Annotated in this window: 45 protein-coding genes; 23 read left to right on the top strand and 22 right to left on the bottom strand. The window is 59.9% G+C overall.

The annotated features are described in order from the left end of the window. Positions 1-755 (top strand): exodeoxyribonuclease III (locus ACXRVY_RS02100; protein ID WP_458236989.1); only part of this gene is annotated, 755 nt, incomplete at its 5' end. 106 nt (positions 756-861) lie between these two features. On the opposite strand, the gene gltS is transcribed toward ACXRVY_RS02100, so the two are convergent. The 3 genes from gltS to rph form a co-directional block, all read right to left on the bottom strand. Continuing rightward, positions 862-2,067: a sodium/glutamate symporter gene (gene gltS, locus ACXRVY_RS02105; protein ID WP_458236990.1), complete on the bottom strand. Its 1,206-nt coding sequence runs from the start codon at positions 2,065-2,067 to the stop codon at positions 862-864. Positions 2,068-2,450: 383 nt separating this feature from the next. Continuing rightward, entirely contained in the window at positions 2,451-2,819 is a 369-nt protein-coding gene (locus ACXRVY_RS02110; RefSeq protein ID WP_007996522.1) for a DUF4870 domain-containing protein, read from the bottom strand. A 28-nt stretch (positions 2,820-2,847) separates the two neighbouring features. Further along, a complete protein-coding gene (rph, locus tag ACXRVY_RS02115) occupies positions 2,848-3,570 on the bottom strand; it encodes a ribonuclease PH (RefSeq protein WP_223460458.1) in 723 nt (240 codons plus the stop codon). A gap of 268 nt (positions 3,571-3,838) precedes the next feature. Here rph and ACXRVY_RS02120 point away from each other — a divergent pair, with 268 nt between their 5' ends. The 6 genes from ACXRVY_RS02120 to ACXRVY_RS02145 all read left to right on the top strand — a co-directional run bounded on the left by ACXRVY_RS02120 (position 3,839) and on the right by ACXRVY_RS02145 (position 9,145). Beyond that, positions 3,839-4,702 carry a YicC/YloC family endoribonuclease gene (locus tag ACXRVY_RS02120; protein ID WP_115948392.1) on the top strand — a complete coding sequence of 288 codons (864 nt, stop codon included), beginning with the start codon at positions 3,839-3,841 and terminating at the stop codon, positions 4,700-4,702. A gap of 12 nt (positions 4,703-4,714) precedes the next feature. After that, a complete protein-coding gene (gene gmk / locus ACXRVY_RS02125) occupies positions 4,715-5,335 on the top strand; it encodes a guanylate kinase (RefSeq protein WP_223460460.1) in 621 nt (206 codons plus the stop codon). Positions 5,336-5,501: 166 nt separating this feature from the next. Further along, positions 5,502-5,765 carry a DNA-directed RNA polymerase subunit omega gene (gene rpoZ / locus ACXRVY_RS02130; protein ID WP_007921129.1) on the top strand — a complete coding sequence of 88 codons (264 nt, stop codon included), beginning with the start codon at positions 5,502-5,504 and terminating at the stop codon, positions 5,763-5,765. Positions 5,766-5,822: 57 nt separating this feature from the next. Continuing rightward, entirely contained in the window at positions 5,823-7,928 is a 2,106-nt protein-coding gene (gene spoT / locus ACXRVY_RS02135; RefSeq protein WP_223460463.1) for a bifunctional GTP diphosphokinase/guanosine-3',5'-bis pyrophosphate 3'-pyrophosphohydrolase, read from the top strand. A gap of 28 nt (positions 7,929-7,956) precedes the next feature. Beyond that, positions 7,957-8,337, top strand: coding sequence for a RidA family protein (locus tag ACXRVY_RS02140; RefSeq protein WP_003229509.1), 381 nt, complete (start codon positions 7,957-7,959; stop codon positions 8,335-8,337). A 67-nt stretch (positions 8,338-8,404) separates the two neighbouring features. Beyond that, positions 8,405-9,145, top strand: a complete 741-nt coding sequence (locus tag ACXRVY_RS02145; protein WP_458236991.1) for a hypothetical protein — start codon at positions 8,405-8,407, stop codon at positions 9,143-9,145. A 139-nt stretch (positions 9,146-9,284) separates the two neighbouring features. On the opposite strand, the gene ACXRVY_RS02150 is transcribed toward ACXRVY_RS02145, so the two are convergent. Then, positions 9,285-10,142 carry an SDR family oxidoreductase gene (locus tag ACXRVY_RS02150; RefSeq protein ID WP_223460467.1) on the bottom strand — a complete coding sequence of 286 codons (858 nt, stop codon included), beginning with the start codon at positions 10,140-10,142 and terminating at the stop codon, positions 9,285-9,287. A 188-nt stretch (positions 10,143-10,330) separates the two neighbouring features. Here ACXRVY_RS02150 and exbB point away from each other — a divergent pair, with 188 nt between their 5' ends. From exbB to ACXRVY_RS02180, 6 genes are all read left to right on the top strand, one after another. Continuing rightward, complete coding sequence (exbB, locus tag ACXRVY_RS02155; RefSeq protein WP_223460469.1) at positions 10,331-11,275, top strand: tonB-system energizer ExbB; 945 nt, start codon at positions 10,331-10,333, stop codon at positions 11,273-11,275. Positions 11,276-11,281: 6 nt separating this feature from the next. Beyond that, the gene (gene exbD, locus ACXRVY_RS02160; protein WP_108217242.1) at positions 11,282-11,710 is read left to right on the top strand and encodes a TonB system transport protein ExbD; all 429 of its coding nucleotides are present in this window, start codon (positions 11,282-11,284) and stop codon (positions 11,708-11,710) included. Beyond that, positions 11,707-12,456, top strand: coding sequence for an energy transducer TonB family protein (locus ACXRVY_RS02165; RefSeq protein ID WP_015097375.1), 750 nt, complete (start codon positions 11,707-11,709; stop codon positions 12,454-12,456). The genes exbD and ACXRVY_RS02165 overlap by 4 nt, the downstream gene beginning before the upstream one ends. A 286-nt stretch (positions 12,457-12,742) precedes the next feature. Continuing rightward, a complete protein-coding gene (locus tag ACXRVY_RS02170) occupies positions 12,743-13,672 on the top strand; it encodes a hydrogen peroxide-inducible genes activator (protein ID WP_008000272.1) in 930 nt (309 codons plus the stop codon). 9 nt (positions 13,673-13,681) lie between these two features. After that, positions 13,682-15,757: an ATP-dependent DNA helicase RecG gene (gene recG / locus ACXRVY_RS02175; RefSeq protein ID WP_223460471.1), complete on the top strand. Its 2,076-nt coding sequence runs from the start codon at positions 13,682-13,684 to the stop codon at positions 15,755-15,757. A 78-nt stretch (positions 15,758-15,835) separates the two neighbouring features. Continuing rightward, entirely contained in the window at positions 15,836-17,236 is a 1,401-nt protein-coding gene (locus tag ACXRVY_RS02180; protein ID WP_223460474.1) for an aminoacyl-tRNA deacylase and HDOD domain-containing protein, read from the top strand. 97 nt (positions 17,237-17,333) lie between these two features. Here the strand turns inward: ACXRVY_RS02180 and ACXRVY_RS02185 are convergent, their stop codons facing one another. Further along, positions 17,334-17,717: a helicase gene (locus tag ACXRVY_RS02185; protein ID WP_223460476.1), complete on the bottom strand. Its 384-nt coding sequence runs from the start codon at positions 17,715-17,717 to the stop codon at positions 17,334-17,336. Between the two features lie 388 nt (positions 17,718-18,105). Here ACXRVY_RS02185 and ACXRVY_RS02190 point away from each other — a divergent pair, with 388 nt between their 5' ends. After that, positions 18,106-18,456 (top strand): DUF6124 family protein, encoded by a 351-nt coding sequence (locus ACXRVY_RS02190; protein WP_223460478.1) that lies wholly within the window; start codon positions 18,106-18,108, stop codon positions 18,454-18,456. Positions 18,457-18,589: 133 nt separating this feature from the next. On the opposite strand, the gene ACXRVY_RS02195 is transcribed toward ACXRVY_RS02190, so the two are convergent. The 3 genes from ACXRVY_RS02195 to ACXRVY_RS02205 form a co-directional block, all read right to left on the bottom strand. After that, the gene (locus ACXRVY_RS02195; protein ID WP_223460480.1) at positions 18,590-18,865 is read right to left on the bottom strand and encodes an HU family DNA-binding protein; all 276 of its coding nucleotides are present in this window, start codon (positions 18,863-18,865) and stop codon (positions 18,590-18,592) included. Positions 18,866-19,059: 194 nt separating this feature from the next. Then, positions 19,060-20,208: an NAD(P)/FAD-dependent oxidoreductase gene (locus tag ACXRVY_RS02200; protein WP_223460483.1), complete on the bottom strand. Its 1,149-nt coding sequence runs from the start codon at positions 20,206-20,208 to the stop codon at positions 19,060-19,062. Between the two features lie 18 nt (positions 20,209-20,226). Then, positions 20,227-20,397, bottom strand: coding sequence for a rubredoxin (locus ACXRVY_RS02205; protein WP_007995385.1), 171 nt, complete (start codon positions 20,395-20,397; stop codon positions 20,227-20,229). Between the two features lie 200 nt (positions 20,398-20,597). Between ACXRVY_RS02205 and ACXRVY_RS02210 the strand changes: the two genes are divergently transcribed. Continuing rightward, positions 20,598-21,161, top strand: coding sequence for a chorismate--pyruvate lyase family protein (locus ACXRVY_RS02210; protein ID WP_223460485.1), 564 nt, complete (start codon positions 20,598-20,600; stop codon positions 21,159-21,161). After that, on the top strand, positions 21,161-22,051 hold the full coding sequence (gene ubiA / locus ACXRVY_RS02215) for a 4-hydroxybenzoate octaprenyltransferase (protein ID WP_458236992.1): 891 nt from the start codon (positions 21,161-21,163) through the stop codon (positions 22,049-22,051). The genes ACXRVY_RS02210 and ubiA overlap by 1 nt, the downstream gene beginning before the upstream one ends. A 78-nt stretch (positions 22,052-22,129) precedes the next feature. Here the strand turns inward: ubiA and ACXRVY_RS02220 are convergent, their stop codons facing one another. Beyond that, a complete protein-coding gene (locus ACXRVY_RS02220) occupies positions 22,130-22,513 on the bottom strand; it encodes a COG4315 family predicted lipoprotein (protein ID WP_223460489.1) in 384 nt (127 codons plus the stop codon). Positions 22,514-22,666: 153 nt separating this feature from the next. Between ACXRVY_RS02220 and phoB the strand changes: the two genes are divergently transcribed. The 3 genes from phoB to ACXRVY_RS02235 all read left to right on the top strand — a co-directional run bounded on the left by phoB (position 22,667) and on the right by ACXRVY_RS02235 (position 26,183). Next, complete coding sequence (phoB, locus tag ACXRVY_RS02225; protein ID WP_003229608.1) at positions 22,667-23,356, top strand: phosphate regulon transcriptional regulator PhoB; 690 nt, start codon at positions 22,667-22,669, stop codon at positions 23,354-23,356. Positions 23,357-23,431: 75 nt separating this feature from the next. Next, entirely contained in the window at positions 23,432-24,718 is a 1,287-nt protein-coding gene (gene phoR / locus ACXRVY_RS02230) for a phosphate regulon sensor histidine kinase PhoR (RefSeq protein WP_256357357.1), read from the top strand. Between the two features lie 124 nt (positions 24,719-24,842). Then, positions 24,843-26,183, top strand: coding sequence for a hemolysin family protein (locus ACXRVY_RS02235; protein ID WP_218431557.1), 1,341 nt, complete (start codon positions 24,843-24,845; stop codon positions 26,181-26,183). 46 nt (positions 26,184-26,229) lie between these two features. On the opposite strand, the gene ACXRVY_RS02240 is transcribed toward ACXRVY_RS02235, so the two are convergent. The 8 genes from ACXRVY_RS02240 to ACXRVY_RS02275 form a co-directional block, all read right to left on the bottom strand. After that, positions 26,230-27,126: a peptidoglycan DD-metalloendopeptidase family protein gene (locus tag ACXRVY_RS02240; protein WP_223460490.1), complete on the bottom strand. Its 897-nt coding sequence runs from the start codon at positions 27,124-27,126 to the stop codon at positions 26,230-26,232. Between the two features lie 206 nt (positions 27,127-27,332). Beyond that, entirely contained in the window at positions 27,333-28,241 is a 909-nt protein-coding gene (locus ACXRVY_RS02245) for a response regulator (protein ID WP_223460492.1), read from the bottom strand. A 167-nt stretch (positions 28,242-28,408) separates the two neighbouring features. Then, on the bottom strand, positions 28,409-29,170 hold the full coding sequence (phoU, locus tag ACXRVY_RS02250) for a phosphate signaling complex protein PhoU (protein WP_007992846.1): 762 nt from the start codon (positions 29,168-29,170) through the stop codon (positions 28,409-28,411). A gap of 111 nt (positions 29,171-29,281) precedes the next feature. After that, on the bottom strand, positions 29,282-30,115 hold the full coding sequence (pstB, locus tag ACXRVY_RS02255) for a phosphate ABC transporter ATP-binding protein PstB (protein WP_007995399.1): 834 nt from the start codon (positions 30,113-30,115) through the stop codon (positions 29,282-29,284). Positions 30,116-30,299: 184 nt separating this feature from the next. Then, the gene (pstA, locus tag ACXRVY_RS02260) at positions 30,300-31,970 is read right to left on the bottom strand and encodes a phosphate ABC transporter permease PstA (protein WP_223460495.1); all 1,671 of its coding nucleotides are present in this window, start codon (positions 31,968-31,970) and stop codon (positions 30,300-30,302) included. A 15-nt stretch (positions 31,971-31,985) separates the two neighbouring features. Then, the gene (locus ACXRVY_RS02265) at positions 31,986-34,019 is read right to left on the bottom strand and encodes an ABC transporter permease subunit (RefSeq protein WP_457265682.1); all 2,034 of its coding nucleotides are present in this window, start codon (positions 34,017-34,019) and stop codon (positions 31,986-31,988) included. Positions 34,020-34,431: 412 nt separating this feature from the next. Beyond that, the gene (locus tag ACXRVY_RS02270; protein WP_007992839.1) at positions 34,432-35,433 is read right to left on the bottom strand and encodes a phosphate ABC transporter substrate-binding protein PstS; all 1,002 of its coding nucleotides are present in this window, start codon (positions 35,431-35,433) and stop codon (positions 34,432-34,434) included. A 168-nt stretch (positions 35,434-35,601) separates the two neighbouring features. Further along, complete coding sequence (locus ACXRVY_RS02275; RefSeq protein WP_457265672.1) at positions 35,602-36,900, bottom strand: MFS transporter; 1,299 nt, start codon at positions 36,898-36,900, stop codon at positions 35,602-35,604. Between the two features lie 364 nt (positions 36,901-37,264). On the opposite strand from ACXRVY_RS02275, the gene ACXRVY_RS02280 reads away from it, so the two are divergent. Together ACXRVY_RS02280 and ACXRVY_RS02285 are read left to right on the top strand one after the other, a co-directional pair. Beyond that, positions 37,265-37,669, top strand: a complete 405-nt coding sequence (locus ACXRVY_RS02280; protein WP_007942704.1) for an acyl-CoA thioesterase — start codon at positions 37,265-37,267, stop codon at positions 37,667-37,669. Between the two features lie 69 nt (positions 37,670-37,738). Next, positions 37,739-38,638: a D-hexose-6-phosphate mutarotase gene (locus tag ACXRVY_RS02285; protein ID WP_457265673.1), complete on the top strand. Its 900-nt coding sequence runs from the start codon at positions 37,739-37,741 to the stop codon at positions 38,636-38,638. 138 nt (positions 38,639-38,776) lie between these two features. Here ACXRVY_RS02285 and ACXRVY_RS02290 read toward each other — a convergent pair whose 3' ends face one another. From ACXRVY_RS02290 to purE, 4 genes are all read right to left on the bottom strand, one after another. Continuing rightward, positions 38,777-39,313 carry a DUF3299 domain-containing protein gene (locus ACXRVY_RS02290; protein ID WP_223460501.1) on the bottom strand — a complete coding sequence of 179 codons (537 nt, stop codon included), beginning with the start codon at positions 39,311-39,313 and terminating at the stop codon, positions 38,777-38,779. 87 nt (positions 39,314-39,400) lie between these two features. Further along, positions 39,401-39,646 carry a GlsB/YeaQ/YmgE family stress response membrane protein gene (locus tag ACXRVY_RS02295; protein WP_008018299.1) on the bottom strand — a complete coding sequence of 82 codons (246 nt, stop codon included), beginning with the start codon at positions 39,644-39,646 and terminating at the stop codon, positions 39,401-39,403. Positions 39,647-39,913: 267 nt separating this feature from the next. Beyond that, a complete protein-coding gene (locus ACXRVY_RS02300) occupies positions 39,914-40,996 on the bottom strand; it encodes a 5-(carboxyamino)imidazole ribonucleotide synthase (protein WP_223460503.1) in 1,083 nt (360 codons plus the stop codon). Positions 40,997-41,007: 11 nt separating this feature from the next. Next, positions 41,008-41,499, bottom strand: a complete 492-nt coding sequence (purE, locus tag ACXRVY_RS02305; protein WP_046038893.1) for a 5-(carboxyamino)imidazole ribonucleotide mutase — start codon at positions 41,497-41,499, stop codon at positions 41,008-41,010. 385 nt (positions 41,500-41,884) lie between these two features. Here purE and ACXRVY_RS02310 point away from each other — a divergent pair, with 385 nt between their 5' ends. Then, positions 41,885-42,475, top strand: a complete 591-nt coding sequence (locus tag ACXRVY_RS02310) for a reprolysin-like metallopeptidase (RefSeq protein ID WP_223460505.1) — start codon at positions 41,885-41,887, stop codon at positions 42,473-42,475. Positions 42,476-42,511: 36 nt separating this feature from the next. On the opposite strand, the gene ACXRVY_RS02315 is transcribed toward ACXRVY_RS02310, so the two are convergent. Beyond that, a complete protein-coding gene (locus tag ACXRVY_RS02315) occupies positions 42,512-43,423 on the bottom strand; it encodes a LysR substrate-binding domain-containing protein (RefSeq protein WP_223460507.1) in 912 nt (303 codons plus the stop codon). Between the two features lie 180 nt (positions 43,424-43,603). Here ACXRVY_RS02315 and ACXRVY_RS02320 point away from each other — a divergent pair, with 180 nt between their 5' ends. Continuing rightward, complete coding sequence (locus ACXRVY_RS02320; protein ID WP_223460509.1) at positions 43,604-45,028, top strand: aspartate ammonia-lyase; 1,425 nt, start codon at positions 43,604-43,606, stop codon at positions 45,026-45,028. Positions 45,029-45,178 lie beyond the last annotated feature (150 nt).

Below are 45,178 nucleotides of genomic sequence, written 5' to 3' on the forward strand. Positions count from 1 at the left end.
ATGGTATTCAGGCTGCAGTCGAGCGTGGTTTGCTCAGTTGGCTGCAAGCACAGAATGCCGACGTCATCTGCCTGCAGGACACCCGTGCCTCCGCCTTTGAACTGGATGACCCAGCCTTCCAACTGGATGGCTACTTCCTTTATGCCTGCGATGCCGAAGTCCCCGCCCAAGGCGGCGTGGCTTTGTATTCGSGGTTGCAACCGAAGGCTGTCATCAGCGGTCTCGGTTTCGAGACGGCCGACCGCTACGGGCGCTACCTGCAAGCCGATTTCGACAAGGTCAGCATCGCGACCTTGCTGCTCCCTTCGGGGCAGAACGGCGATGAAGACTTGAATCAGAAGTTCAAGCTAATGGACGACTTCGCCCGTTATCTGGATAAACAGCGGCGCAAACGTCGCGAGTACATTTACTGTGGCTCGCTGTATGTGGCGCAACAGAAGCTGGATATCAAGAACTGGCGCGACAGCCAGCAATCTCCGGGCTTCCTGGCACCTGAACGTGCCTGGATGGACGAGATTGTCGGCAACATGGGTTATGTCGATGCCCTGCGTGAAGTCAGCCGTGAAGGCGACCAGTACAGCTGGTGGCCAGACAACGAACAGGCGGAGATGCTTAACCTCGGTTGGCGCTTCGACTATCAACTGCTGACCCCAGGCCTGCGCCGCTTCGTGCGTAGCGCACGCTTGCCACGCCAGCCGCGGTTCTCGCAACACGCACCGCTGATCGTGGACTACGACTGGACGCTGACGATCTAAGTGATTTTTCACTGAGCAGTCTGATAGACAGTCGAAAAAATGCCCGTATCGYRAGATACGGGCATTTTTTATGYGCTCTATCCAGGGGCTCCCAGCGACCTGAACTTCAAGCCGCGGCGATAAACGGCAGTGCAAGGTACAACTTGATCACGATCGCATTAATGATGTCGATGAAGAAAGCACCCACCATTGGCACCACCAGGAAGGCTATCTGCGAAGGTCCGTAGCGCTGTGTCACCGCTTGCATGTTAGCGATGGCTGTTGGCGTGGCACCCAGTCCAAAACCGCAGTGCCCTGACGCCAGTACAGCCGCATCGTAGTTACTGCCCATCATCCTGAACGTCACAAAAATCGCGAACAGTGCCATGACCAGCGTTTGTGCAGCCAGGATGATGAAGATCGGCAAAGCCAGTGCAGCCAGATCCCACAGCTTGAGCGACATCAGAGCGATCGCCAGAAACAGCGACAAGCTGACGTTCCCCAGCACTGAGACTTCACGCTCAAACACCTGATACACGCCAAGCGCCGAAAGCCCGTTTCGTAAAACCACGCCCACGAACAACACGCAAACGAATGTCGGCAACTCAAATGCGGTTCCTTGAAGCCACCCATTCAGGAGTGAGCCCGTCAGCAGGCTGACCGCGATCAGAGCCAGTGTCTCGACAAGTGAAAATGACGTGATCGAGCGCTCTTTGTTCGGCTGCTCAAAACCCTTGGGCAACCGTGGCTTTTCCTGCTCGAGGCCGGGTGTCTGGACACGGCTGATGAGCAGGCGGGCAACCGGCCCACCAATCAAACCGCCCAGCACCAGGCCAAACGTCGCAGAGGCCATGGCCAGTTCAGAGGCAGACGCCAGACCGAACTTCTCGCTGAACGTCGCCCCCCACGCAGCACCTGTACCGTGGCCGCCTGCCAAGGTAATCGAACCCGTCAGCAAGCCCATCAAGGGATCGAGCCCCAACGCCGTTGCGAGTCCGATGCCCATCGCATTCTGGATCACCAGAAGTCCGACAACCGCCAGCAGAAAGATCCCCACGAYGCGCCCGCCCTTCTTCAGGCTGGCGAAGTCTGYACTCAAGCCGATGGTGGCAAAAAACGCCAACATCAAGGGAGTTTGCAGCGAGGTATCAAATCGGATTTCAAAATCGAGGGTTCTCAAAGCCAGAAGGCCCAAAGCAACCACCAGGCCGCCTGCTACAGGCTCCGGGATATTATAAATACGTAAAAAGCCAATACGTGAGACAAGAGCGCGCCCCAGCAAAAGTACTAAAGAGGCGGCAACAAGTGTTCCATAAAAATCGAGCTGAAGCATTTGGGATATTCTTGCCGTAACATTCAGGGGCGAACTTTTTACCTGGGCACGCCTCTTGAACAGGTTGATCCATCTCAACACTGACTAGTATTGGATTCAGAGGCCGTCAATGGTCCGAATATATCGAAATATTTCATTATAAATATTACTTGCGGCAACTTTATCAATCGCCAAGCCTCATTGCCAAGCATACAAGCTGCACTGAGCTTTGCAGTTTGTGACTAAACGTGTAAGAAGTTTTATTTGCACGAATGAACTTCGCTTGAACAGCGAGCGACCAAGTACGCAACATTAGAGATTAATCTGATTGCAAAAATACAAATGCCCCAACATGTCGGGGCATTTGTATTGAACTGCGCTTAAAACAGCATCAGCGTCCTGGCTTACTTGATCAACCGCCAGGTGAACGGATACCGATAAGGCTGCCCTTCATTGGCCTTCACCCCGGCGATGATCGTCAGCACCAGCGCACCGATGGCGATCAGGCCAAACAGGAAGAACCCGATAATCACCACCATCAGCAAGAAGCAAATGGCCGAGGCAATGGCGACGGAGATCTGAAAGTTCAGCGCTTCCTTGCCCTGAGCATCGATGAACGGGTCCATCTCGCGCTTCATCTGCCAGAGAATCAGCGGGCCGATGATCGTGCCAAACGGAATCCAGATCCCCAGCAAGGCGGACAAGTGGCAAAACATGGCCCACTGACGCACCTCTTGGCTCGGCGTGGGCAGTGGCAGTTGCTCATCACTCATGGCGTCCTCCTTGCCTGGAGCAGTCCGGTCAGTCGGCCAATGCGGCCTTTTGCAGTTCGAAGATCTCGTTCATGCCTTTCTTCGCCAGCTCGAGCATGGCGTTCAACTCTTCAGGCTGGAACGGCGCGCCTTCGGCAGTGCCCTGGACTTCGATGAAACCACCAGCGCTGGTCATCACCACGTTCAGGTCCGTCTCGGCGGCCGAGTCTTCCAGGTAGTCGAGGTCAAGCACCGGCTCACCCTTGTACATGCCCACGGAGACAGCAGCGATCATCTGTTTGACCGGGTCACCACCCTTCAGGCCGCCACGCTTCTTGATGACTTTCAAGGCATCGATCAGCGCAACCATGGCACCGGTAATCGAAGCCGTGCGGGTACCGCCATCGGCCTGGATCACATCGCAGTCGACGTACAGGGTGACGTCGCCCAGCTTGGACATGTCCAGCGCAGCGCGCAGGGAGCGACCGATCAGACGCTGGATTTCCAGGGTGCGACCACCTTGCTTGCCACGGCTGGCTTCACGCTGGTTACGCTCGCCGGTAGCACGCGGCAGCATGCCGTACTCGGCAGTCAACCAACCCTGGCCCTGGCCTTTCAGGAAACGCGGTACGCCCGGCTCAACGCTGACGGTGCAGATGACCTTGGTATCACCGAACTCGACCAGCACAGAACCCTCGGCGTGTTTGGTGTAGTTGCGGGTGATGCGGATCGAGCGGAGCTGATCGGCAGCGCGACCACTTGGACGTATCATAGGGAGTACCTGTACTGGGGACGGAAAACTGCGGAGCATTATAGAGCCGCCGGCCGCCACTGGGCACGTCTAAAAAATTCCGCCGACGACCGAGGGCTCTGCACCGCACGTCGGCGAAGGCCTGCCGCTCTTTGTCACACCGTGTGTTTGGGCGCATCCGCGCCACTGCGCTACAATCCTGCGCCTTTGCCGTCAGTCGGCTTTAATTCATTGATATCGGATTCCCGGAACCTCGGTTCGGTGCCGATCTGCATTGCGAGGTACCGCCATGGTGCACAGCATGACCGCCTTCGCCCGCGTCGAAAACGCCGGCGTCCAGGGCACCCTGAGCTGGGAGCTGCGGTCGGTCAACAGCCGCTACCTGGAACCCCACCTGCGCCTGCCGGAGTCCTTTCGCGACCTCGAGGGCGCTGTTCGTGAAGCCCTGCGCCAGGGTATATCGCGGGGCAAGCTCGAATGCACCCTGCGCTTCACCGAAGAAAACACCGGCAAGGCGCTGCAAATTGATCAGGAACGTGCCGCGCAACTGGTCGCCGCCGCCGAGACCATCGCCAGCCTGATCAAGAACCCGGCTGCGCTGAACCCGCTGGAAGTCCTGGCCTGGCCCGGCGTACTGGTAGGCGACGCCATCGATCCGCAAGCCTTGAACGCCGAAGCGCTGGCTCTGTTCAATCAGGGCCTCAAGGAACTCAAGGCCGGCCGCGAGCGCGAAGGCGCGGAGTTGGCGCGGCTGATCAACGAGCGTCTGACCTCCATCGAAGACGACGTGGTGACTTTGCGCGAACTGGTCCCGCAAATGCTCGCCACCCAGCGCCAGAAAGTCCTCGACCGCTTCGCCGACATGAAGGCCGAGATGGACCCGCAGCGCCTGGAACAGGAAATGGTCATGCTCGCGCAAAAAAGCGACGTCGCCGAAGAACTGGATCGCCTGAGCACCCACATCATCGAAGTTCGCCGGGTGCTCAAATCCGGCGGCGCTGCCGGTCGGCGCCTGGACTTCCTGATGCAGGAACTCAATCGCGAAGCCAACACACTGGGCTCCAAAGCCTTCGACCCGCGCAGCACCCAGGCTGCGGTCAACCTCAAGGTGTTGATCGAGCAGATGCGCGAACAAGTGCAGAATATTGAGTAAGGCTACCCCGACATGACACACAGCACTGGCACCCTGTACATCATTTCCGCCCCTTCTGGCGCGGGCAAGAGCAGTCTGGTCAAGGCCCTGACCGACGCCGATCCGGAGATCCGCGTCTCGGTCTCCCACACCACCCGCGCCATGCGCCCCGGTGAAGTGAATGGCGTGAACTATCACTTCGTCGACCGTAGCGAGTTCGTGAAAATGATCGAGCACGGAGATTTCCTCGAGCGCGCCGAAGTGTTCGGCAATCTCTACGGAACTTCGCAAAGCCACCTGCAGCAGACCCTGGACGAAGGCCACGACCTGATTCTGGAAATCGACTGGCAAGGTGCCGAGCAAGTGCGCAAGCTGATGCCTCAGGCCCGCTCGATCTTCATTTTGCCGCCGTCATTACAGGCCCTGCACCAGCGCCTGACCAATCGCGGCCAGGACAGTGACGAGATCATTGACGGCCGGATGCGCGAAGCCGTCAGCGAAATGAGCCACTATGTCGACTACGACTACTTGATCATCAACGACGATTTCGCCCACGCACTGCACGATCTGAAGGCGATTTTCCGCGCCAATCAGCTGATTCAGAAACGCCAGCAGCAGCGCCACGGCAAATTACTTGCTGAATTGCTTGCCTGACAGCTCTTCCCAAAACAGCTGCAAGGGCTTTACATTGGTACTTGCAGCGCGTTGAAGGGCTTGGTCAAAAAATCAGCGCTTCCCTAATCGCTGGTGATTTTTTAAACTGTTGAGTCCGCTCGCCCATCCGGGCAGCGCGCATATTGCATTTGCTACGAGGAAGACCATGGCCCGCGTAACCGTTGAAGACTGCCTAGAACACGTGGATAACCGCTTTGAGCTGGTCATGCTCTCTACCAAGCGTGCCCGTCAACTGGCCACCGGCGGCAAAGAGCCGAAAGTAGCATGGGAAAACGACAAGCCTACCGTCGTCGCCCTGCGCGAAATCGCTGAAGGCCTGATCGACTACGCAGCTATCGCCGAAGCCGAAATCGTTGAAGATGAACCGCTTTTTGCTGCATTCGAGGACGAGTCCAACGAGGCCGTCTAAGCCTATGCCTGGTCGACGTAGCACGGCGCGGGATAAAAGCTTACGGCAGGAGATATCATGCCGAGCATAGACGCCCTCGCCGATCGCTTATCGACCTACCTCGGCAAGGACCAGGTAAACCTGGTCCGCCGAGCGTATTTCTACGCCGAACAAGCCCACGACGGCCAACGCCGCCGTAGCGGCGAGGCGTACGTCACGCACCCACTCGCGGTTGCGAATATTCTTGCCGACATGCACATGGACCATCAGAGCCTGATGGCTGCAATGCTGCATGACGTGATCGAAGACACCGGCATTGCCAAGGAAGCGCTGCAAGCGCAGTTCGGCGAAACCGTGGCCGAACTGGTCGACGGGGTCAGCAAACTGACCCAGATGAATTTCGAGACCAAGGCGGAAGCCCAGGCTGAAAACTTCCAGAAAATGGCCATGGCCATGGCCCGCGACATTCGCGTGATCCTGGTCAAGCTAGCCGACCGTCTGCACAACATGCGCACCCTGGAAGTGTTGTCCGGCGAAAAACGCCGACGCATCGCCAAGGAAACCCTGGAAATTTATGCGCCCATCGCCAACCGGCTGGGCATGCACGCCATCCGCATAGAATTCGAAGACCTCGGTTTCAAGGCCATGCACCCGATGCGTTCCGCGCGGATCTACCAGGCGGTCAAACGCGCCCGGGGCAACCGCAAGGAAATCGTCAACAAGATCGAAGAGTCCTTGAGCCACTGCCTGGCTATCGATGGCATCCAGGGCGAGGTCAGCGGCCGGCAGAAACACCTCTACGGCATCTACAAGAAAATGCGCGGCAAGCGTCGGGCCTTCAACGAGATCATGGACGTCTACGCGTTCCGGATCATCGTCGACAAGGTCGATACCTGCTACCGCGTGCTGGGCGCTGTACATAATTTGTACAAGCCACTGCCGGGACGCTTCAAGGATTACATCGCGATCCCCAAGGCCAACGGCTATCAGTCGCTGCACACCACGCTGTTCGGCATGCACGGCGTACCGATCGAGATCCAGATCCGCACCCGCGAAATGGAAGAGATGGCCAACAACGGCATCGCCGCCCATTGGCTGTACAAATCCAGTGGCGACGAGCAGCCCAAAGGCACCCATGCCCGCGCCCGCCAGTGGGTCAAAGGCGTGCTGGAAATGCAGCAACGCGCCGGCAACTCGCTGGAGTTCATCGAAAGCGTGAAGATCGACCTGTTCCCGGACGAGGTCTACGTGTTCACCCCCAAAGGCCGGATCATGGAGCTGCCCAAGGGCTCCACCGCGGTCGACTTCGCTTACGCAGTGCACACCGACGTGGGCAACAGCTGTATTGCCTGCCGAATCAATCGTCGTCTCGCGCCGCTGTCCGAACCGCTGCAAAGCGGCTCCACGGTCGAGATTGTCAGCGCCCCCGGCGCCCGCCCGAACCCGGCCTGGCTTAACTTCGTGGTCACCGGCAAGGCGCGCACGCACATCCGCCACGCACTGAAACTGCAACGCCGCTCCGAATCCATCAGCCTCGGCGAACGCCTGCTGAACAAGGTCCTCAACGGTTTCGACAGCGCGCTGGAGAAAATCCCGGCTGAACGCGTCAAGGCCATGCTTACCGAGTACCGTCTCGAACTGATCGAAGATTTGCTCGAAGACATCGGTCTGGGCAATCGCATGGCCTATGTGGTGGCCCGCCGACTGCTGGGCGAAGGCGAACATTTGCCAAGTCCGGAAGGCCCGCTGGCGATTCGCGGCACCGAAGGCCTGGTGCTCAGCTACGCCAAGTGCTGCACGCCGATCCCGGGCGACCCGATTGTCGGCCACCTGTCCGCCGGCAAAGGCATGGTCGTGCACCTGGATAATTGCCGCAACATCAGCGAAATCCGCCACAACCCGGAAAAATGCATCCAGCTCTCGTGGGCCAAGGATGTCACCGGCGAATTCAACGTCGAGCTGCGCGTCGAGCTGGAGCACCAGCGCGGCCTGATCGCCCTGCTGGCCAGCAGCGTCAACGCGGCCGACGGCAATATCGAGAAAATCAGCATGGACGAACGCGATGGTCGCATCAGCGTGGTCCAGTTGGTGGTCAGCGTGCACGACCGCGTGCACCTGGCCCGCGTGATCAAGAAACTGCGCGCCTTGTCCGGGGTGATTCGCATCACCCGCATGCGTGCATAGCTCGCCAACACATTACAAGGAGTCATACATGACCAAGACTGTTATCACCAGCGACAAGGCCCCGGCCGCCATCGGTACTTACTCCCAGGCGATCAAGGCTGGCAACACCGTTTACATGTCGGGTCAGATTCCCCTGGACCCAAAAACCATGGAACTGGTTGAAGGCTTCGAAGCCCAGACCGTCCAGGTGTTCGAGAACCTCAAGGCCGTGGCTGAAGCCGCTGGCGGTTCGTTCAAGGACATCGTCAAGCTGAACATCTTCCTCACCGACCTGAGCCACTTCGCCAAGGTCAACGAGATCATGGGCAAGTACTTCGACCAGCCTTACCCTGCCCGCGCCGCCATCGGTGTAGCAGCCCTGCCAAAGGGTTCGCAGGTTGAAATGGATGCCATCCTGGTCATCGAGTAATGCGAGCGGCGCAGCCCCAATCTGCGCCGACTGCTCTGCTGTAAAGAAAGCTTGAAAGGATTCCACCATGCGCAACGCGCTCGCTCTCTCGCTGCTCGCCCTGTTCCTGGGCGGATGTGCCAGCAACCCTGCCGATCGTGATGTCAGCGGCACCTGGATCAACCAGGTGGCGATCGATGCTGCAGCCAAAGGTGTCCCCCTGCGTGAAGCGCTCCAGGCCTATGGCCCGAATCTGGAATGGGACATCAACACCAAGGCCAGTCAGGCCCGCTACACCAACGGCTTTGAAAACGTCGAAGGCAAACTGCTGGGTGAAGAGTCCGGTGCCTGGAAAGTCGACTTTTATGGCAGTTCGGCCAGCGAGCTGAAGCGTGACGGCAAGCAACTGAGCCAGTCCGCCAGCGACAACGAGCCCGAAYAGGTCTTCGACCGCGCCCAGATCCCGGTGCCGGAGGGCGCTCCGATCGGCGCCAGCTTCGAGCGTGCACTGTATTCAGCCTACATGGGCGGCGGCTGGACAATCGTCAGCGGTCCCGGCGAAGGCAGCAACGTGCAATTCCAGGCCGATGGCCAGGTGACCGGCCTGCCAGGCAGCGACCGCTATGCGTTGTGCCTGGCCGGCGATTGCGCATCCATGAGCGGCGGCAACGACAATATGTGGCTGCAACAAAATGGCCAGGGCAACGCCTGGATCTTTGCGCGCAAGGGCAAGGAACTGGAGATTTTCCAGACCGTGAACACCGCGCAGGCGGACGAGATGCCCTCGTTCACCCCGGGTGAGCGCAAGTGGTTGCTCGAAAAGCAGTAAGCGTCCGTTGAGAAAACCACAAAACACTGTGGGAGCGAGCTCGCTCGCGATGGCGGCATAACAGTCAACGATGATGTTGGATGTTATGGCCTCATCGCGAGCAAGCTCGCTCCCACAGTTGTTTCAGAGTGCCTGAAAGTCAGCAGCGCCCCTCAAGAATCGCCGCATACCCCTCGCGAAAACTCGGGTACTTCGGCTTCCAGCCCAAGGCCTTCGCCCGCGAATTGCTGCAGCGCTTACTGCCAGTGCGACGCACGCTGTCGTCATCGGCCCATTCGGTCACACCCAGATACTCACGCAACCAGCCCACCACATCCGCCAGCGCGGCCGGTGCGTCATCGACGCCGATGTAGACATCATCCAGCGCCACGCCACGCCGATCCGCCTCAAGCAGGCACGCCATCAACCCAGCGGCATCGTCGGCATGAATCCGATTGGCATACAACGGCGGATCGGTTACCACGCGATACCCCCGACGAACCTGAGTCAGCAGCCACTCACGGCCCGGACCATAAATGCCGGTCAGGCGCACGATACTCGCCGGAATTCCGCTTTTGAGGGCAAGCTGCTCGGCTTCGAGCATCACACGCCCGGAATAGCCCGCCGCCACGGTCGGTGAAGTCTCGTCGATCCATTCGCCATTCTGCTGACCGTAAACACTGCTGCTGGAAACGAACAACAGGCGATTGGGCATCTGCCCGTAGTCGTTCAGCCACTCCAGCACATGCTCCAGACCCTGGATATACGCAGCGCGGTAGCCGGCTTCGTCGTGATCGGTGGCCGCCGCGCAATACACCAGATAATCCACCGCGCCGATTGGCCAGGTAGCCGGGCAGTCTTTGTCGAACAGGTCACCGGCAACACCGATGACGCCCTTGGGCAGACGTGAAACGTCGCGTCGCAGGCCATGGACCTCCCACCCCGCCGCCAGCAATTGTGTGGCCAGGCGGCTGCCGACGTCACCGCAGCCGGCGATCAAAACAGTAGGCGCAGACATCAGAAAACTCCCATCGGAAAGCCACAGACTAGCGCCGGCAATAGACARGCGGCTAGCAATGCAGGAAAAAAAGAGACGCTATTACTTTTGTTAACAAGAATTAATTGCAATAATGCCTCCCCACTTTTGTTCTCGGCCTTCGAGGCCTGGAAGAACATCACCCGTTTTTTCTCTCAGGTCCGGCCAGCATGACACGCAATCAATTCTCCGCTTCGCCAACCAATCGACCTCGCGCCTGGAGCGCGGTGGCCGCCCTGCTCCTCAGCCTGATGCTCGCACCAGTCGCCGCTTTCGCCGATGCCCAGGTACCCGCTACTCCGGCCGCCGCTACAGCACCTGCACCGGCCGCGACCGATCCTGCCCAGGCAGCACCGGCAGAAACCTTGGGTGAAGACGTTCCTGAAGTCCTCGAAGCCGACAACACCCTGGGCATGGCCCATGACCTGTCGCCGTGGGGCATGTACAAGAATGCCGACATCATCGTGAAAATCGTGATGATCGGCCTGGCCATCGCCTCGATCATCACCTGGACCATCTGGATCGCCAAGGGTCTTGAGCTGATGGGCGCCAAGCGTCGACTGCGTGGTGAAATCGCCCAACTGAAAAAATCTGCCTCCCTCAAGGAAGCCAGCGTCACTGCGGCGAAGGAAGGCACCCTGGCCAACCTGTTGGTACATGACGCCCTCGAAGAGATGCGCCTGTCGGTCAACAGCCGTGAGAAAGAAGGCATCAAGGAACGCGTCAGCTTCCGTCTTGAGCGCCTGGTCGCGGCCTGCGGTCGCAACATGAGCACCGGTACCGGCGTACTGGCGACCATCGGCTCGACTGCGCCGTTCGTCGGTCTGTTCGGCACCGTGTGGGGCATCATGAACAGCTTCATCGGCATTGCCAAAACCCAGACCACCAACCTCGCCGTCGTCGCTCCAGGCATCGCCGAAGCCCTGCTGGCTACCGCGCTGGGCCTGGTTGCAGCGATCCCGGCAGTCGTGATCTACAACGTCTTCGCCCGCTCCATTGCCGGCTACAAGGCCCAGGTGTCCGACGCTTCGGCACAGGTCCTGCTGCTGGTCAGCCGCGACCTCGACCACCAGCCTGAGCGCAGCTCGCAACCGCACATGGTGAAAGTGGGGTAATCGGCCATGGGCCTGCATTTGAAAGAAGGGGCAGACGACGATCTGTCCGAAAACCACGAAATCAACGTCACGCCGTTCATCGACGTGATGCTGGTGCTGTTGATCATCTTCATGGTGGCGGCCCCTCTGGCCACCGTGGACATCAAGGTCGACCTGCCCGCCTCGACCGCCAAACCGGCGCCGCGGCCAGAGAAACCGGTGTTCCTCAGCGTCAAGGCTGACCAGCGCCTGTTCCTCGGCGAAGACGAAGTGAAGGCCGAAGCACTCGGCGCCACGCTCGATGCCAAAACCCAGGGCAAGAAAGACACGACAATCTTCTTCCAGGCCGACAAAGGCGTGGATTACGGCGACCTGATGAGCGTGATGGACAACCTGCGCTCTGCCGGTTACCTGAAGGTGGGTCTGGTCGGTCTCGAGTCGGCAGCCAAAAAATGATCACGACGCGCCATAAGCTGACGCGTTACAGCGGTAGCCTGGCCGTGGTGCTGGGTGTTCACGCGCTGGCCATCGCGCTGGCGCTGAACTGGTCCGCCCGTCCGCCCATCGAATTGCCCCCTCAGGCAATGATGGTCGAGTTGGCACCGGTTCCTGCCCCGCCACCGCCTGCTCCGCCGAAGGTAGTCACCCCGCCGCAGCCACCGGCTCCGGTTGAAGAACTGCCGATACCCAAGCTCGCCGAAGCGCCGAAAGCTGAAATTGCCGTGCCCAAGCCGGTCAAACCCAAGCCGAAGCCGCAGCCGCCCAAGCCGGTAGAGAAGAAACCCGAACCGCCGAAGGAAAAGCCGGCCGAAGAGAAACCGGCCGAAACGCAACAGACTCAGGCGCCAACGGAGAAATCCGCGCAACCTGCGCCCGGCCCTTCGCCGGCTCAACTGGCGGCCAAGGCCAGTTGGCAAGGCACGCTGCTGGCGCACCTGCAGAAGTACAAAAAGTACCCTGCGAGCGCACAGGCGCGGGGCAAGGAAGGCATGAACCGCTTGCGTTTCGTTGTGGATGCCGAAGGCAATGTACTGTCATTTGAGCTGGTAGGCGCCTCGGGCACTGCCGATCTGGACCGGGCCACCCTGGAAATGATCCGCCGCGCCCAACCGCTGCCCAAGCCACCGGCCGACATGCTGACCAATGGCTCCATCGAAATTGTTGCACCCTTTGTTTACTCGCTGGAAAAACGCCGGCGCTAAAAAACACCGCCAGCCCATGTGGGAGCGAGCTTGCTCGCGATGAGGGCATAACATTCGACATCTACGTTGAATGTTAAACCGTCATCGCGAGCAAGCTCGCTCCCACAGAGGTTTCTGCCAGCAGGAAGGTCGCGTTCCAAGCCCAAAAGGCACCGAAAGGTGCCTTTCGCTTATCTGCCAGCGGCAATCCGGCATTGTCCGGTGTCACTCGACACACTCAGTCTGATAACGTGCGTCTATCGATTGCAGCCGGTATGCTTGGCCCGCAACTTCATGGACGCTTGCTATGACTCTTACAGAATTACGCTACATCGTTACCCTCGCCCAAGAGCAGCACTTCGGCCACGCGGCCGAGCGTTGCCACGTCAGCCAGCCGACCCTTTCGGTGGGCGTGAAAAAGCTTGAAGACGAACTCGGTGTGCTGATTTTCGAGCGCAGCAAAAGCGCCGTGCGCCTGACCCCAGTCGGCGAAGGCATCGTTGCCCAGGCGCAAAAAGTGCTGGAACAAGCCCAGGGCATCCGCGAACTGGCCCAAGCCGGCAAGAATCAACTGACCGCCCCGCTCAAAGTCGGCGCGATCTACACCGTCGGGCCTTACCTGTTTCCGCACCTGATTCCACAACTGCACCGGGTCGCCCCGCAGATGCCGTTGTACATCGAGGAAAATTTCACCCACGTGCTGCGCGACAAACTGCGCAACGGCGAACTCGACGCGATCATCATCGCCCTGCCGTTCAATGAAGCCGACGTGCTGACCCTGCAACTCTACGACGAGCCGTTCTACGTGCTCATGCCAGCGCAGCACCCGTGGACGCAAAAAGAATCCATCGACGCCAGCCTGCTCAACGACAAGAGCCTGCTGCTGCTCGGCGAAGGCCACTGCTTCCGCGATCAGGTACTGGAAGCCTGCCCGACCCTGACCAAAGGCAACGACGGCGCCAAGCACACCACGGTGGAATCCAGCTCCCTGGAAACCATTCGCCACATGGTCGCGTCCGGCCTGGGTATTTCGATCCTGCCGTTATCGGCAGTCGACAGCCATCACTACGCCCCCGGCGTGATCGAAGTGCGCCCGCTCTCGGCACCCGTACCGTTCCGCACCGTGGCCATTGCCTGGCGCGCCAGCTTCCCGCGTCCGAAGGCGATTGAAATCCTCGCCGACTCCATTCGCCTGTGCTCGGTGGCCAAGCCAGCGACGCAAGTCGCTGCGGGCTAAGCAACGGTCATGAGCGAGTTGTCGCAAGTGTCGGTGACGGCACTCAAGGGTGTCGGTGAAGCCATGGCCGAGAAACTGGCCAAAGTCGGCCTGGAAAACCTCCAGGACGTGCTGTTTCACCTGCCGCTGCGCTATCAGGACCGCACCCGCGTGGTTCCGATTGGCGCTTTGCGACCCGGACAGGACGCGGTCATCGAAGGTACCGTCAGCGGCGCCGACGTGGTCATGGGCCGTCGGCGCAGCCTGGTGGTTCGACTACAGGACGGCACCGGTGGCTTAAGCCTGCGTTTCTACCATTTCAGCAACGCGCAGAAAGAAGGCCTCAAACGCGGCACGCGGATTCGCTGCTACGGCGAGGCGCGGCCCGGTGCTTCGGGGCTGGAGATCTACCACCCGGAATACCGCGCCATCACCGGCGACGAACCACCTCCGGTGGATGAAACCCTGACCCCGGTTTACCCGCTCACCGAAGGCCTGACCCAACAGCGCTTGCGCCAGTTGTGCATGCAGACCCTCACCCTGCTCGGCCCCAGCAGCCTGCCCGACTGGCTGCCGAACGAACTGGCCCGCGACTACCAGTTAGCGCCGCTGGCCGATGCGATCCGCTACCTGCACAACCCGCCCGCCGATGCCGACGTCGATGAACTGGCCCTCGGTCACCACTGGGCACAGCACCGCCTGGCCTTCGAAGAACTGCTGACCCATCAATTGTCACAACAGCGTCTGCGCGAAAGCATGCGCTCCCTGCGTGCGCCCGCGATGCCCAAAGCCACGCAACTGCCGGCCAAATACCTGGCCAACCTCGGCTTCAACCCGACCGGTGCCCAGCAACGGGTCGGCAACGAAATCGCTTACGACCTCAGCCAGCACGAGCCGATGCTACGGCTGATCCAGGGCGACGTTGGCGCCGGTAAAACCGTGGTAGCCGCCCTTGCAGCGCTGCAAGCATTGGAGGCCGGCTATCAGGTCGCGCTGATGGCGCCCACCGAGATTCTCGCCGAGCAGCACTTCATCACCTTCAAGCGCTGGCTCGAACCGCTGGGCATCGAAGTCGCGTGGCTCGCCGGTAAGCTCAAGGGCAAGAACCGCGTAGCCGCGCTGGAGCAAATCGCCAGCGGCACACCGATGGTGGTTGGCACCCACGCGCTGTTCCAGGACGAAGTGCAATTCAAGAACCTGGCGCTGGTGATCATCGACGAACAACATCGTTTCGGCGTGCAGCAGCGTCTGGCCTTGCGGCAGAAGGGCGTCGGCGGGCGCATGTGCCCGCACCAGTTGATCATGACCGCCACGCCGATTCCGCGCACGCTGGCCATGAGCGCCTACGCCGACCTCGACACCTCGATCCTCGACGAACTGCCCCCCGGCCGAACCCCGGTCAACACCGTGCTGATCACCGACACCCGGCGGGTCGAAGTCATCGAGAGGGTGCGTAGCGCCTGCGCCGAAGGGCGTCAGGCCTATTGGGTTTGCACACTGATCGAAGAGTCGGAAGAGTTGACCTGCCAGGCCGCCGAAACCACCTATGAGGACCTCACCGCCGCCCTCGGCGAGTTGAAGGTCGGGCTGATCCACGGCCGCATGAAGCCTGCAGAAAAAGCCGCGGTGATGGCCGAGTTCAAGGCCGGCAACCTGCAACTGCTGGTCGCGACCACGGTGATCGAAGTGGGCGTGGACGTACCCAACGCCAGCCTGATGATCATCGAGAACCCCGAACGCCTGGGCCTGGCGCAACTGCACCAGTTGCGTGGCCGCGTCGGCCGGGGCAGTGCCGTCAGCCATTGCGTGCTGCTCTACCATCCGCCGCTGTCGCAGATCGGCCGCCAGCGCCTGGGTATCATGCGCGAAACCAACGATGGTTTCGTCATCGCCGAAAAGGATCTGGAACTGCGCGGCCCCGGCGAAATGCTCGGCACCCGGCAAACCGGCCTGCTCCAATTCAAGGTCGCAGACCTGATGCGCGATGCCGATTTGTTGCCCGCCGTACGGGATGCAGCCCAGGCATTGCTCGAACGCTGGCCGACCCACGTCAGCCCGCTACTCGACCGCTGGCTGCGTCACGGGCAGCAATACGGCCAAGTGTAAGCACCGTCGCAGTTTCCGGGCCATGGGTTTGAGCAAGCTGGTTATACTCCTGCAATTGTTTTGAAACGGATACAGTCCATGACCGAAGTTGCCCTCGCACCCGCCACCCCGCACGCTCCGTCGGTTATTCGGCTGATGCTGGGCAAGTTGGCCATTGCCTACGAAGAAGTGCTGGACCATCACGGCCTCAATGCCGCGCGCAAAGTGCAGGCCGTTCTGCTGGATGACAGCGTCGGTGCGTTGATGGTGTTGTTCCCGCAGAGCCAGTTGCTCGACCTCAATCGCCTGACCGAACTCACCGGTCGCCGCCTCACTGCCGTACCCGTCGAACGCCTGGAAAAAATGCTCGGCAAACACAACCTGAGCCTGTTGCCTGGCCTGCCGGCGCTCACCAGTTCTCCGTGCCTGTACGAAGAAAGCCTGCTGCGCGAACCAAAGCTGCTGGTCAATTCCGGTGAGCCGGGCGTGCTGCTGGAAATCTCCAGCGAAGACTTCAAGACCATGCTGACCAAGGCCAGCGCCGCCAACTTCGGCGAAAACCTGTCCAGCATTCGTCCCAACCTCGACCGCCCCGATGACGACCGCGAGGAAATCACCCAGGCCGTCCAGGCGTTCACCGCGCGGCGCATCCAGCAGCGTCTGGAAGCGACCATCGAAATTCCGCCACTGGCCGAAACCGCGCAAAAAATCATCAAGCTGCGCGTCGACCCCAATGCCACCATCGACGACATCACCGGCGTGGTCGAAACCGACCCGGCGCTGGCTGCACAAGTCGTGAGCTGGGCGGCATCGCCGTATTACGCCTCGCCGGGCAAGATCCGCTCGGTGGAAGATGCCATCGTGCGCGTGTTGGGCTTCGACCTGGTGATCAACCTGGCATTGGGCCTGGCCCTGGGTAAAACCCTGAGCCTGCCCAAGGATCACCCGCAACATTCCACGCCGTACTGGCAGCAATCGATCTACACCGCCGCCGTCATCGAAGGCCTGACCCGCGCCATGCCTCGTGCACAGCGTCCGGAAGCCGGCCTGACCTACCTGGCCGGCCTGCTGCACAACTTCGGCTACCTGCTGCTGGCCCACGTGTTCCCGCCGCACTTTTCACTGATCTGCCGCCACTTGGAGGTCAACCCGCACCTGTGCCACAGCTTCGTGGAACAACACCTGCTGGGCATCAGTCGTGAACAGATCGGCTCATGGCTGATGCGTTTCTGGGACATGCCTGAAGAACTGGCCACCGCCCTGCGCTTCCAGCACGACCCGGCCTACGATGGCGCCTACGCCGAATACCCGAACCTGGTGTGCCTGTCGGTGCGCCTGCTGCGCAGCCGTGGCATCGGCTCCGGCCCCGACGAAGGCATCCCCGACGCCCTGCTCGAACGCCTGGGCATCAGTCGCGACAAAGCCGACGATGTCGTCAGTAAAGTGCTTGAGGCTGAACTGCTGCTGCGTGAACTGGCTTCGCAGTTCACTCAAGGCTGAAAAGCATCGCGAGCAGGCTCGCTCCCACAGGATTCAGGTGAACCCTGTGGGAGCGAGCCTGCTCGCAATGAATATCACTCGGTCTACCTGAAAGGCCTCAAGCCTTGGGCTTGGCCTTCTTCGGCTTCAAATACTTGGTCAACCCCTGAAACCAGATCACCAGCGCCGGGTTGCCCTTGATCTGAATCGACTTGTCCTGAATCCCCGTCATGAACGCCAGTTGCTTGTTCTTCGCCTGCATCGTGGCAAAGCCGTACGCGGCGTCTTTAAAGGCAATCGCAAACGCTGGCTCGGCATGCACACCCGATTGGCTGGTGATGCGTTGCTCCTTCACGCGGAAATGCCGCGCCACTTTTCCGTCCAGGGTCTGCAGCTGAAACACCAGGTCCTTGTCACCCAGTTGCTGCTGAAACGCCGGATTGGTCCGGCTGGCCTTACCCATCAATAAACCCAGCATCCACAGCAGAAAACGAAATTTCATGCGCACAGCCTCAAGAGAAAAATGAACGGCCGGGGCAGTTTAACGGCTTCAGGTGATAACACCAGTATCCAGCTGCATTAGCAGAAGATCATTACCATTACCTGCACGATGACTACTAAGTCACAATTATCAACACATCACTCCAGCCACTCCACACGCCACTTCTGTACCTGAAGAAACACATTCTGTAGGAGCTGCCGAAGGCTGCGATCTTTTGATCCCTCTACCCTGCAAACCTATCGGAAACTTCCTTCAAAATGCTGCCTTATACATGAACTAGGCGAATTTTGAATTCATCGATAACCTCTGATCGTCACCACCAAAAACGGCGACCGGATGTGCAAGTCCGAAATCGGGAGCAAAACTTCTTAACCAAGGATTTACACCAATGACTCCGATACCCGACGCATCCGAAAACGAAGCCACATCCCCCTACGAATCCCTCGATTCCAAAAAACTCCACGAGGCTGCCGAACGCGTCCTCGACCACCACTTCGCTCCACCAGAACAAGAAAAGTCGAAACGCAGGGGTCAGCTCTTCAGCGTCTGCCCGGACATCCATACCGAAACCCTACTGGCCAATGCCTCGGAAGATCTGCTGTCCATCAGCGCCATCGCCGCTGACCTGGCCGATGATGTAGACGGCTCGCGCCGCTCAGTAGCCCTGGCGATCAGTCGCGTGGCTGAGGGGGCGCATTTGCTGGTAGAGCGGGCACTGGATCATCTGGATGAGCCGTAAATGGCGGCGATCCTCGCCAAACAACAAAGCGGGCTCGGCTGATTCGCCCCCCCCACAAAAAATGGGCACCCAACCCTGGTTGGCGTGCCCATTTTTTATTCCACTCCCCCGCTGCGCGGGAGGTGAAAACGGATTACGGATTAACGCTGTCTTTCAAAAACTTGCCCGGCTTGAACGCAACGGTATTACTGGCCTTGATTTTCACTGGCTCACCGGTTTGCGGGTTCTTGCCCGTGCGTGCACCGCGATGGCGTTGCAGGAAGGTCCCGAAGCCCACCAGCGTCACGCTTTTTCCGTGGTGCAGGGCACCGGTGATTTCTTCAAGAACGGCGTTGAGAACGCGGTTGGCTTGTTCTTTGGTGAGGTCTGCTTTTTCAGCAATGGCTGCAGCGAGTTCTGGTTTACGCATGTGAGTGAAGCCCCTTTGACGGTTTGTTGTTGTTATGTCCGTGCTGCTCTCTGCGGAGCAGCGCCCAAAGCGCCGCAGGTGCTCTACTCTGCGGCAGACAGGAGTGAGGATGGCACGCAGTGAGGCCCCGCGCCAGTATCGGCGCGGCCATTGTTGGGGCAAAAGGGGGGTGATTCCGACAGAACGACCGGTATTTACGCCAACAGAGCTGGAAGCTCTTTGTTCAGGGCCAGTTTTTCCATCACGGCGGCACCGGTGAGGGCGTAACCGAGCAGCTTGCCCGCGGCATCGCGGCATAAAACCTTGATGTCGGCGCCCTGCCCTTCGACGGTCCAAATGCCCTCTGCGCCCCGTGGCGGCGGGGACACCACCAACGGGCACACCGGGGTTTTGACGGTGATCGGCATCGGCCCATAGGTGACGGCGGTCGGGGTGCCGGCCAGGGTTTGCGCCAGCGCCCTCGCACAACTCATCAGAGGCATGACGTACAGCAGATTCAACCCGTCGACCTCGGCACAGTCGCCCAGGGCGTAGATGTTGGCGTGGGAGGTCTTCAGGTGCCGATCGACCATGATGCCGCGGTTGACCTGCAGACCGGCCGCTGCCGCGAGGTCGACCCGTGGGCGCAGGCCGATGGCCGAGACCACCACGTCGCACGGGATCACCTGGCCATCGGACAGGTGCGCTTCCAGGCCGTCAGCCACGCGCTGCAGGCGGTTGAGCACCGGCCCGAGGTGGAAACGCGCACCGAGGCTTTCGAGGCCTGCCTGCACCGCAGCGGCGGCCGCCGGGTGCAACAGGGTCGGCATGACTTGTTCGCACGGTGCAACCAGTTGCACTTCGTAGCCGCCCAGGGTCAGGTCGTTGGCGAACTCGCAGCCGATCAGGCCGGCACCGAGCAGCAGTACGCGGCGCTTGCCGGCCGCCGCCGCACGGAAGCATGCGTAGTCTTCCAGGTCGTTGATCGGGAATACGCAGTCCGCCGCGTCGCCTTCGATGGGCACGCGCACGGTTTCGGCGCCCCAGGCCAGGATCAGGTCGCGGTAGATCACCGCTTCTTCACCGATCCACAGGCGTTTGTGGCCCGGGTCGATGCCGCTGATGCGGGTGTGGGTGCGTATTTCGGCCCTGAGCTGTTCGGCCATGGCGCCGGGTTCGGCCATGCTCAGACCGTCGGCATCCTTGTTTTTGCCGAAGCCGGTGGAGAGCATCGGCTTGGAGTAGGAGCGTCCGTCATCGGCGGTAATCAGCAGCAGCGGGGTTTCGCTATCGAGTTTGCGAAACTCGCGGGCCACGTTGTAGCCCGCCAGGCCGGTACCAATGATTACGACAGGTGCGTTCATTCCTTACTCCTCAATTATTCAGGCAGCGATTTCGATCATTTCAAAATCCATTTTGCCCACACCGCAGTCCGGGCACAGCCAGTCTGCCGGGACGTCTTCCCAACGGGTGCCCGGCGCAATGCCGTCATCCGGCCAACCGTCGGCTTCGTTGTAGATCAGGCCGCAGACGATACATTGCCACTTTTTCATTCAGGTACTTCCTCAGGGTTCAGGCGTTTTGCCGGCCGGACGGTCGATGGTTGTAGCACTGCCGCCCAACTCAGCGCGTTTTGTACTGATCGGGGCCGCCGGATGCAAGCCTGTTCGGCGCAACGGCAGGCCATTTCAATCGATATCAGCGGCCAACATGTTAAGCTCGCCGCCTCATTTGCTGCCAATAATGACTCATTGTGCAACACACAGAATCCCCCTCTCCAGCTCCTCTCTGGCTCTCGCGCAGCGAACTGGCGCCCCTCCCCGATGCCTCCACCCTCGACTGGCTGTTCGACGAAGGCTCGCTGACCAGACGTCTGATTCATCTGTCGAATGATGCCTTCAGCGTCTCGCCGACGTTCGAAGGCTGGCAGCCCCTGCGTGCCGACGAATGCGCAGCACTGGACCTGACCGAAGGCAGTGAGGGCTGGGTTCGTGAGGTGTATTTGCGCGGTCACGGCCAGGCGTGGGTGTTTGCGCGCAGCGTGGCGTCACGCAGTGCATTGCAAGGCGACGGCTTGCACATGGACGAACTGGGCAGCCGCTCGCTGGGCGAATTGCTGTTTTGCGATCAGGCCTTTCAGCGCCGGGCCATCGAGGTTTGCCATTATCCGCAAGCGTGGCTGCCCGCCGAGGTGCAATCGCCAGGGCTGTGGGGCCGCCGTTCGCGTTTTGACCGTGGCGCGCTGAGCGTGCTGGTGGCCGAAATTTTCCTGCCTTCCCTATGGAACGCCGCCCGCGTCCAACCGGAGAACCACTGATGTACCAAAGCCTGCTCAAGTCCKTGAACCGCTTGAATCCTCGGGCCTGGGACTTCATTCAGCTGACGCGCATGGACAAGCCGATCGGCATTTACCTGCTGCTGTGGCCGACGCTGTGGGCGCTGTGGATTGCTGGCAAGGGTTCGCCGTCCCTGGCCAATATCGTTATTTTCGTCCTCGGCGTGGTGCTGACCCGCGCCGGCGGCTGCGTGATCAACGACTGGGCGGACCGCAAAGTCGATGGCCATGTGAAGCGTACCGAACAGCGGCCGCTGGTGAGCGGCAAGATCAGTTCCAAAGAGGCGCTGGTGTTCTTCGCGTTACTGATGGGCGTGAGTTTCCTGCTGGTGCTGTGCACCAATGCCGCGACCATTTGGCTGTCATTGGGCGGCCTGGCGCTGGCGTTCAGTTACCCGTTCATGAAGCGCTACACCTATTACCCGCAAGTGGTACTGGGCGCGGCGTTTTCCTGGGGCATGCCGATGGCCTTTACCGCCGAAACCGGTGAATTGCCGGCTGTCGCGTGGCTGCTGTGGATCGCTAACCTGATGTGGACGGTGGGTTACGACACCTATTACGCGATGACTGACCGCGATGACGACCTGAAAATCGGCGTGAAATCCACGGCGATTCTGTTTGGCGATGCAGACCGGGTGATCATCCTGACCCTGCAAGGCTTGGCGCTGGCCTGCTTGTTGCTGGCCGGGTCGAAGTTCGAGCTCGGTGGCTGGTTCCATCTCGGCTTGCTGGCGGCGGCGGGCTGTTTTGCGTGGGAATTCTGGTACACCCGAGGCAAGGACCGGATGCGCTGTTTCAAGGCGTTTTTGCACAATCACTGGGCGGGTTTGGCGATTTTCGTCGGGATTGTGCTGGATTACGCGCTGCGTTGAAGCATCAAAAAGATCGCCGCCTTCAGCAGCTCCTGCAGAGCAACGAAGGCAGCGATCTGGTGCGGCACGCTACAACCGTTACATATGCTCGTGAACAACGTGCCAGACGTCTTTTTTCTTGTCACCCGTCATGTCTCCGGGTTTTTTGTCGTCCTCGTAGTAGTACAGCGGCTTGCCGTCGAAGGCCCATTGCATCTTGCCATCATCACGTTTGATGACTGTCCATTTACCTTCGGCCTTGGCACCCGCCGGCGCCATCATTGGCGGCCAGTATTTGGCGCAGTCGCCGTTGCACATCGACTTGCCACCCGCGTCCTTGTCGTACGTGTAGACCGTCATGCCTTTGTGGTCGACCATCATGCCGTCTTTCATCATGCCCGGTTCGGCGGCAAAGGCCAGTGTCGGCAGCGTTAACGCAGCAGTGACCAGCAAAGCCTTCCAGGATTGAGCAATGTAGTTCATGGAAACCTTCCTTTTGTGGTTGTCAGGATTCGGACTTAAAGCTTAGCCCAGGATCCAGCCAATCGCCGACCGACTAAAATACTGTCACACGACTGCAATAATTCCGTTATCTAATGCGGCGCAAGACAGTTAAATGACAAGAGGATTAAGGGCATGGTTGGCAGGAGCATTCTGATCGTCGACGACGAAGCGCCTATTCGCGAAATGATCGCCGTTGCATTGGAAATGGCCGGCTATGACTGCCTGGAGGCTGAAAACTCCCAGCAGGCCCACGCCATTATCGTCGACCGCAAACCGGACCTGATCCTGCTCGACTGGATGCTGCCCGGCACCTCCGGCATCGAGCTGGCCCGTCGTCTCAAGCGTGATGAACTGACCGGGGACATCCCGATCATCATGCTCACCGCCAAGGGCGAAGAGGACAACAAGATCCAGGGCCTGGAAGTCGGCGCCGATGACTACATCACCAAGCCGTTTTCCCCCCGTGAGCTGGTCGCGCGCCTGAAGGCCGTGCTGCGCCGTGCCGGCCCGACCGATGGCGAAGCACCGATCGAAGTCGGCGGCCTGCTGCTGGACCCGATCAGCCACCGCGTGACCATCGATGGCCGTCCCGCCGAGATGGGTCCGACCGAATACCGCCTGTTGCAATTCTTCATGACCCACCAGGAGCGCGCCTACACGCGTGGCCAGTTGCTGGATCAGGTCTGGGGTGGCAACGTCTACGTCGAAGAGCGTACGGTTGACGTGCACATTCGACGCCTGCGCAAAGCCCTCGGCGATGCTTACGAAAATCTGGTACAAACCGTGCGCGGCACTGGCTACCGGTTCTCGACCAAGGCCTGATGATCGCAGCGGTTCCACTTTCAAGGACGTATTTTTTTCGTGAACCAAAACTGGCATGGCACCCTGATTCGCCACATGCTGCTGCTGGTCACCGCCTGCCTGGTGATCGGCCTGATCACCGGCTATTACGGCTGGAGCCTCGCCGCAGGCCTGGGTCTTTACCTGGCCTGGACCCTCAAGCAATTGCTGCGTCTGCACGAGTGGCTGCGCCTGCATAAACCCGATGAAGCACCACCCGACGGCTATGGCCTGTGGGGGGAAGTGTTCGACAGCATTTATCACCTGCAACGCCGCGACCAACGGGTACGCGGACGCCTGCAAGCGGTGATCGACCGGGTTCAGGAATCCACCGCCGCGCTGAAAGACGCGGTGATCATGCTCGACAGCGACGGCAACCTGGAATGGTGGAACCGCGCCGCCGAAACCCTGCTGGGCCTCAAGACCCCGCAGGACAGCGGCCAGCCGGTGACCAACCTGGTGCGCCATCCGCGCTTCAAGGAATACTTCGAGCAAGACAGCTACGCCGAGCCGCTGGAAATTCCTTCGCCGACCAACGACCGCGTGCGCATCCAGCTGTACATCACCCGTTACGGTAACAACGAACACTTGATGCTGGTGCGCGATGTGACACGTATCCATCAGCTTGAGCAAATGCGCAAAGACTTCATCGCCAACGTTTCCCATGAACTGCGCACACCGTTGACGGTGATCTGCGGCTACCTGGAAACCTTGCTCGATAACGTCGACGAGGTGAACCCGCGCTGGAGCCGTGCCTTGCAGCAGATGCAGCAACAAGGCGGACGCATGCAGACCTTGCTCAACGATCTGTTGTTGCTGGCCAAGCTGGAAGCCACCGATTATCCGTCGGACAACCAGCCGGTGCCGATCGACGGCTTGCTGCAATCGATCAAGAGCGATGCGCAGCAGTTGTCCGGCCAGAAAAACCAGACAATCACCCTGGAAGCCGACCCGACGATTCTGCTCAAGGGCAGCGAAGCGGAGTTGCGCAGCGCGTTTTCCAACCTGGTGTTCAACGCGGTGAAATACACCCCGGCCGAAGGCAATATCCGCATTCGCTGGTGGGGCGATGACCAAGGGGCGCACTTGAGCGTGCAGGATTCCGGGATCGGCATCGATGCCAAACACCTGCCGCGCCTGACCGAACGCTTCTATCGCGTCGACTCCAGCCGCAACTCCAACACCGGAGGCACCGGCCTGGGGCTGGCGATCGTCAAACACGTCTTGTTACGGCATCGGGCGCGGATGGAAATCAGCAGCGTACCGGGCCACGGCAGCACCTTCACCTGCCACTTTGCCCCGGCCCAGGTCACCAAATCCCGGGTTATCAGCACCGCCGACTGATACCGGTCAGCACGCACCACTAGGCAACTGGCCGGTCAGCCGCTACATTGGCTGACTTGCGCCTGCCTTTCAGGCGCGGTTTTTTACTTCCCTCTCGATTATACGGAACCCGCAAAACTCCATCATGGACCCTTCCCCTGGCTTGACCCTCGCTACAATTTTCGCCGACTTCGGCATGATTCTTTTTGCTCTGATCCTGGTTTTGCTCAACGGGTTTTTCGTTGCGGCGGAATTTGCCATGGTCAAGCTGCGCTCGACCCGGGTCGAGGCCATCGCTGACAAAAACGGCTGGCGCGGGCACATCCTGCGCACCGTGCACAGTCAGCTCGATGCTTACCTGTCGGCCTGCCAATTGGGTATCACCCTCGCCTCCCTGGGCCTGGGCTGGGTGGGTGAACCTGCGTTTGCGCACCTTCTGGCGCCTGTACTGAGTGCCGTGGGCGTAGATTCCGCTGAAGTGGTCAAGGCTGTTTCGTTCTTCACCGCCTTCTTCATCATTTCCTACCTGCACATCGTGGTCGGCGAGCTGGCCCCGAAATCCTGGGCGATCCGCAAACCCGAATTGCTGTCGCTGTGGACCGCCGTGCCGCTGTACCTGTTCTACTGGACCATGTACCCGGCCATCTACCTGCTCAACGCCAGCGCCAACCAGATCCTGCGCATCGCTGGCCAAGGTGAGCCCGGCCCGCACCACGAACACCATTACAGCCGCGAAGAACTGAAACTGATCCTGCACTCCAGCCGTGGCCAGGATCCGAGCGACCAAGGCATGCGCGTGCTGGCGTCAGCGGTGGAAATGGGCGAGCTGGAAGTGGTCGACTGGGCCAACTCCCGAGAAGACCTGGTCACCCTGGAATTCAATGCGCCGCTCAAGGAAATCCTGGCGTTGTTCCGTCGCCACAAGTTCAGCCGTTATCCGGTGTACGACAGCGAACGCCAGGAGTTCGTCGGCCTGCTGCACATCAAGGATCTGCTGCTGGAACTGGCGGCGCTGGACCACATTCCCGAGTCGTTCAACCTGGCCGAACTGACCCGACCGCTGGAGCGCGTGTCGCGGCACATGCCGTTGTCGCAGTTGCTGGAGCAGTTCCGCAAGGGTGGCTCGCACTTCGCTGTAGTCGAAGAGGCCGACGGTAACATCATCGGCTACCTGACCATGGAAGACGTGCTGGAAGTGCTGGTGGGCGACATCCAGGACGAACACCGCAAGGCCGAACGCGGGATCCTCGCGTATCAGCCGGGCAAGCTGCTGGTGCGGGGCGATACACCGCTGTTCAAGGTTGAACGACTGCTGGGCATCGACCTCGACCACGTCGAAGCCGAAACCCTCGCCGGGCTGGTCTACGAGAGCCTCAAGCGTGTTCCGGAAGAGGAAGAAGTGCTGGAAGTCGAAGGCCTGCGGATCATCATCAAGAAGATGAAAGGGCCGAAGATCGTTCTGGCCAAGGTGTTGATGCTGGATTAACCGGCTTATCCGACTTGCCCGCGATGGCGTCAGACCAGACAACGCCTCACTTCTTGCCCAACGCAAAGTTGGGCAACGCACCCACCGGCTGGTTGAACTGGTAAGGAATCGACACCAGCCCCAGCCCGGTATTGCGCTGCACCACGAAGTGCAAATGCGGCCCGGTGCTGTTGCCGGTGTTGCCGGACAACGCCAACGCACTGCCGACCTTTACCCTCTGACCTTCCCGAACGCAGACCGAGCCTTTCTTCAGGTGCAGGTAAACGCCCATGGTCCCGTCATCGTGCAGCACCCGCACGAAATTGCCGGATGCATCAGTGCCGCGCCCGCTCTGGCGATTTTCGGTTTTCACCACCACGCCGCCACGCGCGGCAATGATCGGCGTACCCTCAGGCATTGCGATGTCTATGGCATATCGGCTCTTGGGCCCGAAATGGCTGTAGGGGCCATTGGCACCCTGACTGATCCGGAACGGTCCGCCACGCCAGGGCAAGGGGTACCGATAGCCCACCGTGGGCCCTGAGGGGTCGCCCAGGGAGTATTTGAACTTCGGGACGTACGCGAGGGGCCTTCCACCTTTAGTCGCCGTAAGCTGCGCCAGGCGAACGCTGCTGCGTAGCGGTATCACGCGCCGAATCGTCCCGCCCGGCACACCGCTGGCGTTCTTCACCCCGGCAAAACTCAATTCGACTTCTACCGGCGCATACAGGTCATTGCGCACGTAAACGCTGTGCACACCATTTTTCTTCATGACGACGAGGCGCACCTGACGCTCAAGGTGCTCGACCATGCCATCGCGAAAAACGAACACGTGGGCGCCTTTGCTGGGGCGGTCGCTGTAGGAAACCACACCATAAGCGTCTTTGGACTTGTAGATAGTCATGGCCATGGCCGAGGTGGCGACCATGAACAGGCCACATAAAAACAGCAGGCGCGTGAACATGAGCAAGGATTCTGTCGAGTGAGGCCTGGGATTGAGCCTAGCAGCTGCAATGGACCCGGGTAGTCGGCAGATGTTTCAGAAAAGGTGTTCAGCAGATATGCGGTAGCAGTGATGGCCCCTTCGCGAGCAGGCTCGCTCCCACAGGATTCACGCCGGACCTGTGGGAGCGAGCTTGCTCGCGATGGCGGACTGTCAGGCGACGCGCCTTAAGCGCCAGGAATGAAGTGCTTCTGCGCCGTACCCCGCGCAATCAGGCGCGAGATGTAATCGAGCTTCTGCGCATCCTGATCGACAAAACGGAAGGTCAGTTGCAGCCAGTCGCTGTCAGGCTTCGGTTCGTGGGCCACGACGGCGTGCAGATAGCCGTTGAGGCGGGCGACTTCGGCATTGTCGCCTTGCTCCAGGTCCAGCACGGCGCTGTCGAGGATCTGCGGCAGGGTCTCACTGCGCTTCACCACCAGCAGGGCTTCCTTGAGACTCAAGGCCTTGATCACACATTGCTGGATGCCGTTCGGCAAACGCAGTTGACCCTGGCCACGGCCGCTGGCGGGTGCCGAAGAGGCCGCTGGCGCCTTGACCGGCGGATTGTTGAGCAAGCCCTTGGACGGTGCAGGTGCGGGTGCGGCCGTTGGCGTGGCAACGGGCGCCTTGCCACCGGTCAAGGCGGCGAGGGAGTCGTTACCGAATGCCGAGCTTGTTTTGGTCGCGGCTACGTTGATCAAGGCGTCGAGTTTGCCGACCTTGTGCAGCGCCTGCTTGACCTTGGTGAGCAGTTGCTCGTTGGTGAACGGCTTGCTGACGTAACCGGAAACTCCGGCCTGGATCGCCTGGACGACGTTCTCCTTGTCGCCACGGCTGGTCACCATCACGAATGGCATGGTTTTGAGGTTGTCTTGCTCACGACACCAGGTCAGCAATTCCAGGCCGGACATTTCCGGCATTTCCCAGTCGCACAGGACCAGGTCGAAGGCTTCCTTGGCCAGCATGGCCTGGGCCTTTCTGCCGTTGATCGCGTCTTCGATCCGCATGCCCGGGAAATAATTGCGCAGGCACTTTTTCACCAAGTCACGAATGAACGACGCGTCGTCCACGACCAACACACTGACCTTACTCATCCACCACCCCTTTAAAAAATCCCGGCCAGCATACCGCCTTGCTGATGGCACATTGCCAAAAACCTTCAGTCACGCCGGACTTTTCGTTCGCGGGTGCTGCTTTTCGAATTTGTAAGCCGCAAACAAAAACGCCCGGCCAAAAGGCCGGGCGCTTTACTTGGGCAATCTTACTTATCGTCAGTTTTGCCCGGAACATTAGCGGTTTCGCCACTGGTTCCTTCAACTTCTTCCTTCATGCGCTTGAGGCCCAGGTGCCGCACGTCAGTGCCGCGCACCAGGTAAATCACCAGCTCCGAGATATTGCGTGCGTGGTCGCCGATACGCTCCAGCGAACGCAGCACCCAGATAATGCTCAGAACCCGCGAGATAGAACGCGGATCTTCCATCATGTAGGTCGCCAGCTCACGCAGTGCGGTCTTGTATTCGCGGTCGATGATCTTGTCGTACTGCGCCACCGACAACGCCAACTCGGCGTCGAAACGGGCAAAGGCATCCAGTGCATCGCGGACCATGTTGCGCACCTGGTCACCGATGTGGCGCACTTCGACGTAACCGCGCGGCGCTTCGCCTTCTTCACACAGCTGGATGGCGCGACGGGCGATCTTGGTCGCTTCGTCACCGATGCGCTCCAGGTCGATCACCGATTTGGAAATGCTGATGATCAGGCGCAGGTCGGAAGCCGCCGGCTGACGACGGGCCAGAATGCGCAGGCATTCTTCGTCGATGTTGCGTTCCATCTGGTTGATCTGGTCGTCGATCTCGCGCACCTGCTGGGCCAGGCCGGAGTCGGCCTCGATCAGCGCGGTCACCGCGTCATTGACCTGTTTCTCGACCAGCCCGCCCATGGCCAGGAGGTGGCTGCGCACTTCCTCCAGTTCGGCGTTGAACTGCTGGGAGATGTGGTGTGTAAGGCCTTCCTTAGAAATCATGTTGTCTGCTCCGCAAAAGCTGTGAGCTGCAAGCTACAAGCTGCAAGCTGATGTGTGTCGTACCCGAACCGCTCCTACTTGCCGCTTGAAGCGTGCGGCTTGTGGCTGCTGCTAGCCGTAGCGACCGGTGATGTAGTCTTCGGTCTGCTTCTTCGCCGGATTGGTGAACAGGGTATCGGTGTCGCCGAATTCCACCAGTTTGCCCATGTACATGAACGCGGTGTAGTCGGACACCCGCGCCGCCTGTTGCATGTTGTGGGTCACGATGACGATGGTGAACTTGGATTTCAGTTCGTAGATCAGCTCTTCGACTTTCAGCGTAGAGATCGGGTCAAGTGCCGAGCACGGTTCGTCGAGCAGCAGCACTTCCGGCTCCACGGCGATGGTGCGGGCGATCACCAGACGCTGCTGCTGACCACCGGACAGGCCCAGTGCCGACTCGTGCAGACGGTCCTTGACCTCGTCCCACAATGCCGCGCCTTTCAACGCCCACTCGACAGCTTCGTCGAGCACGCGTTTCTTGTTGATGCCCTGGATGCGCAGACCGTAAACCACGTTTTCGTAGATGGTTTTCGGGAACGGGTTCGGCTTCTGGAACACCATGCCGACGCGGCGACGCAGTTCGGCCACGTCTTCGCCCTTGCGGTAGATGTTGCTGCCGTACAGGTTGATCTCGCCTTCGACACGGCAGCCATCCACCAGGTCGTTCATGCGGTTGAAGGTACGCAGCAGCGTGGACTTGCCGCAGCCGGACGGGCCGATGAAGGCGGTCACGCGCTGCTTCGGGATATTCATGCTGACGTCGTACAGCGCTTGTTTTTCGCCGTAGAACAGGCTCAGGCCCGGCACTTCGATGGCCACGGTTTCCTGCTCGAGGTTCAGGCTCTGCTTGTCGCGACCCAGCGCCGACATGTTGATGCCGTGGGTATGTGCTTCGTGCTGCATGGGAGGCTCCCTGTGCTAACAAATTCGGTTCGTTTAACCACTGGCCTGGCCAATGGGTTACTGAAAATCTGAGGCTTGCGCCGATCCTTGTGGGAGCTGGCTTGCCAGCGATGCAGGTGACTCGGTCTGCCAGTAGCACCGCGGTGATGCCATCGCTGGCAAGCCAGCTCCCACAGGATTTGTCTTAGCTGTCCAAAGCCTTGTACTTCTCGCGCAGGTGGTTACGGATGTACACCGCCGACAGGTTCAGCGTCGCAATCACCAGCACCAGCAGCAGCGCCGTGGCGTACACCAGCGGCCGCGCAGCTTCGACGTTCGGGCTCTGGAAGCCGACGTCATAGATGTGGAAGCCCAGGTGCATGATCTTCTGGTCCAGGTGCAGGTACGGGTAGTTACCGTCCACCGGCAGCGACGGCGCCAGTTTCACCACACCCACCAGCATCAGCGGCGCCACTTCACCCGCGGCGCGAGCCACGGCGAGGATCATGCCGGTCATCATGGCCGGGCTGGCCATCGGCAGCACGATCTTCCACAAGGTTTCCGCCTTGGTCGCGCCGAGGGCCAACGAGCCTTCACGCACGGTGCGAGGAATCCGCGCCAGGCCTTCTTCGGTGGCCACGATCACCACCGGCACCGCCAGCAGCGCCAGGGTCAGCGAAGCCCAGAGCAGGCCCGGTGTACCGAAGGTCGGTGCCGGCAGTGCTTCCGGGAAAAACAGACGGTCGAGCGAGCCACCCAGTACGTAGACGAAGAAGCCCAGGCCGAACACGCCGTAAACGATGGCCGGAACGCCCGCCAGGTTGTTCACCGCGATGCGGATCACCCGGGTCAGCGCGTTCTGCTTGGCGTATTCACGCAGGTACACCGCCGCCAGCACGCCGAACGGGGTCACGATCATCGCCATGATCAGGGTCATCATCACGGTGCCGAAGATGGCCGGAAAGATCCCGCCTTCGGTGTTGGCTTCACGCGGGTCGTCGCTCAGGAATTCCCAGACCTTGCTGAAGTAGAAACCGATCTTGGTGGTCGTGCTCATGGCGTTCGGCTGATAGGCGTGAACCACTTTACCGATACCGATTTCGATTTCCTTACCGTTCGCATCGCGGGCGGTCAGGCTGTCGCGGTTGAACTGCGCGTGCAGGTCGCTCAGGCGCGCTTCAACATCCTGATAGCGAGCATTGAGTTCGGCGCGCTCGGATTCCATGTCCGCTTGTGCGGTGGCGTCGAGTTTGCCTTCCAGCTCAAGCTTGCGGCCGTGCAAGCGAATGCGCTCGAGACCGGCGTTGATCGCGCCGATGTCGGTTTTTTCCAGGTTCTTGAGCTGTGCAGCCAGCTTGTTGACGCGGTCGACACGGGCCTGCAACTCAGGCCATGCCGCTTCGCCTTCGGCGATGACCTTGCCATCCTGTTTGACGTTGACCAGATAACCGTAGAAGTTACCCCACTCGCGACGCTCGACGGCCATCAGCTCTGGCGGTGTCGCCTGGTTGGTCAGCCACTCGCCGACGATCCAGGTGAAGTCGTTGCCGTTCAGGTCACGGTTGCCGACCTTGATCAGCTCGCGGGTCATGAATTCAGGGCCTTCGTCAGGCACCGGCAGGCCGGCGCTCTTCAGACGGGCACGTGGCACTTCTTCCTTCTGCACCACTTCGCCAATGACCAGGTGCTGGCCCTGGCCCGGTACGTCGTAGCTGGCGTGGATCAGATCCGCCGGCCAGAAATGACCCAGGCCACGCACGGCAATCACTGCCAGCAGGCCAATGGTCATGATGACCGCGATGGACACCGCGCCACCGCTGATCCAGACGCCGGGGGCGCCGCTCTTGAACCATCCTTTCAGGGAGTTCTGTTTCACAGACTTCTACCTTTCTTAAAGCGACGAGTATTTCTTGCGCAGACGCTGACGAATCAGTTCTGCGAGGGTGTTCATGACGAAGGTGAACAACAGCAGCACCAGCGCCGAGAGGAACAGCACGCGGTAGTGGCTGCCGCCGACTTCCGATTCGGGCATTTCCACTGCAACGTTGGCTGCCAGGGTGCGCAGGCCTTCGAACAGGTTCATTTCCATGACCGGGGTGTTACCGGTTGCCATCAACACGATCATGGTTTCACCGACCGCCCGGCCCATGCCGATCATCAGCGCCGAGAAGATGCCCGGGCTGGCGGTGAGGATCACCACGCGGGTCATGGTCTGCCACGGCGTGGCACCGAGGGCCAGGGACCCCAGGGTCAGGCCGCGAGGCACGCTGAACACGGCGTCTTCGGCGATGGAGTAGATGTTCGGGATGACCGCGAAGCCCATGGCCAGGCCGACCACCAGGGCGTTGCGCTGGTCGTAGGTGATGCCCAGGTCGTGGGAGATCCACATGCGCATGTCGCCACCGAAGAACCAGTTCTCCATGAACGGGCTCATGTACAGCGACAGCCAGCCCACGAACAGGATCACTGGAATCAGCAGCGCACTTTCCCAGCCATCCGGGACTTTCAGGCGGATCGACTCAGGCAGGCGACTGAAGGTGAAACCGGCGACCAGAATGCCGATCGGCAGCAACATCAGCAGACTGAAGATGCCCGGTAAGTGCCCTTCCACATACGGCGCGAGGAACAGACCAGCGAAGAATCCGAGGATCACCGTCGGCATCGCTTCCATCAACTCGATCACCGGCTTGACCTTGCGGCGCATGCCCGGGGCCATGAAGTACGCGGTGTAGATCGCAGCGGCAACGGCCAGTGGAGCGGCCAGCAGCATGGCGTAGAACGCGGCTTTCAGGGTACCGAAGGTCAGCGGCGACAGGCTCAGCTTGGGTTCGAAATCGGTGTTGGCGGCGGTCGATTGCCAGACGTACTTAGGTTCGTCGTAGTTCTCGTACCAGACCTTGCTCCACAGTGCGCTCCACGATACTTCCGGGTGCGGGTTGTCGAGCAGCAGCGGGTGCAACTTGCCGCCGGCTTCCACGATCACGCGGTTGGCGCGAGGCGACAGACCGAAAACGCCTTGGCCTTCAGCGACTGGCTCCACCAGCAAGGTGCGGTGGGCGGTGCTGTGGAACACGCCAAGCTTGCCGGAAGCGTCAAGGGCAACGAAGCCCTTGCGGCGTTCTTCAGCAGTGATTTCAACGATAGGCGTGGTGCCCATCTGGAAGGTGCGGATCTGCTTCAGGCGTTGCTCGCCATCGGGGTCGCGAGCCATGAACCACTGGGCCAGGCCACCTTTGGAGTCACCGATGATCAGCGAGATACCGCCCACAAGCTGGGTGCTGGCAGTGACTTGAGCTTCACCGTCTTCAAGCAGCTTGTAGCGACCGTTGAGGCTCTTGTCGCGCAGGCTGAACACGTCGGCCTGGGCACGCCCGTTGATCACGTACAGCCACTGCTGACGCGGGTCGACGAAGATGTTCTTCACCGGCTCGTTCATCTGCGGCAAGTCGATGCGCTTCTGCTCGTTGGTGACTTCGCCGGTCATCATGTTCTCTTCGCTGGTCAGCGACAGAACATTGAGTTGCGAACCGGTGGCGCCAACCAGCATCAGGGTCGAATCGTTGGCGTTGAGGCTGACGTGCTCCAGCGCACCGCCGGCTTCGTTGACCGCGATTGGCGCTTCGCCGTACGGATACTCGACGGCCGGGGTGATGGTTTTCTTGCCTTCCGGGTAGCTGACTTTATAGGTGTGACGGAACACCAGAGCCTGACCGTTGGACAGACCCACGGCCACCAGCGGGTGACCTGGCTGATCTTCTCCGATGGATGTCACGGTGGTGCCGGCCGGGATCGACAGATCGACGCGCTTCAATTCAGCGCCACTGTCGATGTCGAAGAACAATGCCTGGCCCTTGTCGGAAACCCGCATCGCAACCTGGTTCTGCTCTTCCAGGGAGATCATCAGCGGCTTGCCGGCGTCTTGCATCCAGGCCGGCGTGATGGCGTCCTTGGCGGTCAGGCTGGCACCCTGGAACAGGGGCGCGACGACGTAGGCAAGGAAGAAGAAGATCAAGGTGATCGCGCCCAGTACAGCTAGGCCGCCAACGAGGACGTACCAGCGGGTCAGGCGATCTTTGAGCGCGCGAATGCGGCGCTTGCGTTGTAGCTCAGGCGTATTGAAGTCAATTCGCTTGGGGGGATTAGTAGTCATGTTGGAATTGGCCAGATCATTCATGCGCACACCCTAGCGATCCTGTATGACAGAAAGATGACAATGCAGTGACGCGACAAATCCGCCGCTAGCGGTAACCAGCAGTGGATAGAGAATTCGAGGTGTATGGGGGCGGCTCCTGCCGCCCCCATGTGAGTCCAGAGCGATTCACTCTAGACTCAATTTGTTACTTTTTTGCGACTTCAGCGCCGCCTTCCGCCAGACCCAGGTCAGCCAGAGCTTTGGCAGCTACTTTGGCCGGCAGTGGGATGTAACCGTCTTTCACAACAACTTCCTGGCCCTGTTTCGACAGAACCAGTTTCACGAACTCGGCTTCCAGCGGGGCCAGAGGCTTGTTCGGGGCTTTGTTCACGTATACGTACAGGAAGCGGGACAGCGGGTACTTGCCGTTCAGGGCGTTTTCTTCGGTGTCTTCGATGAACTCGGTGCTGCCCTTCTTGGACAGAGCAACGGTTTTCACGCTAGCGGTCTTGTAACCGATGCCCGAATAACCGATGCCGTTCAGCGAGGAGCTGATCGACTGCACGACCGAAGCCGAACCTGGTTGCTCGTTCACGTTTGGCTTGTAGTCACCTTTGCACAGGGCTTCTTCCTTGAAGTAGCCATAAGTGCCGGATACCGAGTTACGACCGAACAGTTGAACCGGCTTGTTGGCCAGGTCGCCGGTCACGCCCAGGTCGCCCCAGGTTTTGACTTCGGTTTTAGCGCCGCACAGACGAGTCGACGAGAAGATCGCGTCGACCTGCTCCATGGTCAGGTGCTGGATCGGGTTGTCCTTGTGTACGAATACAGCCAGGGCGTCCACGGCAACCGGGATAGCGGTTGGCTTGTAGCCGTACTTCTGCTCGAAGGCAGCCAGTTCGGTGTCCTTCATCTTGCGGCTCATCGGGCCCAGGTTGGAGGTGCCTTCAGTCAGCGCAGGTGGTGCAGTGGCGGAGCCAGCGGCCTGAATCTGGATGTTTACGTTCGGGTATTCTTTTTTGTAGTTCTCGGCCCAGAGGGTCATGAGGTTGGCCAGAGTGTCGGAACCAACGCTGGACAGGTTGCCCGACACACCAGTGGTCTTGGTGTAGCTCGGGATAGCAGGGTCAACAGCGGCAACCGCGTTGGCAGTCGCAACGCCAGCAGCGACAAAAGTCATTGCCGCCATCAAACGCTTCAGTTTCATGCCTTACTCCTAGCAGATAGGGTGTGTTATTCGGGGCCAAGTATCAGCAGGCCGTGTGAACACTCTATGGCTGAAATATGACAATTGGATGAAAGGCCAGCACTCCGCTCGGAAGGCTGCCCTTTCAGTTGTAACTATAGATGTGAGGAGTGCTGTGATCGTTCGCTGTCAGCGGCCCTTCTTCCAGAGATATGCACCTACCAGAATCCCCACCCCACACAGCACCGCCACATAATAAGCAGGCCCCATCGCACTCTCCTTGAGCAACAGGCTGACGATCATCGGCGTCAGACCACCGAAAATCGCATAGGCGACGTTGTACGAGAACGACAGGCCGCTGAAACGCACCACGGGCGGGAACGCCTTGACCATCACGTACGGCACCGCGCCGATGGTGCCGACCAGCAGACCGGTCAGGGCGTACATCGGGAACAGCCAGTCGGGATGGTCTGCCAGGCTGTGGTAGAAGGTCCAGGAACTGGCCAGCAACGCTGTACAGCCGATCACGAAGACTCGTCCCGCACCGAAGCGATCGGCCAGTGCGCCGGCAATGATGCAGCCAAAGCTCAGGAATACGATCGCCACGCTGTTCGCCTGCAGGGACGTGGTTGGCGAGACGTGATAGACCATCTGCAACACGGTCGGGGTCATCAGGATCAGCACCACGATGGCGGCCGACAGCAGCCAGGTCAGCAACATCGAAATGGCAATCGCACCACGATGGTCACGCAGCACCGCCCGCAGCGGCACCTCTTCGGCCAGGGCCTTACGCAGTTGCAGCTCGGCGAACACCGGGGTTTCGTGCAACCAGCGACGCAGGTACACAGAGAACAAACCAAACACGCCACCCAGCAGGAACGGAATGCGCCAGGCGTAATCCGCTACTTCCACCGCGGTGTAGATGCTGTTGATCGCCGTGGCGACCAGCGAGCCGAGCAGGATACCCGCCGTCAGGCCGCTGGTCAGGGTGCCGCAGGCGTAGCCGACATGCCGCTGCGGAACGTGTTCGGAAACAAAGACCCACGCCCCCGGCACTTCACCGCCAATGGCCGCGCCCTGGATCACCCGCATCAGCAGCAGCAGGATCGGTGCCCACATGCCGATCTGTGCATAAGTCGGCAGCAGACCCATGATCAAGGTCGGCACCGCCATCATGAAAATGCTCAGGGTGAACATTTTCTTTCGGCCCAGCAGGTCGCCGAAGTGCGCCATCACGATGCCACCCAGTGGCCGTGCCAGGTAGCCGGCGGCGAAGATGCCGAAGGTCTGCATCAGACGTAGCCACTCGGGCATGTCCGCCGGGAAGAACAGCTTGCCCACCACCGTGGCGAAGAACACGAAGATGATGAAATCGTAGAACTCCAGCGCGCCGCCCAAAGCAGACAACGATAGAGTCTTGTAGTCGTTGCGGGTCAGCGGACGTGCGGGTTGGTCTGGCTGCGCGATGCTCGAGGGCGCTGTGGTCATGGCAAGGGCTTCTCTTATAGTCGGATCTGCAACCTCAACAACGCTGGCTGAGGTTTGAGCAGGTCCGGCACGATAGCAAATTGTTCGAAAAAGCACATAGAGGTGCGTTTTTGACGGTCAAAATGAGAACCGGACGGTCGTCGCGGAGTCTACCGACCGATATACTCAAAGCCTGCTCCGGTTTTTGAGGGGTTGCTGTGCGAAAACGCCTGTCAGGGTTCATAGGCGATTTCGCAGAGTTTCCCTTTAGGCGCCTTATGGAAAACGTGACGAACGTAGTATGTTCGGTGCTGAATCGTTTTTCCCGAAGACGGCTACCACCAGCAATACCAACGAAGAGTCACGGGTCAGAGGCACCCCCGGAATGATAGAGCTCGAACAAGAAGATCCGATCCCGCAAGGCGACCTGGCCCTGCAAATCACCGCGCTTCCTCGCGAAACCAACGGCTTCGGCGATATTTTCGGCGGCTGGCTGGTGGCGCAGATGGATTTGGCGGGCACCGCTATGGCCAGCAAAGTCGCTGGCGGACGCGTTGCCACCGTCGCGATCGACCGCATGGCCTTTCTGGTTCCGGTGGCGGTGGGCGCGCAGCTCTCCTTTTATACCCAGGCCCTGGAAATCGGCCGCAGCTCGATCAAGATGATGGTCGAGGTCTGGAGCGACGATCCACTGTCCAGCGAGTGGCGTAAAGTTACCGAAGCGGTGTTTGTATTCGTTGCCATCGACGGCAGCGGTCGCACCCGTTCGGTTCCGCCTCGGGCTCGCTGAAAGAGCTTCTAAACCTGGTAGCCGTTTTGCGGTCGATAGTCGTCCACGTTACTGATCGAGAGCTGTCCCATGAGCACGCCCAATGTTGAAGCTGTAAAACTGGATGAACTGAACTGCTGGCGCATCCGCCACGGTCAAGCCGAATTACTGGTGGCCCAGCAAGGCGCGCACATCCTCAGCTATCAATTGGCCGGCCAGCCGCCGCTGATCTGGCTCAACGACGAAGCCGTGTTCAAGACAGGCAAAAGCATCCGTGCCGGCGTGCCGGTGTGCTGGCCGTGGTTCGGCAACTTTGCGCGCAACCCGCAAAGCGTGCAGGCGATGCGCGTCAGCAATGAAGCGCCGTCGGCTCACGGCTTAGTGCGAGCGATGGATTGGGAGCTGGGCGGCATCAAAGCCGAAGGCGAAAGCCTGAAGGTCGAATTCCTTCTGCCCTACCCCGAAGGCGGCTTTCCCGGCTGGCCGCACCAGGTGGATTTGACGCTGAATATTCACCTCGACGAGCAATTGCACATCCAGCTGACCAGCCACAACCGGGGCGCCGAAACCGTCAGCATCAGCCAGGCGCTGCACAGTTACTTTGCCGTCAGTGATGTGCGCGACGTGCATGTCGAAGGCTTGAATGACTTGAGCTACATCGAAACGCTGGAAGACTGGAAAACCAAGCAACAATCCGGTGATCTGCGCTTTTCCGGCGAAACTGACCGCATCTATCTCGACGTCCCGCCACAGCTGAACATCGTCGATCCGGCCTGGGAGCGACGCATCGTACTGACCAGCACCGGCTCGCGTACGGCGGTGATCTGGAACCCGTGGATCGACCGCGCCGCCGCGTTCAGCGACATGGCCGACGACGGTTGGCAGCGCATGCTGTGCATCGAGACGGCGAACGTGATGAGCGATGTGGTGAACCTGGCACCAGGGGCGAGCCATACGCTGGGCGTGAGCGTCGGTAGCAAGCCGCTCTAAGCAACACCACAAAACAAATGTGGGAGCGAGCTTGCTCGCGATGGCGGTGTAACAGGCAACATAAATGTTGAATGTTATCGCCTCATCGCGAGCAAGCTCGCTCCCACAGTTTCTTGTGCCAGGCCTTCTGGCGGCGCGTTACAGATCCGACTCTTTCACTACCCTGACCGTCTGCGCATCCAGCGCATACGCCGCATCGGCCAGGTCATTGCTGACCTTCTCGACTTTCAGCGTGCCGGTGACCCACAGCGGCGTGTAGATATCGTTCAGCTTCAAGCCCTTTGGATAACGCACCAGCACCAGTTGGTTGGGCGGCGGCGGCGGCACATGGATGCACGCGCCCGGGTACGGCACCAGGAAGAACAATGTACTGCGGCCCTTGGCGTCGGACTCCAGCGGCACCGGATAACCACCGATGCGGATGTTCTTGTCGTTCATCGACGCTACGGTTTTGGTCGAGTACATCACCGCCGGCAAGCCTTTGGCCTGCTTCATTCCGCCCTTGTCGGTGAAAGTGCCATTGGCTTCAGGGGAGTTGTGGTCGATTTCAGGCATGGCCTCGAGGGCCTTCTGGTCCGACTTTGGCATCAATTCAAGCCAGTCGGTTTCCGGCAGTTCGCCGGCATGGGCAAGGCCCGAACCCAGTAAAACAAGAGTCAACAAAAGACGGCGCATGAAGGTGCTCGGCAAAGGGAAGAACAGGAAACGCCGAGCATTCTAGCCCTCCCGGCTTGTGCCGCCGAGAGGACTTTGTCGATTGGCTCAGTTCTTTTTGACCAGGCCGTAAATCACCAGCAGGATGACCGCGCCAACCAACGCACCGATGAAACCTGCGCCTTGGCCAGCCTGATAGATGCCCAGGGCCTGACCGCCGTAAGTGGCCGCCAGCGAACCGCCGATACCGAGCAGGATGGTCATGATCCAGCCCATGCTGTCATCGCCCGGTTTCAGGAACCGTGCCAGCAGGCCGACAATCAAGCCGATAAAGATGGTTCCGATAATTCCCATGGCATTTCCCTCTGAATGAAGTGGCTGTGTCCGGTCTCACCAATAATGTTCCTCTTTTGGCGAGTGACTGTTGTTGTCAGGCAAGGCGCCGCGACGAGTCATAGCTGGCTATGGCGAGGAGCGGCAACGCAGCATGACGGCAACAGACCCCGTCAAAAAGGAACAGTATTGGTGAGACAGGACACCTAGCCAAAGCCTAGTCAGACTTTGGCATCCTGCCATGAGAGAACGGCGGCCCCTGAATGGTTCCGCCGCTGCCACATGAAACTATTCGGCGATCAGCGCTTCGACCTTGAGGATCTGCGCGGTCAGCGTTTCGCGATCCGCACAACGCAGGTTGGCGTGACCGACCTTACGGCCGACTTTGAAGGCCTTGCCATAGTGATGCAGATGGCAATCGGCGATGGCCACGACCTTCTCGGTGTCCGGCACTTTGCCGATGAAGTTGAGCATCGCGCTTTCGCCGACCTTGGCCGTCGAACCCAACGGCAGACCGGCGACGGCCCGCAGGTGGTTTTCGAACTGGCTGCACTCAGCGCCCTCGGTAGTCCAGTGCCCGGAGTTGTGCACGCGCGGGGCGATTTCGTTGGCCTTGAGGCCACCGTCGACTTCGAAGAACTCGAACGCCATCACGCCGACGTAATCCAGCTGATTGAGCACACGGCTGGAGTAGTCTTCGGCCAGGGCTTGCAACGGGTGATCGGTGCTGGCCACGGACAGCTTGAGGATGCCGCTTTCGTGGGTGTTGTGTACCAGCGGATAGAAGCGGGTTTCACCGTCGCGGGCACGCACGGCGATCAGCGAGACTTCACCGGTGAACGGCACGAAGCCTTCCAGCAGGCAGGCAACGCTGCCCAGTTCGGCAAAGGTACCCACCACATCTTCTGGCGTGCGCAGGACTTTCTGGCCCTTGCCGTCGTAACCCAAAGTACGGGTTTTCAGCACCGCCGGCAGACCGATGGAAGCCACGGCGGCGTCCAGGTCGGCCTGGGACTGGATGTCGGCGAACGCCGGGGTAGGAATCCCCAGATCCTTGAACATGCTCTTCTCGAACCAGCGATCGCGGGCGATGCGCAGGGCTTCGGCGCTCGGGTAGACCGGGACGAATTGCGAGAGGAAAGCCACGGTCTCGGCCGGAACGCTTTCGAACTCGAAGGTCACCAGATCGACTTCATCGGCCAGCTGACGCAGGTGATCCTGATCGCCGTAATCGGCTCGCAGGTGTTCGCCCAACGCGGCTGCGCAAGCATCCGGCGCCGGGTCCAGGAAAGCGAAGTTCATGCCCAGCGGAGTGCCCGCCAGTGCCAACATGCGACCCAACTGGCCGCCACCGATTACACCGATCTTCATCGTCAACAACCTCAGGCGATGCGTGGGTCTGGATTGTCCAGGACGCTGTCTGTCTGCTCAGCACGGAAGGTTTTCAGCACCGCGTGGAACTGCGGGTGCTTGGCGCCCAGGATACTCGCCGACAACAGCGCTGCGTTGATCGCGCCCGCCTTGCCGATGGCCAGAGTGGCAACCGGAATGCCTGCTGGCATCTGCACAATGGAGAGCAGCGAATCAACGCCCGAAAGCATAGCGGACTGCACGGGTACGCCCAGCACCGGCAAATGGGTCTTGGCCGCACACATGCCTGGCAAGTGGGCCGCGCCACCGGCACCGGCGATGATCACCTCGATGCCCCGCGCCTCGGCTTCTTCAGCGTACTGGAACAGCAGGTCCGGGGTGCGGTGGGCAGAAACCACTTTCACCTCGTAGGGGATGCCGAGCTTTTCCAGCATATCGGCGGTGTGGCTAAGGGTGGACCAATCGGACTTGGAGCCCATGATCACGCCAACCAGTGCACTCATCGTCGTGCCTCTTCTCTCTGGGCGCCCGCAGGCGCATCAAAAAACAACAAGCCACGCAGAATGCGTGGCTTGATTGTACGAATTATGGCCAGTCGTAACCGGCCGAAGGCCGCGCAGTATACCGTAATGAGGCAGATAAACAGCCCCCGGTGCGACCATCTGTCATGCGGTCTGAAAATGCCCATTTCTTGACTATCGAGTCAGCCGGCTAAACCGAGGTATGACGTGAACTATTCATTTTCTTACTTTAATAAAAGTCGCAGCAGAAGCGACCACCTCAGTACACTTAAAACAATTTTAAATAAACTTAAACTTGCCGGAAGTGCCGATCACCGTCAACTATCAAATCTCAGGAAACCCCTAACTGAACAGGAAGTTAAAAAACATGAAAAAACCTATCAGCCTCATCATCATCCTCCACAACGACCTTCAACATCATCAAAAAAACAGTTTATATTCAGACTATTTTGCCTGGCTTAAAACCGAACTTGAATATATCTCGGGACGCACCGTCCAGATCGATATGCATCGTCAGAGCGACATCCCTGAAATGTCAGTATACGACTACAAAAATGAGGATGCTGTAGCTGCACTGAATGGCTGGAAAGACTTGATTAAAAATTGGTATGCAGGAATTTTGGCAAGCGATCGTCATGACGTGAATTTAACCAAAATCCTCTTGTTGACCCGAGAGAATATCCACGAAAAGTTGGGCGGACTCTTGGGGGGCATAGGCGGATATGCCTTTTTCAAAGGTCATTGCGCAATTGCATCGATCACCTCTTATCGTATTCCCGCACATGAAATAGGTCATATGCTTGGCGCGACCCACGAAGACAGTGAAGTGATCTATGACGGCTGGTGGCACGACACAATCATGCTCGCCGATGAGTTTTCTCATGTACGTGGAAACGTTTACCGCTTCAGCGACAAGAACAGGGAAAATATTCGCGAATATCTCAATCGCTTTCCATAAGTTCAAGCTACCTTGCGAAAGTCGCCATAATCATTCTCACGAAGCCGGGCTCGCTGCACCACCTTCCAACTTGCGCCACAACAACCGCACATTGGCCTTGCGCACAAGCGCACAGCGGTAAAGGCGAATCTCCAACGGCACATGCCACTGCGGCCCGCCGCAGACCACCAACTCACCGCGCGCCAGTTCGGCGCGCACGCTCAGTTGCGGCACCCAGGCGATGCCCAGGCCTTCCAGGGCCATGCTTTTCAGGCTGTCAGCCATGGCGGTTTCGTAGATCGTGGTGAAACGCAGCGCCCGTTGACGCAACAGCATGTTCACCGACCTGCCGAGAAACGCACCGGCGCTGTACGCCAGCAACGGCACACTGCCTTCGCCTTCCAGGTCGAACAGGGGTTTGCCGTCGGCGTCGGCGGCACACACCGGCAGCATCTCGGTGTGGCCAAGGTGCAGCGAGGGGAAGATTTCCGGGTCCATCTGCATCGCGGCGTCCGGATCGTAGAACGCCAGCATCAGATCGCAACCGCCTTCGCGTAACGCATGCACCGCATCGCCCACGTTGGTCGCCACCAGCCGCGTGGCGATGTTCAGGCCTTCGTTGCGCAACTGCGCGATCCAGCGCGGAAAGAAACCAAGTGCCAGAGAGTGCGCGGCAGCGACCTGCATCACTTCGCCCTGCCCGCCTTCCAGGTGATGCAGATGGCGCAGCACTTCGCCGAGCTGTTCGACCACGGTTCGCGCGGTGACCAGAAACAATTGCCCTGCCGCCGTCAGCTCCACCGGCGTGCGCGAACGGTTGACCAGGGTCAGCCCCAGCGCCGCCTCCAGGCTGCGGATTCGCCGGCTGAACGCCGGCTGCGTCACGAAACGCCGCTCGGCGGCCTGGGAGAAACTGCGGGTGGCGGCCAGGGCACTGAAGTCCTCCAGCCATTTGCTTTCCAGATTCATCACGTCCTCCCGGACACGCACCAATTTAGGTCACACGTTCGCCGTCAAGCCGGCGTCACACGGGCATTATGCCGAATATGCATAGCCTAGTGTTTAACAGCATTGGCCCAAAATTTTGTACAGGCCTAGCATTCACAGCGTTCCGGCACAGACCGGGTCCATATTGAGATGATTTCTATCATGTCCTCCGCTGCATCATTCCGCACAGAAAATGACCTGCTTGGCGCTCTCGAAGTACCCGCTCAAGCGTATTACGGTATTCAGACCCTGCGAGCGGTGAATAACTTCCGCCTCTCGGGCGTTCCGATTTCGCACTACCCGAAACTGGTTGTCGGCCTGGCCATGGTCAAACAGGCCGCTGCTGACGCCAACCGTGAGCTGGGTCACCTGAGCGAAGCCAAGCACGCTGCCATCAGCGAAGCCTGTGCACGTCTGATCCGCGGCGACTTCCACGAAGAATTCGTGGTGGACATGATTCAAGGCGGCGCTGGCACTTCGACCAACATGAATGCCAACGAAGTCATCGCCAACATCGCGCTGGAGGCCATGGGTCACCAGAAAGGCGAATACCAGTACCTGCACCCGAACGACGACGTGAACATGGCGCAGTCGACCAACGACGCGTACCCGACGGCGATCCGTCTGGGTCTTTTGCTGGGTCACGATGCCCTGCTCGCCAGTCTCGACAGCCTGATTCAGGCGTTCGCGGCCAAGGGTGAAGAATTCAACCACGTCCTGAAGATGGGTCGTACCCAACTGCAAGACGCCGTGCCGATGACCCTGGGTCAGGAATTCCGCGCTTTCGCCACCACCATGGGTGAAGACCTGGCCCGTCTGAAGACGCTGGCCCCGGAACTGCTGACTGAAGTGAACCTGGGTGGCACCGCGATCGGCACCGGCATCAACGCCGACCCGCGTTACCAGCTCCTGGCCGTTCAGCGCCTGGCAGTGATCAGCGGTCAACCGCTGGTTCCGGCCGCCGACCTGATCGAAGCTACCTCCGACATGGGCGCCTTCGTGCTGTTCTCCGGCATGCTCAAGCGTACCGCGGTCAAGCTGTCGAAGATTTGCAACGACCTGCGCCTGCTGTCCAGCGGCCCACGTACCGGCATCAACGAGATCAACCTGCCGGCACGTCAGCCAGGCAGTTCGATCATGCCAGGCAAGGTCAACCCGGTTATTCCGGAAGCGGTCAACCAGGTGGCGTTCCAGATCATCGGTAACGACTTGGCCCTGACCATCGCGGCTGAAGGCGGCCAGCTGCAACTGAACGTGATGGAGCCGCTGATCGCCTTCAAGATCTTCGACTCGATCCGCCTGCTGCAACGCGCCATGGACATGCTGCGCGAGCACTGCATCGTCGGCATCACCGCCAACGAAGCACGCTGCCGTGAACTGGTCGAGCACTCGATCGGTCTGGTCACCGCGCTGAACCCTTACATCGGCTACAAAAATGCCACCCGCATCGCCGGCCTCGCCCTTGAAAGCGGCCGCGGCGTGCTGGAACTGGTGCGCGAAGAAGGTCTGCTCGACGAAGCCATGCTCGCCGATATCCTGCGCCCGGAAAACATGATTGCTCCGCGTCTGGTGCCTCTGAAGGCATAACCCGACGCGTTATTTTTAGCACCGCTCACCAGGTCGAGGGACTAGACACCTCTCACCTTTTGAGGGCCTGGAGATCAATCTCCAGGCCCTTTTTTTTAACCGCAGCAAAAGCAAAACCTGTGGGAGCGAGCTTGCTCGCGATGGCGTCCG

This window comes from Pseudomonas sp. P5_A2_2 (assembly GCF_054177685.1).

Bases quoted from the DNA above. Each gene is read 5' to 3' on its own strand.
- ACXRVY_RS02110 (WP_007996522.1), bottom strand. From the start codon at position 2,819: ATGAGTGATGAGCAACTGCCACTGCCCACGCCGAGCCAAGAGGTGCGT.
- rph (WP_223460458.1), bottom strand. From the start codon at position 3,570: ATGATACGTCCAAGTGGTCGCGCTGCCGATCAGCTCCGCTCGATCCGC.
- ACXRVY_RS02120 (WP_115948392.1), top strand. From the start codon at position 3,839: ATGGTGCACAGCATGACCGCCTTCGCCCGCGTCGAAAACGCCGGCGTC.
- gmk (WP_223460460.1), top strand. From the start codon at position 4,715: ATGACACACAGCACTGGCACCCTGTACATCATTTCCGCCCCTTCTGGC.
- rpoZ (WP_007921129.1), top strand. From the start codon at position 5,502: ATGGCCCGCGTAACCGTTGAAGACTGCCTAGAACACGTGGATAACCGC.
- spoT (WP_223460463.1), top strand. From the start codon at position 5,823: ATGCCGAGCATAGACGCCCTCGCCGATCGCTTATCGACCTACCTCGGC.
- ACXRVY_RS02140 (WP_003229509.1), top strand. From the start codon at position 7,957: ATGACCAAGACTGTTATCACCAGCGACAAGGCCCCGGCCGCCATCGGT.
- ACXRVY_RS02150 (WP_223460467.1), bottom strand. From the start codon at position 10,142: ATGTCTGCGCCTACTGTTTTGATCGCCGGCTGCGGTGACGTCGGCAGC.
- exbB (WP_223460469.1), top strand. From the start codon at position 10,331: ATGACACGCAATCAATTCTCCGCTTCGCCAACCAATCGACCTCGCGCC.
- exbD (WP_108217242.1), top strand. From the start codon at position 11,282: ATGGGCCTGCATTTGAAAGAAGGGGCAGACGACGATCTGTCCGAAAAC.
- ACXRVY_RS02165 (WP_015097375.1), top strand. From the start codon at position 11,707: ATGATCACGACGCGCCATAAGCTGACGCGTTACAGCGGTAGCCTGGCC.
- ACXRVY_RS02170 (WP_008000272.1), top strand. From the start codon at position 12,743: ATGACTCTTACAGAATTACGCTACATCGTTACCCTCGCCCAAGAGCAG.
- recG (WP_223460471.1), top strand. From the start codon at position 13,682: ATGAGCGAGTTGTCGCAAGTGTCGGTGACGGCACTCAAGGGTGTCGGT.
- ACXRVY_RS02180 (WP_223460474.1), top strand. From the start codon at position 15,836: ATGACCGAAGTTGCCCTCGCACCCGCCACCCCGCACGCTCCGTCGGTT.
- ACXRVY_RS02185 (WP_223460476.1), bottom strand. From the start codon at position 17,717: ATGAAATTTCGTTTTCTGCTGTGGATGCTGGGTTTATTGATGGGTAAG.
- ACXRVY_RS02190 (WP_223460478.1), top strand. From the start codon at position 18,106: ATGACTCCGATACCCGACGCATCCGAAAACGAAGCCACATCCCCCTAC.
- ACXRVY_RS02195 (WP_223460480.1), bottom strand. From the start codon at position 18,865: ATGCGTAAACCAGAACTCGCTGCAGCCATTGCTGAAAAAGCAGACCTC.
- ACXRVY_RS02200 (WP_223460483.1), bottom strand. From the start codon at position 20,208: ATGAACGCACCTGTCGTAATCATTGGTACCGGCCTGGCGGGCTACAAC.
- ACXRVY_RS02205 (WP_007995385.1), bottom strand. From the start codon at position 20,397: ATGAAAAAGTGGCAATGTATCGTCTGCGGCCTGATCTACAACGAAGCC.
- ACXRVY_RS02220 (WP_223460489.1), bottom strand. From the start codon at position 22,513: ATGAACTACATTGCTCAATCCTGGAAGGCTTTGCTGGTCACTGCTGCG.
- phoB (WP_003229608.1), top strand. From the start codon at position 22,667: ATGGTTGGCAGGAGCATTCTGATCGTCGACGACGAAGCGCCTATTCGC.
- phoR (WP_256357357.1), top strand. From the start codon at position 23,432: ATGCTGCTGCTGGTCACCGCCTGCCTGGTGATCGGCCTGATCACCGGC.
- ACXRVY_RS02235 (WP_218431557.1), top strand. From the start codon at position 24,843: ATGGACCCTTCCCCTGGCTTGACCCTCGCTACAATTTTCGCCGACTTC.
- ACXRVY_RS02240 (WP_223460490.1), bottom strand. From the start codon at position 27,126: ATGTTCACGCGCCTGCTGTTTTTATGTGGCCTGTTCATGGTCGCCACC.
- ACXRVY_RS02245 (WP_223460492.1), bottom strand. From the start codon at position 28,241: ATGAGTAAGGTCAGTGTGTTGGTCGTGGACGACGCGTCGTTCATTCGT.
- phoU (WP_007992846.1), bottom strand. From the start codon at position 29,170: ATGATTTCTAAGGAAGGCCTTACACACCACATCTCCCAGCAGTTCAAC.
- pstB (WP_007995399.1), bottom strand. From the start codon at position 30,115: ATGCAGCACGAAGCACATACCCACGGCATCAACATGTCGGCGCTGGGT.
- ACXRVY_RS02265 (WP_457265682.1), bottom strand. From the start codon at position 34,019: ATGCAAGACGCCGGCAAGCCGCTGATGATCTCCCTGGAAGAGCAGAAC.
- ACXRVY_RS02270 (WP_007992839.1), bottom strand. From the start codon at position 35,433: ATGAAACTGAAGCGTTTGATGGCGGCAATGACTTTTGTCGCTGCTGGC.
- ACXRVY_RS02275 (WP_457265672.1), bottom strand. From the start codon at position 36,900: ATGACCACAGCGCCCTCGAGCATCGCGCAGCCAGACCAACCCGCACGT.
- ACXRVY_RS02280 (WP_007942704.1), top strand. From the start codon at position 37,265: ATGATAGAGCTCGAACAAGAAGATCCGATCCCGCAAGGCGACCTGGCC.
- ACXRVY_RS02285 (WP_457265673.1), top strand. From the start codon at position 37,739: ATGAGCACGCCCAATGTTGAAGCTGTAAAACTGGATGAACTGAACTGC.
- ACXRVY_RS02290 (WP_223460501.1), bottom strand. From the start codon at position 39,313: ATGCGCCGTCTTTTGTTGACTCTTGTTTTACTGGGTTCGGGCCTTGCC.
- ACXRVY_RS02295 (WP_008018299.1), bottom strand. From the start codon at position 39,646: ATGGGAATTATCGGAACCATCTTTATCGGCTTGATTGTCGGCCTGCTG.
- ACXRVY_RS02300 (WP_223460503.1), bottom strand. From the start codon at position 40,996: ATGAAGATCGGTGTAATCGGTGGCGGCCAGTTGGGTCGCATGTTGGCA.
- purE (WP_046038893.1), bottom strand. From the start codon at position 41,499: ATGAGTGCACTGGTTGGCGTGATCATGGGCTCCAAGTCCGATTGGTCC.
- ACXRVY_RS02310 (WP_223460505.1), top strand. From the start codon at position 41,885: ATGAAAAAACCTATCAGCCTCATCATCATCCTCCACAACGACCTTCAA.
- ACXRVY_RS02315 (WP_223460507.1), bottom strand. From the start codon at position 43,423: ATGAATCTGGAAAGCAAATGGCTGGAGGACTTCAGTGCCCTGGCCGCC.
- ACXRVY_RS02320 (WP_223460509.1), top strand. From the start codon at position 43,604: ATGTCCTCCGCTGCATCATTCCGCACAGAAAATGACCTGCTTGGCGCT.